Raw genomic sequence first — 57671 nt, 5'->3', positions numbered from 1 at the left:
GGGGGCGACCGGGGCGATGTCGATGCCGACGAACTCGCTGACATCCCAGGGCAGGGCAGCGGCGGAACCGGAGCCGGTTTCCTCGGTGATGGTGAACAGCGGGTGGCAGTCGATCAGTGGCTGGCGGCCGCTTTCCACCACTGCCTTGAGGGCGGCCAGCAGGGCTGCCACGCCGGCCTTGTCGTCCAGGTGGCGGGCGCTGATATGGCCGCTTTCGGTGAACTCCGGCAGTGGGTCGAAGGCGACGAAATCACCGATGGCAATGCCCAGCGTTTCACAATCGGCGCGGGTGGTGCAGTAGGCATCCAGGCGTACCTCGACGTGTTCCCAGCTGATCGGCATCTGGTCGATGGCGGTGTTGAAGGCATGCCCGCTGGCCATCAGCGGCAATACGCTGCCACGGAAGACGCCGGTGTCGGTGAACACGCTGACCCGGCTGCCCTCGGCGAAGCGGCTCGACCAGCAGCCTACCGGGGCCAGGGCCAGGCGGCCGTTGTCCTGCAACTGGCGCACGCTGGCGCCGATGGTGTCGAGGTGGGCCGAGACGGCGCGGTCGGGCGAGCTTTGCCGGCCCTTGAGGGTGGCACGGATGGTGCCACGGCGGGTCAGTTCGAAGGGGATGCCCAGTTCGTCCAGGCGTTCGGCCACGTAACGCACGATGGTATCGGTGAAGCCGGTCGGGCTGGGGATGGCGAGCATCTCCAGCAGCACGCGCTTCATGTAGTCGAGGTCGGGTTCGGGGAGTCGATCGGTCATGGGTACTCCTTGGTTCCTGTGTTGGGGCCTTCGCGGGCACGCCCGCTCCCACAGGTATTGCACCGCCCTTGTGGGAGCGGGCGTGCCCGCGAAGGCCTCAACACTGATTCATGCCAAAGGCCGGCTATGCGGGAACAGCAAATCGACAAACCGCTCGGCCGTCGGCTGCGGCTCATGATTGGCCAGCCCGGCCCGCTCGTTGGCTTCGATGATCACGTAATCCGGTTGCTCGGCATCGCGTACCATGAAGTCCAGGCCCACCACCGGGATTTCCAGCGCGCGCGCCGCTCGCACCGCCGCATCGGCCAGCACCGGGTGCAGGCGTTCGGTGACGTCTTCCAGGGTGCCACCGGTATGCAAGTTGGCCGTGCGACGCACCGCCAGGCGTTGGCCGGCGGGCAGCACGTCGTCATAGCCGTGCCCGGCACTGTGCAGGGTACGTTCGGTCTCGTCGTCCAGCGGGATGCGGCTTTCGCCACCGGTCGCCGCCTGGCGCCGGCGGCTCTGCGCCTCGATCAGCTGACGAATGCTGTGCTTGCCGTCACCGATCACCTGGGCCGGGTGGCGAATCGCCGCCGCCACCACTTCATAGCCGATCACCAGAATGCGCAGGTCGCTGCCGGCATGAAAGCTCTCCAACAGCACCCGGCTGTCGAAGCGGCGGGCGCTTTCCACGGCCTGTGTCACTTCCTCGATGCAGGTGAGATTGACCGCCACCCCCTGGCCCTGCTCGCCGTCCACAGGCTTGACCACCACCGCGCCATGCTCGTCGAGAAACGCCAGGTTGTCGTCGGCATTGCCGGCCAGCTGCTGCGCTGGCACCTGCAGCCCGGCGTTGCGCAGGACATGCTGGGTAAGGCGCTTGTCCTGGCACAAGGTCATGGTCACGGCACTGGTCAGGTCACTCAGCGACTCGCGGCAGCGGATCCGGCGCCCGCCCAGGCTGAGGGTGAACAGGCCGGCAGCGGCGTCGTCGACGTGCACCTCGATACCGCGGCGCAACGCTTCGTCGACGATGATGCGGGCGTATGGGTTGAGGCCGGCTTCCGGGCCGGGCCCGAGAAACAGTTGCTGGTTGATGCCATTCTTGCGCTTGACCGCAAAGGTCGGCAGGTTGCGGAACCCGAGTTTTTCGTACAGGCGCTTGGCCTGGTGGTTGTCGTGCAGCACTGATAGGTCGAGGTAGGCCAGGCCCCGGCTCATGAAGTGTTCGACCAGGTGGCGCACCAGCACCTCGCCAACCCCCGGACGGGTGCACTGCGGGTCCACGGCCAGGCACCACAGGCTGCTGCCGTGTTCGGGATCGTCGAACGCCTTGCTGTGGTTCAGGCCCATGACACTGCCGATCACCGCACCGCTGTCCTCATCTTCGGCCAGCCAGTACACCGGGCCACCAAGGTGGCGGGGGGTGACCAGCTCGGGGTCGACCGGCAGCATCCCGCGCGCCTGGTACAAGGTATTGATCGCCTGCCAGTCGCTGGGGTTTTGCGCCCGGCGCACACGGAAGCCACGGAACACCCGCTGCGCCGGGCGGTAGTCGGTGAACCACAGGCGCAAGGTGTCGGAGGGGTCGAGAAACAGCTGCTGGGGTGCCTGGGCCAGCAATTGCTGGGGGGCGGCCACGTACAGGGCGATGTCACGCTCGCCGGGGCGCTCCTCCTGCAAGGCGGCGGCCAGGCTGGCTGGGTCCGGGTAGGTGTGGCCGATCAGCAGACGCCCCCAACCGCAGTGCAACACACGCGGCTGGTCGTGCGGCTCGCTGCCGTCGCCGGCCAGGCGCGCCTGCAAGCGCTCGTAGGACGGCGCCTGGCCGCGCAGAAGGCGCTGACCGTAGGCGATTTCGTGGGTTTTCATCGGTCAGATTCCTTGTTCGCTGAGCCACAGGTTCAGGGCCGCCAGCTGCCACAGTTTGGAACCGCGCAGTGGGGTGAGCTGGCCGTGCGGATTGCTCAGCAGGCGGTCAACCATGGCCGGGTTGAACAGGCCACGGTCCTGGCTTGGGTCGGTCAGCAGGTCGCGCACCCAGCCGAGCGTTGCGCCTTCCAGATGCTTGAGGCCGGGCACCGGGAAGTAGCCCTTCTTGCGGTCGATCACCTCGTGGGGGATCACCCGCCGCGCGGCTTGCTTGAGCACCTGCTTGCCGCCGTCGGGCAGCTTGAAGCGTGCCGGAATGCGCGCCGACAGTTCGACCAGGCGGTAGTCGAGGAATGGGGTGCGCGCCTCCAGGCCCCAGGCCATGGTCATGTTGTCGACCCGTTTGACCGGGTCATCGACCAGCATCACCGTACTGTCCAGGCGTAATGCCTTGTCCACGGCTTCGGGGGCGCCGGGGCGGGCGAAGTGCTCGCGGACAAAGTCGCCGGCCGCGTCGGTCTCCAGCAGCCAAGGGGCCTGGACCGTGTCGCGGTACTCGTCATGGCTGCGGTCGAAGAAGGCGTCGCGGTAGGCGGCGAAGGCATCCTCGGCACCGTTCACCTTCGGGTACCAGTGGTAGCCGGCGAACAGCTCGTCGGCGCCCTGGCCACTCTGCACGCCCTTGCAATGCTTGGCCACTTCCCGCGACAGCAGGTAGAAGGCGATACAGTCGTGGCTGACCATCGGTTCGCTCATGGCACGGAAGGCGGCCGGCAGCTGCTCGATGATCTCGTGCTCGGCGATGCGCAGCTGGTGGTGGCGGGTGCCGTAGTGCTTGGCGATCAGGTCGGAATACTGGAACTCGTCACCGCGTTCGCCGCCGGCATCCTCGAAGCCGATGGAGAAGGTCGACAGGTCGTCCACGCCGACCTCGCGCAACAGGCCGACCAGCAGGCTGGAGTCGACACCGCCAGACAGCAGCACGCCGACGTCAACGGCGGCGCGCTGGCGGATGGCCACGGCGTCGCGGGTGGCGTCGAGCACGCGAGTGGTCCAGCCTTCCAGGTCGAGGTCGCGCTCGTCCGGGTTGGGGCCATAGTGCAACTGCCACCAGGTCTGGCGCTCGACTTCGCCGTGACGGTCGACGCGCATCCAGGTGCCTGGCTCGAGCTTCTGTACATTGGCCAGCAACGTGCGCGGTGCAGGCACCACGGCATGGAAGTTGAGGTAGTGGTTGAGCGCCACCGGGTCGATCATCGGATCGATATCGCCCCCCTTGAGCAGCGCCGGCAGTGTCGAAGCGAAACGCAGGCGCTCGCCGTTGCGCGAAAGGTACAGCGGCTTGACGCCCAGGCGGTCGCGGGCCAGGAACAGGCGCTGGTTGTCGCGTTCCCAGATGGCCAGGGCGAACATGCCGTTGAGCTTGGGCAGCAAGGCTGCGCCCCAGGCGTGGTAGCCCTTGAGCAGCACCTCGGTGTCGCCGTCGGACCAGAAGCTGTAGCCCAGCGCCTGCAATTCCTGGCGCAGCTCGGGGAAGTTGTAGATGGCGCCGTTGAAGGCGAGGGACAGGCCCAGGGTGTTGTCGACCATCGGCTGCGCCGAACCGTCGGACAGGTCCATGATCTTCAGGCGGCGGTGGCCGAGGGCGATCGGGCCCTGGCTATGGAAGCCCCAGGCGTCGGGGCCACGGGGCGCCAGGTGGTGGGTTATGCGCTCTACCGCAGCCAGGTCGGCTGGGCGAGGGGCCTGGTCGATGGGGGTGAAACGCAACTCTCCTGCTAATCCGCACATAGGTCCTTACCGGTTTTTCCGTTGGGGAATGAGCGCCCCGGATTAGGGCACCCTGTAAGGAACTGACCTGTGCGGTTTGTGGGAGTTTTAGATCGATCTGTTATAAGCAGGGGTGAGGCCTGAAGTGTGAGCCGATAAATTTGTGTCGCCTGTGAGATCCATCGCCATACGCCCCCAGCCCCCTCACTTCCCGCGAATCAGCCGGCGCAGCATGAACCGGTTGGGGTGGCAGGCCTCAGCCACCGCCCGTGGCAACGGCAGCGGTTCGCCACTGGCCCAGGCCGCAATCAGCTCGCCACTCAACGGCGCGGTGATCAACCCTCGCGAGCCATGCCCACTGTTCACATACAGCCCATCCAGCCACGGGCACGCCACCTCCGGTACCTGTCGCGCATCTTTGCCGAGCACGGCATACGCCTGGGCAAACACTTCAGGGTCGGCGACCGGGCCGACTATCGGCAGGTAATCCGGACTGGTGCAACGAAACGCTGCCCGGCCCTGCAGTTGCTCGACGTCGAGTGCCTCCGCGCCCAGCCGTGAGGCCAGGTCGGTGGAAATCTCATCCAGCAACGCCAGGTTGCCTTGGTGCTCGGCAACGGTCGGTGTCAGGTCATCATTGTGGAAATCGAAACTGGCACCCAGGGTGTGCTCATCACCCCGGGGCGGTGCGACGTAGCCATCGGCACAGACCACGGTGCGCAAGGCACGGCTGGCTTCAGTGGCGGGCAGGCGCGTGATCTGCCCGCGAATGCGCTTGAGCGGCAATTGCGCGCAAGGCGCGAAGCGGCGCACATCGGCGGCCCCGGCCAGCACCACCAGCGGCGCGCTGGCCAGCAAATGCTCCCCATCCCAGGCCTGCCACAGGCCGTCGGCCTTGCGCAGCTCGACCACATCTTGATGGAGTTGAACGCGAATGTTCGGGTGCTGCAGCTGCGCCTGGCACAAGGCGGGCGGGTGTACCCAGCCACCCTCGGGGTAGAACAGGCCGCCCGCAGGCAGCGCCACCCCGGCAATCGCTTCGGCATCAGCCTGCTCCAGCGCCCGCAGCAGGCTGCTGTCGAAGGCCTCGGCAAGCTTGGCCTGGCGCTCGCCTTCCTGGCGGTCGAAGGCCAGTTGCAGCACACCGCAGGCGTCCCAATCGCGGCCACGCTGCAACCGTTCGAGCTGGCGCCGGGTAAAGCCGAAACCGGCCAGGATCATCTGCGACAAGGCGGTGCCATGGGCGGACAACTTAAGGTACAGCACACCCTGCGGGTTGCCCGACGCCTCCTGCGCGGGCGCCGCGTGGCGTTCCAGCACCGTGACCTGCCAGCCGCGTGTGGCCAGGCTGGCGGCGCTGGCGCTGCCCGCCAGGCCGGCACCGATCACCAGTGCCTGGCGCGGGCCTGCCACAGGCGCGGGGCGGGCGTACCAGGGCGTGACCATGGCCGGCGATGGATGCCCGGTGTATTCGCCACTCATCACCTCCCACTTCTTGCCGATGCCTGGGATCTTCTTCATGGTGAAGCCTGCATCGATCAGCCCGCGGCGCACCCATCCGGTGGTGGTGAAGGTGCCCAGCGCGGTGCCGGGGTGGGCCAGCCGTGCCAATTGGCCGAACAGCTCTGGGGTCCACATGTCAGGGTTCTTCGCGGGGGCGAAGCCGTCGAGAAACCACACGTCGATGCTGGCGTCGAGCTGCGGCAGTTGCTCCAGTACGTCGCCGATCAACAGGGTCAGGGTGACCCGGCCGTCGTCGAAACTGAACTGCTGGAAGCCCGGGTGCACTGCCACGTACTGGGCCAGGAAGGGCTCGGTGAAGGCCGCCATCTCCGGCCACAAGCGCGCGGCGCGAGCCATGTCGTCGCGGCCGAGCGGGTACTTCTCGACGCTGATGAAATGCAGGCGTGCATCGGCATGGGCCTGTTCGGTGAACAGCTGCCAGGCGCAGAAGAAGTTCATACCGGTGCCGAAGCCGGTCTCGCCGATCACCAGGCAAGCGTGTGGGGCCAGGGCGGCGAAGCGCTGCGCCAGGCGCGTCTGTTCGAGGAATACGTAGCGGGTTTCGTCGGTGCCTTCATTCTTGGAGAAATAGACGTCGTCGTACTGCCGCGAGTGGGGGCGGCCCTGGTCGTCCCAGTCGATCTGGGCATGCTGGAGGAGGGTGGACATGGTTGGCTCGGTTGCAGCGGATGTGCGGATCTTATGTCATCTGCCGGGTTTGCGCAGGCGCTACGCAAATCCGCTAGTCTTGCTTATCCAATGAAGGAGCCAGTGCATGTTCGAATCCGCAGAAATCGGTCACAGCATCGACAAGGAAACCTACGACGCAGAAGTGCCTGCCTTGCGCGAAGCGCTACTTGAGGCGCAATACGAACTCAAACAGCAGGCGCGGTTCCCGGTAATCGTGCTGATCAATGGCATCGAAGGCGCCGGCAAGGGCGAAACGGTCAAGCTGCTCAACGAGTGGATGGACCCGCGCATGATCGACGTGCTCACCTTCGACCAGCAGACCGATGAAGAACTGGCCCGGCCACCGGCCTGGCGTTACTGGCGAGCGTTGCCACCCAAAGGGCGGATGGGCGTGTTCTTCGGCAACTGGTACAGCCAGATGCTGCAGGGGCGGGTCCATGGCCAGTTCAAGGACGCCGTGCTCGACCAGGCCATCACCGGTGCCGAACGGCTTGAGCAGATGCTCTGTGACGAAGGCGCACTGATCATCAAGTTCTGGTTCCACCTGTCCAAGAAGCAGATGAAGGCGCGCCTGAAATCGCTCAAGGACGACCCGTTGCACAGCTGGAAGATCAGCCCGCTGGACTGGCAGCAGTCGGAAACCTACGACCGTTTCGTGCGTTTCGGCGAACGCGTGCTGCGCCGCACCAGCCGCGATTACGCGCCGTGGCATATCGTCGAAGGCGTCGACCCGAACTACCGCAGCCTGGCGGTGGGGCGCATCCTGCTGGAAAGCCTGCAGGCGGCGCTGGCCAACAACCCCAAGGGCAAGCACCAGGGCAACGTCGCTCCGCTGGGCCGGAGCATCGATCAGCGCAGCCTGCTCGGTGCCCTGGACCTGAGCGTGCGCCTGGACAAGCAAGACTATCAGGAGCAGCTGGTCACCGAGCAAGCCCGCCTGGCCGGCCTGCTGCGCGACAAGCGCATGCGCCGGCATGCCCTGGTGGCGGTTTTCGAAGGCAACGATGCTGCCGGCAAGGGCGGCGCCATCCGCCGCGTGGCGGCCGCGCTGGACCCGCGCCAGTACCGCATCGTGCCGATTGCCGCGCCCACCGAAGAAGAGCGCGCGCAGCCTTACCTGTGGCGGTTCTGGCGGCACATCCCGGCGCGCGGCAAGTTCACCATCTTCGACCGCTCCTGGTACGGCCGGGTGCTGGTGGAGCGGGTGGAGGGCTTCTGCACTCCGGCCGACTGGATGCGTGCCTACAGCGAAATCAACGACTTCGAAGAGCAATTGGTCAACGCAGGCGTGGTGGTGGTCAAGTTCTGGCTGGCGATCGACCAGCAGACCCAGCTGGAGCGCTTCGAGGAGCGCGAGCAGATCCCGTTCAAGCGCTACAAGATCACCGAAGACGACTGGCGCAACCGCGACAAGTGGGATGATTACACCCAGGCCGTGGGCGACATGGTCGACCGCACCAGCAGCGAGATCGCACCGTGGACGCTGGTCGAAGCCAACGACAAGCGCTGGGCGCGGGTGAAGGTGCTGCGCACGATCAACCAAGCCCTGGAGGCAGCTTTCGCCAAGGACAAGAAATAGCCAGTCATGCCGCCGAGGAATGACCCGATGAATTTATTTCCCGGCATTTTCCTCCGGCTCGGAGCTCCAAGCCCTTAGAATTCGGTTACCCCCACCAAGGGCACATTCGAGGACTGTATGCACACAACTTCCGGCCGTTGGGGTTACGGCCTGTTTCTGGCACTGCTGACCGCGCTGCTCTGGGGCATCCTGCCGATCAAGCTCAAGCAGGTGCTGCAGGTGGTCGACCCGATGACCGTCACCTGGTATCGCCTGCTGGTTTCCGGCGGCGTGCTGTTCGCCTGGCTGGCCGCCCAGCGGCGCCTGCCGTCGCTGCGCAAGCTGGCGCCCAAGGGCAAGGCCCTGATCGTGGTCGCCGTGTTCGGGCTGATGGGCAACTATGTGCTGTACCTGATCGGCCTGAAGCTGCTGAGCCCGGGCACTGCCCAGCTGGTGGTGCAGATCGGCCCGGTGTTGTTGCTGGTGGCCAGCGTGTTCGTGTTCAAGGAGCGCTTCAGCCTGGGGCAGGGCATTGGCCTGCTGGTGCTGCTGGGCGGTTTCGGCCTGTTCTTCAACCAGCGCCTGGAAGAGCTGCTGAACTCGCTGGGCACCTACACCACGGGTGTCCTGACCATTCTCCTGGCCACCAGCATCTGGGTGTTCTATGCCCTGAGCCAGAAGCAGCTGCTGACGGTGTGGCATTCGCAGCAGGTGATGATGGTCATCTACCTGAGTTGTGCGGCCCTGTTGACGCCTTGGGTGCATCCGCTGGAGGCGCTGCAATTGAGCCCGGTGCAGGGGTGGCTGTTGCTGGCTTGTTGCCTGAATACCCTGGTGGCCTATGGCGCGTTTGCCGAGGCGTTGGCGCATTGGGAGGCGTCACGGGTGAGCGCCACGCTGGCGCTGACACCGCTGGTGACCTTTGTCGCGGTGGCGCTGGCTGCCGTGGTGTGGCCGGAGTATGTGCAGGCCGAGGATATCAATACGCTGGGCTATGTGGGGGCGGTGACGGTGGTCGCGGGGTCGACCCTGGTAGCCCTGGGGCCCTCGCTGGTAGCCGGCTGGAAGGCCAGAAGGGCACGCCTGGCATAGGATTGCGCGCTCTTTGTAGGAGCGGCCTTGCGTCGCGAAAGGGCCGCGAAGCGGCCCCAGGATTTCAGCAGCGCTGCCGAAATTGCTGGGGCCGCTCTGCGGCCCTTTCGCGACACAAGGCCGCTCCTACAGGTTTCGCGCTATTCCTGGAATCGGCTGTTCAGCCCTTGCCACCGGGCGCCAGCATGTTCTCCGGCCTCACCCACTGGTCGAACTGTTCATTGGTCAGGTACTTCAACTCCAGCGCCGCTTCGCGCAAGGTCTTGCCCTCGCTGTAGGCCTTCTTGGCAATCTCCGCCGCCTTGTCATAGCCAATGTGTGGGTTCAGCGCCGTTACCAGCATCAGGCCGCGCTCCAGGTGCGCCGCCATCTGCTCTGCATCCGGCTCGATGCCGGCCACGCAATGCTGCTGGAAGTTGCGACAGCCATCGGCCAGCAGCTCGATCGACTGCAGCAGGTTGTGGATGATCACCGGCTTGAACACGTTCAGCTGCAAGTGACCCTGGCTGGCGGCAAAGCCGATTGCCGCGTCGTTGCCCAATACCTGGCAGGCCAGCATCGACAGCGCCTCGCACTGGGTCGGGTTGACCTTGCCGGGCATGATCGAGCTGCCCGGCTCGTTGGCCGGCAGGCGCACTTCGGCCAGCCCGGCCCGCGGGCCGGAACCGAGCAGGCGCAGGTCGTTGGCGATCTTCATCAGCGCCACCGCCAGGGTCTTCAGCGCACCGGCCAGGCTGGTCAGCGGCTCATGGCCGGCGAGGGCGGCGAACTTGTTGGGGGCAGTGATGAAGGGCAGGCCAGAGAGGGCGGCCAGCTCGGCGGCCACGGCCTCGGCAAAACCATGCGGGGCGTTCAGCCCGGTGCCGACGGCGGTGCCACCCTGCGCCAGCTCGCACACCGCCGGCAAGGTGGCGCGGATGGCGCGCTGGGCGTAGTCGAGCTGGGCGACGAAGGCCGACACCTCTTGGCCGAAGGTGATCGGTGTGGCATCCATCATGTGCGTGCGGCCGGTCTTGACCAGCTTGCTGTGGCGCGCCGACAACTCGGCCAGGCCCGATGACAGCTCGGCGATCGCCGGCAGCAGCTTGTCGTGTACCGCCTGGACAGCGGCGATGTGCATGGCGGTGGGGAAGCAGTCGTTGGAACTCTGCGAGCGGTTGACGTGATCGTTGGGGTGGACTGGCGCCTTGCCGCCGCGGCCTTTGCCCGCCAGCTCGTTGGCGCGCCCGGCGATCACCTCGTTGACGTTCATGTTGCTCTGGGTGCCGCTGCCGGTCTGCCAGACGACCAGCGGGAACTGGTCGTCATGCTCGCCATCGAGCACTTCATCGGCGGCTTGTTCGATCAGCCGGGCGATGTCGGCAGGCAGGTCGCCGTTGCGGTCGTTGACCCGCGCGGCGGCTTTCTTGATCAGTGCCAGGGCGTGCAGCACCGCGAGCGGCATGCGTTCCTTGCCAATGGCAAAGTTGATCAGCGAGCGCTGGGTCTGTGCGCCCCAGTAGGCGTCCTCAGGAACTTCGACCGGGCCCAGGCTGTCTGTCTCGATACGGCTCATGCTGCGTTCACTCCTTGTCAGTCAGAATCAGCAGTTTAGGCCCTCATGCGTGCGAGCGGTTCATTCGCTCGTCGTGCCACTTGAGCGCTGCGCCCCTGCGGGAGCAGAATGCTCTACTCTGAGGTACCGCCTCCCCTCCTGAAGGAAATGCAATGACCCGTCTCCGTGTCCTCTGTGCTGCTGTCGCCCTGGCCTGTGCCAGCGGCCAGGTACTCGCTGCCACCGCCAGCCACAATGCTGCCGCCGAGAAATTCCTGACCCTGGCCAATGCCGACAAGCTGGGCACTCCGGTGTACATGCAGGTCCAGCAGATGTTCGCCCAGCGTTTCGCCCAGACCAAGGCCCCGGCCTCCAAGCAGCCGGTGCTCGAGAGCTACCAGGCCAAGGCCAACGCTGCCCTGGACAACGCCATCGGCTGGAACAAGCTGAAGCCGAAGATGGTCGACCTGTACACCCAGACCTTCACCGAGCAAGAGCTCAAGGACCTGGTCAAGTTCTACGAGTCGCCGCTGGGCAAGAAAGTCCTGCGTGAAATGCCCAAGGTCACCCAGCAGTCGGCCCAGCTGACCCAGACCAGCCTGGAACCGGCGGTGCCTGTGGTCAACAAGCTGCTCGACGACATGACCAAGGAGCTGGACCCGAACGCTGGCAAGGCCGCCGCCCCGGCCAAGAAGTGAGTAGCACCCGATGAGCATGCAGCAACGCATCGAGCAGCAACTGGCCGCGCTGGCCCCGCAACACCTTGAAGTGCACAACGAAAGCCACATGCACAGCCGTGGCCAGGAAACCCACTACAAGGCGGTGATCGTCAGCGAGCAGTTCGCCGGGCTCAACAGCGTCAAGCGCCACCAGAAGGTCTACGCCACCATGGGTGAGCTGATGGGCGAGATCCACGCCCTGGCGATCCACACCTACACGGCCGAAGAGTGGGCCAAGGTGGGCGTAGCACCGGCTTCGCCGGTGTGTGCTGGCGGCGGGCACTGAATCCTTTCCGTCGTTCTGGTACAATCCTGCAAAATCCGGGGGCCGCTTTGCGGCCCTTTCGCGACACAAGGCCACTCCTACAGGAATTCGCATTCCCCTGTAGGAGCGGCCTTGTGTCGCGAAAGGGGCGCAAGGCGCCCCCATGTTTTTTAGGTCAAACCCGGTCCGCCCCTTACGAGGGCAACCACTGGAGAGTCTGTTACATGTCCCAAGCTATCGTCGTGGCGGCGCTTTACAAGTTCGTCACCCTGGAAGATTACGTCGAGCTGCGTGAACCGCTGCTCAAGACCATGCTCGACAACGGCGTCAAAGGCACCTTGCTGCTGGCCCACGAAGGCATCAACGGCACCGTTTCGGCCACTCGCGAGGGCATCGACGGCTTGCTCGCCTGGCTGCGCAACGACCCGCGCCTGGCCGATGTCGACCACAAGGAATCCTACTGCGACGAGCAGCCGTTCTACCGCACCAAGGTCAAGCTCAAGAAAGAGATCGTCACCCTCGGCGTGCCGGGTGTCGACCCGAACCAGGCCGTCGGCACCTATGTCGAGCCCAAGGACTGGAACGCCCTGATCAGCGACCCGGAAGTGCTGCTGATCGACACCCGCAACGACTACGAAGTGGCCATCGGCACCTTCAAGGGCGCCATCGACCCGAAGACCGAGACCTTCCGTGAGTTCCCCGAGTACATCAAGGCCAACTTCGACCCAAGCAAGCACAAGAAGGTCGCGATGTTCTGCACCGGCGGCATCCGTTGCGAAAAAGCGTCCAGCTACATGCTCGGTGAAGGCTTCGAGGAGGTCTATCATCTTAAGGGTGGCATCCTGAAATACTTCGAGGAAGTGCCTCAGGAAGAGAGCCTCTGGGACGGCGACTGCTTCGTCTTCGACAACCGCGTCACGGTGCGCCATGACCTGAGCGAGGGCGAGTACGACCAGTGCCATGCCTGCCGCCACCCGGTCGATGCCAAGGACCGCGAGTCGGAGCACTATTCGCCAGGCGTGAGCTGCCCGCATTGCTGGGACACCCTGAGCGAAAAGACCCGCCGCAGCGCCATCGATCGGCAGAAGCAGATCGAGCTGGCCAAGGCTCGCAATCAGCCGCACCCGATTGGTTACAACTACAAAGCCGAGGCTTGAACCATGACCGCCCGCCTGATCTATGTGATGGACCCGATGTGCTCCTGGTGCTGGGGTTTCGCACCTGTGGCTGCGGCCCTGATCGCACAGGCCGCCGAGGCGGGCGTCAGCACGCGGCTGGTGCCGGGCGGGCTGCGCAGCGGCGGCAGCGCGTTGGACGGCTCGACCCGCAAATACATCCTCGAGCACTGGCAAGCGGTGGCCGAAGCCACCGGGCAGCCGTTCCGTTTCGACGGCGCCATGCCTGACGGCTTCGTCTACGACACCGAGCCGGCCTGCCGCGCCCTGGTCACTGCCCGCGAGCTGGACGCCGAACGTGTCTGGCCGCTGCTGGCGCTGATCCAGCGTTCGTTCTACGAGCAGGGCGTGGATGTCACCCGCGCGCCGCAACTGGTCGAGCTGGCCGAACAGGCCGGCTTCGACCGCGAGCGCTTCGCCCAGCAGTTCACCAGCCATGATATTCGCGCCGCCACCAGCGCCGACTTCAGCTGGGTACAGGACCTTGGCATCGCCGGCTTCCCGACCCTGCTAGCTGAGCGTAACGGCCAGCTGGCGTTGCTGACCAATGGCTACCAGCCGCTGGGCAGCCTGCAACCGCTGCTTGGCCGCTGGCTACAGCAGGCCGTCTGTGCTTGATCTGCCAGGGTCGCACGACCCTGTGCCAGGGAAGCCCGCCGCTGTGTCCGATCGCCTGAGCTGGGCGGAAATCCGGCGCCTGGCCCTGCATCACAAGAAAAACCTCTGGGCCGCCAACCTGGTCGCCGTACTGGCAGCCTGCTGCGCGGTGCCGATCCCGTTGCTGTTGCCGTTGCTGGTTGACGAAGTGCTGCTGGGCCACGGCGATGCCGCGCTGAAATGGATGAACCAGCTGCTACCGAGCGCCTGGCAAGTGGCGGCCGGCTACATCGGCCTGATGCTGGTGGCCACGTTGTGCCTGCGCCTGGCGGCGCTGGCCTTCAACGTGGTGCAGGCCAAGCTGTTCGCCGGTTTGGCCAAGGACATCGTCTACCGCCTGCGCATTCGCCTGATCGAGCGCCTCAAGCGCATCTCGCTGAAGGAATATGAAAGCCTGGGCAGCGGCACCGTGACCACGCACCTGGTCACCGACCTGGATACCCTCGACAAGTTTGTCGGCGAGACCTTGAGCCGCTTCCTGGTGGCCATGCTGACCCTCACCGGCACGGCGGCGATCCTGATCTGGATGCACTGGAAACTGGCGTTGCTGATCCTGTTGTTCAACCCGCTGGTGATCTACTTCACCGTGCAGCTGGGCAAACGCGTCAAGCACCTGAAGAAACTCGAGAACGACAGCACCTCGCGTTTTACCCAGGCATTGTCGGAGACCCTGGATGCCATCCAGGAAATCCGTGCCGGCAACCGCCAGGGCTATTTCCTCGGCCGCCTTGGCCTGCGGGCCCGTGAAGTGCGCGACTATGCCGTGGAATCGCAATGGAAGAGCGATGCCAGCGGCCGCGCCAGCGGTCTGCTGTTCCAGTTCGGTATCGACATCTTCCGTGCGGCGGCGATGCTGACCGTGCTGTTTTCCGACCTGTCGATCGGCCAGATGCTGGCGGTGTTCAGCTACCTGTGGTTCATGATCGGCCCGGTGGAACAGCTGCTCAACCTGCAGTATGCCTACTACGCTGCCGGCGGTGCGCTGAGCCGGCTCAATGAGCTGCTGTCGCGGGCCGACGAGCCGCAGTACCCGGCGTCCTGTGACCCGTTCAGCGGCCGCGAGACGGTGGGTATCGAGGTGCGCGACCTGCGGTTTGCCTATGCCGACGAGCCGGTGCTGGACCAGCTGAACCTGGCCATTGCCCCCGGTGAGAAAGTGGCAATCGTCGGTGCCAGTGGTGGCGGCAAGAGTACCTTGGTGCAGTTGCTGCTGGGCCTGTACAGCGCGCAGGCCGGGACTATCCGCTTTGGCGGTGCCAGCCTGCAGGAAATCGGCCTTGAGACCCTGCGCGAGAATGTCGCGGTGGTGCTGCAGCACCCCTCGCTGTTCAACGACAGCGTGCGCGCCAACCTGACCATGGGCCGCGAATGCACTGACGAAGCGTGCTGGCAGGCACTGCGCATTGCCCAGCTGGACGCCACCATTGCCGCCTTGCCGCAAGGGCTGGACAGCGTGGTCGGCCGGTCGGGGGTGCGCCTTTCCGGTGGCCAGCGCCAGCGCCTGGCGATTGCCCGCATGGTCCTGGCCGAGCCCAAGGTGGTGATTCTCGATGAAGCCACCTCGGCGCTGGATGCTGCCACCGAGTACAACCTGCACCAGGCACTGGCGCGCTTCCTCAGCGGCCGCACCACGCTGATCATTGCCCACCGCTTGTCGGCGGTGAAGCAGGCCGACCGCGTGCTGGTATTCGACGGCGGGCATGTGGCCGAGGATGGCGACCATCAGCAGCTGATCGCCGAGGGTGGGCTGTATGCCAAGTTGTATGGGCATCTGCAACAAACCTGACGGCTTCCTATCGCCTGTGCCCGCGAAGAATCCAGCACAATCCATGAAGGTGTGAAATTCCCCTCCACTCAGATGGCAAATGGCCTACGCTGTGCTTGTCTGGGTTGATTCAAAGTCTTATCTGCTCTGCGACAGGGACTAAATGAAGGGAAATCGCACACAAGAAGCGCCTAGGTTGGCAGGTATCATCTGGCCCTTCATCGCCGTTGTCGTGTTCCAGGTGTTGCTGGGTAGCCTCAGCCTTTATGCGTTGTCGGCGGTACGTGCCTACGTCGCCGGTGAAAGCCTTTGGTCCAAGGCGCAGAAAGACGCCATCTATTACCTCAACCTGTATGCCGATGACCGCGACGAGCGTACCTATCAGCGCTATCGCCAGGTCATGACCGTGCCCCAGGGCGACCACGAACTGCGTGAACTGCTCGACCAGGCCAGCCCGGACCTGCAAGGCGCCCGTCAGGCTGTGCTGCAGGGGGGCAACCACCCGGACGATGTCGACCGGATCATCTGGTTCTACCGTAATTTTCGCCAGGTCAGCTATATGCAGACGGCGATCGATTACTGGAACATCGGCGATGATTACCTGATCAAGCTCGATATGCTGGCCAGCGACATGCACGCGGGTTTTGCTGCGGGGCAGGTCAGCGCTGCCCAGCTCGATGACTGGAAAGCCCGCATCGTCGCGATCAACGAAGGCGTCACGCCGGCCGCCAAGGCCTTCAGCGATGCGTTGGGCGAAGGCTCGCGGATGCTGCTGCGGGTGCTGCTGGTCACCAACCTGCTGACTGCGCTGTTCCTCATCACCTTTGCCTGGCGCCGTTCGAGCAAGCTGCTGGCCCAGCGCCAGGCCTTCGCCAATGCCCTGCGGGAGGAGAAGGAGCGGGCGCAGATCACCCTCGAGGCGATTGGTGATGCGGTGATCACCGCCGATGTCGAGGGTAATATCGGCTACATGAACCCGGCTGCCGAGCAGTTGACCCACTGGCAGTCCGGGCAGGCCCTGGGGCTGCCGTTGGGGGCGTTGTTCAGCCTGCTCGACGAGCAGCAGGAGGGCGAAGGCAGCACGCTGGTCGAGCAGGTGCTCAGCGGCAGCCTCGAGGGCGGCGCTGAGCATGCCCGGCTGATCCAGCGCCTGGATGGCAGCACGGTTTCGGTCAACCTGGTCGGTTCGCCGATCATCAACAACGACCAGGTGGCGGGCATCGTGCTGGTGCTGCACGACATGACCCAAGAGCGCCAGTACATCGCCAACCTGTCCTGGCAAGCCACCCATGACGCCTTGACCGGCCTGGCCAACCGTCGCGAATTCGAATACCGCCTGGAACAGGCGCTCAACAGCCTGGTGCGCCAGGCCGGGCGGCATTCGCTGATGTTCCTCGACCTCGACCAGTTCAAGCTGGTCAACGACACCAGTGGCCATGCAGCGGGTGACGAGCTGCTCAGGCACATTTGCGCGGTGCTGCAGTCAGGGCTGCGCGAAGGTGACACCTTGGCGCGCCTGGGCGGCGATGAATTTGGTGTGCTGCTGGAGAATTGCCCGCCCGAACAGTCCGAGCGCATCGCCGAGAACTTGCGCCAGGCCGTGCAGAGCCTGCACTTCGTGTGGAAGGGCAGGCCGTTCGTGACCACCGTCAGTATCGGCCTGGTGCACATCGCGCAGGTGCCGGGCACGCTGGAGGCCTCGTTGCGAGCTGCCGACATGGCCTGCTACATGGCCAAGGAAAAGGGCCGTAACCGGGTACAGGTGTACCACGCCGACGACAGTGAACTGTCCATGCGCTTTGGCGAGATGGCCTGGATCCAGCGCCTGCACGTGGCCCTGGAGGAGAACCGCTTCTGCCTCTATTGCCAGGAAATCGCCGCGCTGAAAGACATCGAGGGGCCGGGCCATATCGAGATACTGCTGCGCCTGCATGACGAAAGCGGTCGCACCATCCTTCCCGACAGTTTCATCCCGGCCGCCGAGCGCTATGGCCTGATGACGGCGCTGGACCGCTGGGTGGTGCGCAACGTGTTCCAGGTCATCCGCCAATGCCTGGATGAAGGGCGGGAGGGGCCGTTGGCGATGTGCGCGATCAACCTCTCGGGGACGAGCATCGGCGACGACAAGTTCCTCGAGTATCTGCAGCGGTTGTTCGTCGAATATGCCATTCCGCCGCGCATGGTCTGCTTCGAGATCACCGAGACCAGCGCCATCGCCAACCTGGGCAGCGCAATCCGCTTCATCAATGAATTGAAGGGGCTGGGTTGCAAGTTCTCACTGGATGACTTCTGCGCCGGGATGTCGTCATTTGCCTATTTGAAACATTTACCGGTCGACTTCTTGAAGATCGACGGAAGTTTTGTCAAAGATATGCTCGACGACCCGGTCAATCGTGCCATGGTCGAGGTGATCAATCACATCGGCCACGTCATGGGCAAGCGGACCATCGCCGAGTTCGTCGAAACACCGTTGATCGAGCAGGCCTTGCAGGAGATCGGCGTGGATTACGCCCAGGGCTATCTGATTGAACGACCGCAGGTGTTCACCTGCGACAGTCTGCAGCGCCAACGGATTGCTGCGCGGCCCTTGCTGCATCGGGCGCCAGGTACTTTTCGCTGAACACGTCCGCCAAATCACAAGGATCAAGGAGCTGAAAAGTGATTGATGCATTCGTACGTATCGGGCCCTTGATGGACCCGGCCAGCTACCCCCAGTGGGCCCAGCAACTGATCGAAGATTGCCGCGAAAGCAAGCGACGGGTGGTCGAACATGAGTTCTACCAGCGTCTGCGCGATGGCCAGCTGCGCCAGTCGACCATTCGCCAGTACCTGATCGGTGGCTGGCCGGTGGTCGAGCAGTTTTCCTTGTACATGGCCCATAACCTGACCAAGACCCGCTATGCCCGCCACCCTGGCGAAGACATGGCGCGGCGTTGGCTGATGCGTAACATCCGCGTCGAGCTCAACCATGCCGACTACTGGGTCAACTGGTGCCAGGCCCATGGCGTGCACCTGCACGAGCTGCAGGCGCAGGATGTACCGCCAGAACTGAACGGGCTGAACGACTGGTGCTGGCGGGTGTGCACCACCGAGTCGCTGGCGATTGCCATGGCGGCGACCAATTATGCGATCGAAGGGGCGACGGGCGAGTGGTCGGCGGTGGTCTGCGCTGCAGACACCTACGCCATGGGGTTCCCGGAAGATCAGCGCAAGCGGGCGATGAAGTGGTTGAAGATGCATGCCCAGTACGACGACGCGCACCCTTGGGAGGCGCTGGAGATCATCTGCACGCTGGCGGGCGAGAACCCGACCCTGGGGCTGCGCACCGAACTGCGCAAGGCCATCTGCAAGAGCTATGACTGCATGTACCTGTTCCTGGAACGGTGCATGCAACTGGAAGGGCGCCAGCAAGGGCGCCTGCGCCCGGCCTTGGCTGCTGGCTGAAATTTCTGGGGCCGCTTTGCGGCCCTTTCGCGACACAAGGCCGCTCCTACACCGGATCGCATTCCCCTGTAGGAGCGGCCTTGTGTCGCGAAAGGGCTGCAAGGCAGCCCCGGCAATCTCGAGCCTTACTGCGCGTTGAGCGCCTGCCCGTTCACATCTTTGCTATCCGGCCCCATCAGGTACAGATAGACCGGCATGATCTCTTCCGGCAGCGGGTTGTTCTGCGGGTTCTCGCTCGGATACGCCTGGGCCCGCATCGCCGTGCGCGTAGCGCCGGGGTTGATGCTGTTGGAGCGCACTGGTGCCACGCCTTCCAGTTCGTCGGCCAGGGTCTGCATCAGCCCTTCGGTGGCGAACTTCGACACCCCGTAGGCACCCCAGTAGGCCCGGCCCTTGCGCCCGACGCTGCTCGAGGTGAACACCACCGAGGCATCTTCAGACAACTTGAGCAGTGGCAACAAGGTGCTGGTGAGCATGAAGGTGGCGTCGACGTTGATGTGCATCACGCGCATGAAATTGTCGCCCGACAGCTGCTCCAGCGGCGTGCGCGGGCCGATGATCGAGGCGTTGTTGAGCAGGCCGTCGAGGCGGCCGAACTGCTCTTCGATCATTACCGCCAGCTCGTCGTACTGATGGGGCAGGGCGGTTTCCAGGTTGAATGGGATCACCACGGGCTGCGGGTGGCCGGCGGCCTCGATCTGGTCATAGACCTCGTTGAGGTTGGCCTCGGTCTTGCCCAGCAGCAGCACGGTAGCGCCCACGGCGGCATAGGCCTTGGCAGCAGCGGCGCCGATGCCGCGGCCGGCGCCGGTGACCAGGATGACGCGGCCGGCGAGCAGGCCGGGGCGGGCAGTGTAGTCGAACATTGAATATTCCCTGTGATCGTGAGGGCGAATGCGATCCCTGTGGGAGCGGGCGTGTCGAGGCGTCGAACCGCCGCGAACACGGGCGTAGCCCGTGCCAGGCACCGGGGTGTCTGCTTCGCGGGCTTGCCCGCTCCCACAGGGTCAGCCGTCAGTCGTCATGGATCAACAGCCGCACAGGGCGCTGTCGATCACCTTGCGCAGTTCCAGCGGGTGGTCCACCACCACATCGGCGCCCCAGTTGTTCGGGTTGTCCTCTGGATGAATATAGCCGTAGCGCACCGCCGCCGTGCGGGTGCCGGCGTCGCGGCCGGACTCGATGTCGCGCAGGTCGTCGCCGACGAACAGCACGCTGGCCGGGTCCAGGTCCAGCGTCTTGCACGCGAGGATCAGCGGCTCCGGGTCGGGTTTGCTGTTCTTCACGTGGTCCGGGCAGATCAGCAGGGCCGAACGCTCGGCCAGGCCCAGTTGCTGCATGATCGGCTCGGCGAAGCGCACCGGTTTGTTGGTCACCACGCCCCACAGCAGGTTGCCCTTTTCGATGTCGGCCAGCAGCTCGCCCATGCCGTCGAACAGCTTGCTGTGCACGGCGCAGTCACGCTGGTAGCGCTCGAGGAACTCCAGGCGCAGGGCCTCGAAGCCTTCGGCCTCGGGGTCCATGGCGAAGGTGGCCGCAACCATGGCGCGGGCGCCGCCGGAAATCACGTCGCGGATCCGTTGGTCATCGATGGCCGGCAGGCCGCGCTCGGCGAGCATGGCCTGGCAAATGGCGATGAAGTCCGGCGCCGTGTCGAGCAGGGTGCCGTCCATGTCGAAGAGTACTGCTCGCAAACGCATGGTCATTCCTCGCGCAGGGTCTGGATCATGTAGTTGACGTCAACGTCGCTGCTGAGCTTGTAGTGCTTGGTCAGCGGGTTGTAGGTCAGGCCGATGATGTCCTTGACCTCGAGGCCGGCGACACGGCTCCACGCGCCGAGCTCGGACGGGCGGATGAACTTCTTGAAGTCGTGGGTGCCGCGCGGCAGCATCTTGAGGATGTACTCGGCGCCGACGATGGCCAGCAGGTAGGCCTTCGGGTTGCGGTTGATGGTCGAGAAGAACACCTGGCCACCGGGCTTGACCATGCGGTGGCAGGCGCGGATTACCGACGACGGGTCGGGTACGTGCTCGAGCATTTCCAGGCAGGTGACCACGTCGAACTGCTCGGGCATTTCTTCGGCCAGGGCTTCGGCGGTGATCTGCCGGTATTCGACCTCGACGCCCGATTCCAGCTGGTGCAGCTGGGCGACCGCCAGGGGGGCCTCACCCATGTCGATGCCGGTGACGGTGGCGCCGCGCAAGGCCATGGCCTCGCTGAGGATGCCACCGCCGCAGCCAACGTCCAGCACCTTCTTGCCCGCCAGGCCGACGCGCTCGTCGATCCAGTTGACGCGCAGCGGGTTGATGTCGTGCAGCGGCTTGAACTCGCTTTCGCGGTCCCACCAGCGGTGGGCCAAGGCTTCGAACTTGGCGATTTCGGCGTGGTCGACGTTGCTCATTGAACAATCCTCTGGAACTTGCACTTCAAATGGGGCGCAGTATACCCGAGCGTCTGCGGCCGAGGGTCGCTATAATCGCCGGCTTTTGATATCCGAACGACGGGGAGAGGCAATGCGCGAGCGACTTTTGGCGGCGGAGAAGGTGACCGGGATGCGCTGGCAAGGCGGCGCCCTGCACCTGCTCGACCAGCGCCTGCTGCCGTCGGAAGAACGCTGGCTGACCTGCGACAATGTCGCGCAGGTGGCGGCGGCGATCCGCGACATGGCTGTGCGTGGCGCCGCTGCCATCGGCATTGCCGCTGCCTATGGCCTGGTCCTGGCCCTGGAAGAGCGCCTGGCCCAGGGGGGCGACTGGGAAATGGACCTGGAAGAGGACTTCCTCAGCCTGGCCGAAGCCCGGCCCACCGCGGCCAACCTGTTCTGGGCGCTGAACCGCATGCGTGAGCGACTGCTGCGGGTGCGTGGCGCCGAAGACGTGCTGGCCGCGCTGGAAGCCGAAGCGATCGCCATCCATGAAAGTGACCGCGAAGCCAACCTGACCATGGCCCAGCACGGTATCGAGCTGATCCGTCGCCATCAGGGCAACGAGCAGACCTTGCTGACCTACGGCAACGCCGGCGCCCTGGCCAGTGGTGGTATCGGTACGGCCCTGGGGGTGATTCGCGCCGGTTATCTGGAGGGGATGGTCGAGCGGGTGTACGCCGGGGAGACACGCCCTTGGCTGCAGGGCTCGCGCCTGACCGCCTGGGAGCTGGCCAAGGAGGGCATCCCGGTGACGCTGTGTGCCGACTCGGCGCTGGCCCACCTGATGAAGACCAAGGGCATCACCTGGGTGGTGGTCGGCGCCGACTGCATTGCCGCCAATGGCGATGTGGCGAGCAAGATCGGCACTTACCAGCTGGCCGTCAGTGCCATGCACCACGGCGTGCGCTTCATGGTGGTGGCGCCGAGCACCAGCATCGACCTCAACCTGGCCACCGGTGAGGATATTCCGCTTGAGGAGCGTGAGGCCGATGAGTTGCTGGACTACGCCGGCACCCGTGTGGCACCGCCGGTTGAGGCCTTCAACCCGGTATTCGACGTGACCCCGGCCGATCTGATCGACGTGATCGTCACCGAGCGCGGCATCGTCGAGCGGCCGGATACCGCCAAGCTGGCCCAACTGATGTGTCGCAAGCGGTTGCATTGATCATTGCCTGTACCGGCCTCTTCGCGGGCTCGCCCGCTCCCACAGGGAGGTGCGGTCCTCTGTGGCAGCGGGCGAGCCCGCGAAGAGGCCGGCACGGGCAACGAAAATCCTCGGCCTGAGGCCACCTGCCATATCTCCCCACCGCCCCGCCTTTGTGATAACATCCGGCAGTTTCCAGGACCGCCCAAGAAGGCGGCCTTCATTGCGCAGATCCATGCAACAACTCATTGATTTGTCGTAAGTCGTCGCACCCCTATGCGTTGCGGCGGCGAGCTTCGTTCGGCCCTTGATGGAGCTGCGAAGTTTCACCAGAAAAAGGAATCAGGCTTCTCATGGGCGAACTGGCCAAAGAAATCCTCCCGGTCAATATCGAAGACGAACTGAGACAGTCTTACCTCGACTACGCGATGAGCGTGATTGTCGGGCGAGCGCTGCCCGATGCGCGTGATGGCTTGAAGCCCGTGCATCGTCGCGTTCTCTATGCGATGAGCGAACTGGGCAACGACTGGAACAAGCCGTACAAGAAATCCGCCCGTGTGGTCGGTGACGTGATCGGTAAGTACCACCCGCACGGCGACACTGCGGTCTACGACACCATCGTGCGTATGGCCCAGCCGTTCTCGCTGCGCTACCTGCTGGTCGACGGCCAGGGCAACTTCGGTTCGGTCGACGGCGACAACGCCGCCGCCATGCGATACACCGAAGTGCGCATGACCAAGCTGGCCCACGAGCTGCTGGCCGACCTGCACAAAGAGACCGTCGACTGGGTGCCCAACTACGACGGCACCGAGCAGATCCCGGCAGTCATGCCGACCCGTATCCCCAACCTGCTGGTCAACGGTTCCAGCGGTATCGCCGTGGGTATGGCGACCAACATCCCGCCGCACAACCTCGGTGAAGTCATCGATGGTTGCCTGGCGCTGATCGACAACCCGGACGTCACCGTGGATGAGCTGATGCAGTTCATCCCCGGCCCGGACTTCCCGACTGCCGGCATCATCAACGGCCGCCAGGGCATCATCGAGGCCTACCGCACTGGCCGTGGCCGCATCTACATGCGCGCCCGCTCCGAGATCGAAGACATCGACAAGGTCGGTGGCCGCCAGCAGATCGTCATCACCGAGCTGCCGTACCAGCTGAACAAGGCCCGCCTGATCGAGAAGATCGCCGAGCTGGTCAAAGAGAAGAAGATCGAAGGCATCACCGAGCTGCGCGATGAGTCCGACAAGGACGGCATGCGCATCGTCATCGAGCTGCGCCGCGGCGAGGTGCCGGAGGTGGTGCTCAACAACCTCTACCAGCAGACCCAGCTGCAGAGCGTGTTCGGCATCAACGTGGTCGCCCTGGTTGATGGTCGCCCGCGTCTGCTCAACCTCAAGGACCTGCTCGAAGCGTTCGTCCGTCACCGCCGCGAAGTGGTGACCCGCCGCACCGTGTTCGAGCTGCGCAAGGCCCGTGAACGCGGCCACATCCTTGAAGGCCAGGCGGTCGCGCTGTCCAACATCGACCCGGTGATTGCCCTGATCAAGGCCTCGCCGACGCCTTCCGAAGCCAAGGAAGCGCTGGTTTCCACCCCCTGGGAATCCAGTGCCGTGCAGGTCATGGTCGAGCGCGCCGGCGCCGATTCCTGCCGCCCTGAAGACCTGCCGGAGCAGTACGGCCTGCGTGAAGGCAAGTATTACCTGTCGCCGGAGCAGGCCCAGGCCATCCTCGACCTGCGCCTGCACCGCCTGACCGGCCTGGAGCACGAGAAGCTGCTGGCCGAGTACCAGGAGATTCTCGAGCAGATCGGCGAGCTGATCCGCATCCTCAGCAGCGCCCAGCGCCTGATGGAAGTGATCCGCGAAGAACTCGAAGCGATCCGTGCCGAGTACGGCGATGCCCGTCGCACCGAAATCCTCGATGCCCGTCACGACCTCAACTACGGCGACATGATCCCGGAAGAAGAGCGCGTGGTGACCATCTCCCACGGCGGCTATGCCAAGACCCAGCCGCTGTCCGCCTACCAGGCCCAGCGCCGCGGCGGCAAGGGCAAGTCGGCCACCGGCGTGAAGGACGAGGACTACATCGAGCACCTGCTGGTCGCCAACAGCCACGCCACCCTGTTGCTGTTCTCCAGCAAGGGCAAGGTGTACTGGCTGAAGACCTACGACATCCCTGAAGCGTCGCGCGCCGCCCGCGGTCGCCCGCTGGTCAACCTGCTGCCGCTGGAAGAAGGTGAGCGCATCACCGCCATGCTGCAGATCGACCTCGAGGCCCTGCAGCAGAACGCCGACCCTGAAGAAGAGCTGGAAGACGGTGACGACGGTGTCATCGAGGGCGAAATCGTCGAGGCGGAAGAAATTGACGAAGAAGACGGCGACACCCCTGAATGGGTGGCCGAGCCGACTGGCGCCTACATCTTCATGGCCACTGCCTCCGGTACCGTCAAGAAGACCCCGCTGGCACAGTTCGCCCGCCCACGCTCCAGCGGCCTGATCGCCCTGAAGCTGAAGGAAGGCGACACCCTGATCGCTGCGGCAATCACCGACGGCGCCAAGGAAGTCATGATGTTCTCCGACGCCGGCAAGGTGATCCGCTTCGCCGAGAGCGTGGTTCGCGAAATGGGCCGTACCGCCCGTGGCGTACGGGGCATGAAGCTGGGCAAGGGCCAGCGGATCATTTCGATGCTGATCCCGGAATCCGGGGCGCAGATCCTCACCGCTTCGGAACGTGGCTTCGGCAAGCGCACCCCGCTGTCCAAGTTCCCGCGTCGCGGGCGTGGCGGCCAGGGCGTGATCGCCATGGGCACCAAGGGGCGCAACGGCTTGCTGATCGGCGCCATCCAGGTGCAGGAAGGCGAGGAAATCATGCTGATTTCCGACCAGGGCACCTTGGTGCGCACGCGGGTCGGTGAAGTGTCGAGCCTGGGTCGTAACACCCAGGGTGTGACCCTGATCAAGCTGGCCACCGATGAAACCCTGGTGGGCCTGGAGCGTATCCAGGAGCCATCCGAGGACGAACTCGATGATGTGATCGAGACGGACGAAGAAGGCGTCGGGGCCGATGCTCCGGATGATGAAGCTGCAGGCGCCGAAGAGGCTCCGCAGGAATAAGCAAGCGTAAAACCCGAGCGGGGCGACCAAGGTCGCCCCGTTTGACTGTGTAGGAGCGAGCACAGCTCGCGATGCAGGCACCACGGTTCCTGCAGGATATGTAGCAACCGAATCAAGATTTTGTTCTATTTGGCAGAGCGAGAGTGGATGTGAGCAAACGAGCCTTTAACTTCTGCGCAGGCCCTGCCGCGCTTCCTGACGCTGTGTTGCAGCGCGCCCAGGCCGAGATGCTGGACTGGAACGGCAAGGGCTTGTCGGTGATGGAGATGAGCCATCGTAGCGACGATTACGTGGCCATCGCCGAAAAGGCCGAGCAGGACCTGCGTGACCTGCTGTCCGTCCCCTCGAACTACAAGGTGCTGTTCCTGCAGGGCGGTGCCAGCCAGCAGTTCGCGGAAATTCCGCTGAACCTGCTGCCGGAAAACGGCACTGCCGACTACGTCGAAACCGGTATCTGGTCGAAAAAGGCGATCGAGGAAGCGCGCCGCTTTGGCACCGTCAATGTTGCCGCCAGCGCCAAGCCGTACGATTACCTGGCCATTCCGGGCCAGAATGAGTGGAAGCTGACCAAGAACGCCGCTTACGTCCACTATGCGTCCAACGAGACCATCGGTGGCCTGCAGTTCGACTGGGTTCCGGAAACCGGCGACGTTCCGCTGGTGGTCGACATGTCTTCCGACATCCTCTCGCGCCCGATCGACGTTTCGCAGTACGGCATGATCTACGCCGGCGCGCAGAAGAACATCGGCCCGAGCGGGCTGGTGGTGGTGATCGTTCGTGAAGACCTGATCGGCCGCGCCCGCAGCAGCTGCCCGACCATGCTCGACTACAAGGTCGCAGCCGACAACGGCTCGATGTACAACACCCCGGCTACTTATTCCTGGTACCTCTCGGGCCTGGTGTTCGAATGGCTCAAGGAGCAGGGTGGCGTCGAGGCCATGGAGCAGCGCAACCGCGCCAAGAAGGACCGCCTGTACGGTTTCATCGACGCCAGCGAGTTCTACACCAACCCGATCAGCCACAACGCCCGTTCGTGGATGAACGTGCCGTTCCGCCTGGCTGACGAGCGCCTGGACAAGGCTTTCCTCGCCGGCGCCGACGCCCGTGGCCTGCTCAACCTCAAGGGCCACCGCTCGGTTGGCGGTATGCGTGCCTCGATCTACAACGCCCTGGGCCTGGAGGCGGTAGAAGGCCTGGTGGCCTACATGGCCGAATTCGAGAAGGAGCACGGCTGATGTCCGAACAGGAACTCAAAGCCCTGCGCGTACGTATCGACAGCCTTGACGAGAAGATCCTCGAGCTGATCAGCGATCGCGCCCGCTGCGCCGAAGAAGTGGCGCGGGTCAAGACTGCCTCCCTGGCGGAAGGCGAAAAGCCGGTGTTCTACCGCCCCGAGCGTGAGGCTGCGGTGCTCAAGCGCGTGATGGAGCGCAACAAGGGGCCGCTGGGCAACGAAGAGATGGCGCGTCTGTTCCGCGAAATCATGTCGTCCTGCCTGGCCCTGGAAGAGCCGCTCAAGGTCGCCTACCTCGGCCCTGAAGGCACCTTCACCCAGGCTGCGGCCATGAAGCATTTCGGCCATGCCGTGGTCAGCCGCCCGATGGCGGCCATCGACGAAGTGTTCCGTGAAGTGGCGGCCGGTGCCGTCAACTTCGGCGTGGTACCGGTGGAAAACTCCACCGAGGGTGCGGTCAGCCACACCCTCGACAGCTTCCTCGAGCACGACATGGTGATCTGCGGCGAAGTCGAGCTGCGCATCCATCATCACCTGCTGGTGGGCGAGAACACCAAGACCAACAGCATCACTCGCATCTACTCCCACGCCCAGTCCCTGGCCCAGTGCCGCAAGTGGCTGGACGCGCACTACCCGAATGTCGAGCGCGTGGCCGTTTCGAGCAACGCCGAGGCGGCCAAGCGGGTCAAGGGCGAGTGGAATTCGGCGGCGATCGCCGGCGATATGGCGGCCAACCTGTATGGCCTGACTCGCCTGGCCGAGAAGATCGAGGACCGCCCGGACAACTCCACGCGCTTCCTGATGATCGGTCAGCAAGAAGTGCCGCCGACCGGCGACGACAAGACCTCGATCATCGTCTCGATGAGCAACAAGCCAGGGGCGCTGCATGAACTGCTGGTGCCTTTCCACGAGAACGGCATCGACCTGACCCGTATCGAAACCCGTCCGTCGCGCAGCGGCAAGTGGACCTACGTGTTCTTCATCGATTTCGTCGGTCACCACCGCGACCCGCTGATCAAGGCGGTACTGGAGAAGATCAGCCAGGAGGCCGTGGCGCTCAAGGTGCTGGGTTCCTATCCGAAGGCAGTGCTTTGATTCAGGGCCTTGGGGCCGCTGCGCGCCCCTTCGCGGGCTTGCCCGCTCCCACAGGTGTAATAAGCATCCCCCTGTGGGAGCGGGCGCGCCCGCGAAGGGGCGCGCAGCGGCCCCAATGGGCCTCACATACTGCCTAGATTTCTGAACAGGGTTCGCACCAGTGGTAAATGCAGCAAAAACCAAACCCGCGCCAATCATCAACCGCCTGGTCGTAGTCGGCCTCGGCCTGATCGGTGGCTCCTTCGCCAAGGGCCTGCGTGAAAGCGGCCTGTGCCGCGAAGTGGTCGGCGTCGATCTGGACGCCCCGTCGCGCAAGCTGGCTGTCGAGCTGGGCGTGGTCGACCGTTGCGAAGAAGACCTCGCGGCCGCCTGCATCGGCGCCGACGTCATTCAGCTCGCCGTGCCGATCCTGGCCATGGAAAAGGTCCTCGCCCGCCTGGCCCGGCTTGACCTCGGCAATGCCGTGATCACCGACGTCGGCAGCGCCAAGGGCAATGTCGTGCGTGAAGCGCGTGCCGTCTTCGGTGAGCGCCTGCCGCGCTTCGTGCCCGGCCACCCCATCGCCGGTTCCGAGCAGAGCGGGGTAGAGGCCTCCAACGCTGCCCTGTTCCGTCGGCACAAGGTCATCCTTACGCCGCTGGAAGAGACCGACCCCGCCGCCCTGGCACTGGTCGACCGCCTGTGGCGTGCGCTGGATGCCGATGTCGAGCACATGCCGGTGGCGCGCCATGACGAAGTGCTGGCTGCCACCAGTCACCTGCCGCACCTGCTGGCCTTTGGCTTGGTCGATTCGCTGGCCAAGCGCAATGAAAACCTCGACATCTTCCGGTACGCTGCGGGAGGTTTCCGCGATTTCACGCGGATCGCCGGTAGCGACCCGACCATGTGGCACGACATCTTCCTCGCCAACCGCGAGGCAGTCCTGCGCACCCTGGACACATTTCGCAGCGACCTCGACGCCTTGCGCGACGCAGTCGATGCTGGGGACGGGCACCAGCTGCTGGGTGTTTTCACTCGTGCACGCGTTGCCCGCGAGCATTTCAGTAAAATCCTGGCCCGCCGGGCCTATGTGGACGCTATGAACGCCAACGATCTGATTTTCCTGGCCCAACCGGGTGGCCGCCTGACCGGGCGAATCCGCGTACCGGGCGACAAGTCGATTTCCCACCGTTCGATCATGCTCGGCTCGCTGGCCGAAGGCACGACCGAAGTCGAAGGTTTCCTCGAAGGCGAGGACGCCCTGGCGACCCTGCAGGCATTCCGTGACATGGGTGTGGTCATCGAAGGCCCGAACCATGGCCGCGTGACCATCCACGGCGTCGGCCTGCACGGCCTCAAGCCGCCACCTGGACCGCTTTACGTCGGCAACTCCGGCACCTCGATGCGCCTGCTCTCCGGCCTGCTGGCCGGCCAGCCGTTCGATGTCACCATGACCGGCGACGCCTCGCTGTCCAAGCGCCCGATGAACCGCGTGGCCAACCCGCTGCGCGAAATGGGCGCGGTGGTCGAGACTGGCCCGGACGGCCGTCCGCCACTGACCATTCGTGGCGGTAGCAAGCTGAAGGCGCTGACCTACACGCTGCCGATGGCCAGTGCCCAGGTCAAATCCTGCCTGCTGCTGGCGGGCCTGTATGCCGAAGGCAAGACCACCGTCACCGAGCCGGCCCCGACCCGTGACCACACCGAGCGCATGCTGCGCGGCTTCGGTTACGCGGTCGAGAGCAACGGCCCGGTCGCTTCGCTGCAATCCGGTGGCAAGCTCACCGCTACCCGTATCGAAGTGCCGGCAGACATCTCGTCGGCGGCGTTCTTCCTGGTGGCTGCGTCGATTGCCGAAGGCTCCGAGCTGGTGCTCGAGCACGTTGGCATCAACCCGACCCGTACCGGCGTGATCGACATCCTGCGCCTTATGGGCGGCGACATCACCCTGGAAAACCAGCGTGAAGTCGGTGGCGAGCCTGTGGCCGACCTGCGCGTACGGGGTGCCAAGCTCAAGGGTATCGACATCCCTGAAGCGCTGGTGCCGCTGGCGATCGATGAATTCCCGGTGTTGTTCGTTGCCGCTGCCTGCGCCGAAGGGCGTACCGTGCTGCGTGGCGCCGAAGAGCTGCGGGTGAAGGAGTCCGACCGCATCCAGGTCATGGCCGACGGCCTGATTACCCTGGGCATCAAGTGCGAGCCGACCCCGGACGGCATAATCATCGACGGCGGCCAGCTCGGCGGTGGCGAAGTGCACGGTCACGGTGACCACCGAATCGCCATGGCCTTCAGCGTTGCCTCGCTGCGTGCCAGTGCGCCGATCCGCATCCATGATTGCGCCAACGTCGCCACCTCGTTCCCCAACTTCCTCAAGCTGTGCGCCGACGTCGGCATCCGCGTCGCCGAAGAGGGCAAAGCGTGAATAGCCTGGCACCGGTCATCACCATCGACGGCCCGAGCGGCTCCGGTAAAGGTACGGTCGCCGGGCTGCTGGCCCGCGAGCTCGGTTGGCACCTGCTGGATTCCGGCGCGCTCTACCGCTTGCTGGCCTTCAACGCCAGCAATCACGGCGTCGACCTGACCAACGAAGAGCTGCTGACGAAGCTTGCCGCCCATCTGGATGTGCAGTTCATCGCCGCCCAGCCCGGTAAGCTTCAACAGACAATTCTCGAGGGCGAGGACGTCAGCCAGGTCATCCGTACCGAAACCGTCGGTGCCGGTGCTTCGATGGTCGCCTCGCTGCCAGCAGTGCGTGATGCGCTGCTGGAGCGCCAGCGGGCGTTCCGTGAAATGCCAGGCCTGATTGCAGACGGTCGCGACATGGGTACCGTGGTGTTCCCGGACGCGCCGCTGAAGGTGTTCCTCACCGCCAGTGCCGAGGAGCGCGCCCGTCGCCGCTACCTGCAGTTGAAGGGCAAGGGCGAAGATGTTAGTCTGTCGAGTCTGCTAGATGAGATTCGTGCGCGTGATGAACGTGACACCCAGCGTGCAGTGGCCCCGCTGAAACCAGCGGCCGATGCCATTCAGCTGGACTCTACCGAGTTGTCCATCGAGCAGGTGTTGCAACGTATCAGGAGCGAGCTCGCCCAGCGCGACTTGGTCTGATAGCCAGGAGAGCAGGCGGGGGCACCAGTCAACGTCCTGCCGGCTTTCCTTTACTTAAAACAAACCCACATTGTCTGGAATGTGGCGATGGGCGTCTGTTTCGCCCGAATCTACAGGAATTAAAATGAGCGAAAGCTTTGCAGAACTCTTTGAAGAAAGCCTGAAAACCCTCAATCTTCAGCCGGGTGCCATCATCTCCGGTATCGTTGTCGACATCGACGGCGACTGGGTTACCGTACACGCTGGCCTGAAGTCCGAGGGCGTCATCCCGCTCGAGCAGTTCTACAACGAAGCTGGCGAGCTGACCATCAAGGTCGGTGACGAAGTTCACGTTGCGCTGGACGCGGTCGAAGACGGCTTTGGCGAAACCAAACTGTCCCGTGAAAAAGCCAAGCGCGCCGAGTGCTGGATTGTTCTGGAAGCAGCTTTCGCCGCCGAAGAAGTGGTCAAGGGCGTTATCAACGGTAAGGTTAAGGGCGGCTTCACTGTCGACGTTAACGGCATCCGTGCGTTCCTGCCGGGCTCCCTGGTTGATGTCCGCCCAGTGCGCGACACCACCCACCTGGAAGGCAAAGAGCTGGAATTCAAGGTCATCAAGCTGGACCAGAAGCGCAACAACGTTGTCGTTTCCCGTCGCAGCGTGCTGGAAGCCGAGAACTCCGCCGAGCGCGAAGCCCTGCTGGAAACCCTGCAGGAAGGCCAGCAAGTCAAAGGTATCGTCAAGAACCTCACCGACTACGGCGCATTCGTGGACCTGGGCGGTATCGACGGCCTGCTGCACATCACCGACATGGCCTGGAAGCGCATCAAGCACCCATCGGAAATCGTTAACGTTGGCGACGAAGTCGACGTACGCGTTCTGAAGTTCGACCGTGAGCGCAACCGCGTTTCCCTGGGTCTGAAGCAGATGGGCGAAGATCCGTGGGTCGCTATCACTGCACGTTACCCAGAAGGTACCCGTGTACAGGCTCGCGTTACCAACCTGACCGACTACGGCTGCTTCGCTGAGCTGGAAGAAGGCGTTGAAGGTCTGGTGCACGTTTCCGAAATGGACTGGACCAACAAGAACATCCACCCGTCGAAAGTCGTTCAGGTTGGCGACGAAGTGGAAGTCATGGTTCTGGACATCGACGAAGAGCGTCGTCGTATCTCCCTGGGCATCAAGCAGTGCAAGTCCAACCCATGGGAAGACTTCTCCGGCCAGTTCAACAAGGGTGACAAGATCACCGGTACCATCAAGTCGATCACCGACTTCGGTATCTTCATCGGTCTGGACGGCGGCATCGACGGCCTGGTTCACCTGTCCGACATCTCCTGGAACGAAACCGGCGAAGAAGCCGTACGTCGTTTCAAGAAGGGCGACGAGCTGGAAACCGTCATCCTGTCGGTTGACCCAGAGCGCGAGCGCATCTCCCTGGGCATCAAGCAGCTGGAAGACGATCCGTTCTCCAACTTCGTTGCTGTCAACGACAAGGGCGCTATCGTCAAGGGCATCGTGAAAGAAGTTGACGCCAAAGGCGCCATCGTCACCCTGGCCGACGACATCGAAGCCACTCTGAAAGCTTCCGAAATCAGCCGTGACCGCGTTGAAGACGCGCGTAACGTCCTGAAGGAAGGCGAAGAGATCGAAGCCAAGATCATCAGCGTTGACCGCAAATCGCGCGTCATCAGCCTGTCGATCAAGTCGAAAGACGACGCTGAAGAGCGTGAAGCCATCCAGAGCCTGAAAAACGCTCCGGAAGCGGCTGCCGACACCACCATGGCTGCGCTGCTGCGCGAAGCAATGGCCAAGCAGAACTGAGTTCTGTTTGATCGGTAAAAAGGGGTGGCCTTCGGGCCACCCTTTTTTTGCCTGCGATTTCGTGGATGTAGTGTGTTTCGTGCAGGGCGGTTTAATACGGCGTCAAGCCACCGAGAGCACGGGGGAAGCCCTTGGGCTCTCCAGCTCAGCGAGCAGCAGTTTGTTCGCTTGGGGTGCCGACTGCCGAGTTAGCGCCCAAGGTTTTGAGGTCTGCTGCCGAAGGTGTGAACGTGACGGTATAGCGACTCAGGTCGCTTTCGTTTCGCTGGAAATGCACTGCGACTCGCTTGCCTTGCCACGAGATGGTCTTCATCTCATAGGAAGCACCCGAGCTTAGCTGGATCCGGCGGCTCAAGCTCGAGCTAGGTTGCCCCAGGGTATCCGTCAGAAAATCATTGACCAATTCGAGGCTGCTGGAATTGCCGGTCAACATCAGCTGACTGACAGCGTCGTCTTTCACGGCCGCGAAAAGCTGGTATCCAGAACTGATCGGAAGGTAGGGCAATCCGTGAATCTCATACTTGTCAGGATCCGTGGTGCTTGTCCGGCACAGCGTCGCTTGGCGTGGGCTGCTGTCAGGGCATTCGGGAACCTGGGCTTTGAAGTCGCCCTGAAACGGGACGCCTAGAAACTCTGATGGCTCATTGTCCCAAGGCTGCGGCTGGCCGCCGGATTGAGCAAAGCTGACCGAGGTGCTTAAGAGGGTCGCAAGTGCGAGCGAAAGGGGAGAGATCCGCATAAACGATCCTTGTGAGTACGACTCAACGAGCAAGGTAGGATAGGTATTTTGGAATCCGCTTTAAGTCAGATCAAAGCAGATACGTCTTACTCGCGATTATGACAAATCCTACAAGGCTTAGGTGTGTCGCGCTGACGATTTTCACGTATACGCTGGCTACATTTCCGATTTATGACATCAACGCTGCCTCTAGCAACAACGGCATGCCCCCCAAAAGAGGGGGTCAGCTCTTATTTCTTAACAATCCAATCTTGAATTTTTTTATTAAGTCAAGAACCACCCTGTTCAAATCCTTCCGGGCGTGCTACAAACTGATTAAGCAATGATCTAGCTGCTTGATAACGAAGGGAAAAATATGACGAAGTCGGAGCTGATCGAACGTATTGTCACCCATCAGGGGCTGCTCTCGTCCAAGGACGTGGAGTTGGCCATCAAGACCATGCTTGAACAGATGTCCCAATGCCTGGCCACCGGAGATCGTATCGAAATCCGCGGTTTCGGCAGTTTCTCCTTGCACTATCGCGCTCCGCGGGTAGGTCGCAACCCCAAGACCGGCCAGTCGGTCGAGCTCGAAGGCAAGTTCGTGCCGCATTTCAAACCGGGCAAAGAGCTGCGTGACCGGGTCAACGAAGAAGAGCACGAGCACACTTGAGTCAGAAGGAGCAGTCTGATGCGTAACCTGAAGCGCGCCCTGGCGGCGATGTTTGTGCTGCTGCTGGCGGCTGTCGTGTTGTTCTTCGTGCTGGAGAATCAGCAGGCCGTGTCACTGGTGCTCTTCGGTTGGTCGGCTCCGGCCTTGCCTGTGGCGGTACCTGTGCTTGCGGCTCTGGTCGTGGGCCTGGCTGTTGGTCCGCTGCTTGGTGCTTATGGGGTGCAGCGTAGCAAACGCAAGATTCGCGCATCTGCACGCCAAGCGCTGCTCGACGGCAATTGATGAAGGCGCCTACAGCTTCGTAGGAAAGCTTCACCTATGCGCGCAGTTGGGGGAGTGGAGTAATAGGCATCCATTCAGAAGCCCAGGCGAGCGCTTATTCATATGCAATTCCCTAGCATTTCCCATCACGGTGGTACCCACGGCGTAACCGGTTCCTGCCACCGGCTCCATCTGGATTCGACTACCAGCCTGTTGGTGGATTGCGGCCTGGAGCAGGGCGCCGAGGCGCCCTCAGGGGCGGGTTCGCTGCCTCCCGATTTTGCAGTGCAGGGTATCCAGGCGCTGGTGATCACTCACGTGCATCTCGACCATGTCGGGCGAATCCCGGCACTGCTCGCCGCGGGTTATCGTGGCCCGATCCTTTGCAGTGAGCCATCTGCAAAGTTGTTGCCACTTGTTCTGGAAGATGCCTACAAGCTGACCATCAGCAGCGAGCCTGCCCACGTAGCACGATACCTTGAGATCATCGATAGTCTGGTAGTGCCGGTTCCCTTTGGGAATTGGCACACAGTGGTCGAAAAATCCGAATTCAAGTGCATGATTCGTTTGCAGCGTGCCGGGCATTTACTGGGCTCCGCCTATGTGGAATGTGATGTGCAAACGGCGGACGTCAATCAGCGTATCGTCTTCTCCGGTGACCTTGGTCACGAAGGTAATCCATTGATGCGCCAGTTACAGCCACCGGAGCGGGCTGATGTTCTGGTATTGGAAAGCACCTACGGTGACCGCCTTCATCCGGATCGCAGTGATCGCCAGCAGCAGCTCGAGCGGGTCATCGATCGCGCGCTGCAGGACCGTGGCACCATCCTCATTCCCGCATTCAGCCTGGGCCGCACCCAGGAGTTGTTGTTCGAGCTCGAAGATATCCTTCACCGCAAGGGGCTTGGCGACCCTGCTGTAGTGCAGGGCGATGACACCTATGCATGGTCGCAGCTACCCATAATTCTCGACTCGCCATTGGCACAGCGTATTACGGGTGTCTATCGACAGCTGCATGACTACTGGAATGACGAGGCCAGAGCGCGGTTGGATCAGGGGCGCGACCCCTTGGGGTTTGGTCAGCTGGTTTGCGTCGATACACACGCACGTCACCGGCAGGTGGTGAATTACCTGAAGAGCACCGGACGCCCGGCGATTGTCGTTGCTGGGAATGGGATGTGCTCAGGCGGGAGGATTGTCGGCTATCTCAAGGCGATGCTGGCGGACCCGCGGCATGAGGTGGTGTTTGTTGGCTACCAGGCCAAGGGCACTCCTGGGGCTGAGATCCAGGCTAGTGAAGGTGCGGAAGGATTTGTGCGGATTGATCTGGATGGTGAGCTGTATGAGATCCGGGCCAAGGTGGTTTCGCTTGGAGGCTATTCGGCGCATGCGGATCAGGCGGGGCTGGTGAGATTTGCGCGGGGTTGTAATGCGCGGCAGGTAGTGTTGGTGCATGGTGAGGGACGGGCGAAGCAGGTGCTGGCACGGGTATTGAGGGAAACGTTTGCGGCGGCGGGAAATGAGCTGAGCGTCACGATTGCGGAATGACCGTTGGGCGGGAAGTGCGTAATCTGGAAAAAAGTGAGGAACTTCCTTAGGTCGGCTCTCTCTACTACTGATTAATGCGAAGTGACTGAAAGATCGCGAGCAGGTTGGCAAATTGCCTCTACGCTTGACCCGAGAGGGGTGGGAGGGCCTTGCGGCTTGGAGGTGGCCCCCCCTCTGTTGACGCAATCAGACGGACCCAAGGAAAAAAAGACTAAATGCGCAATGAACGCGAGCGCCTGAGTGGTAGTGACGAGATTGACCTGGTTGAGCTTGTGCAGGGGATTTGGCGGCAAAAGCTTTGGGTTGTGATGGTGGCAATTCCAGTTATTGCTTTGGGTTTGGCTTACGTGATGCTGGTTTCACCGGTGTATGAGGCGAAACTTTACATTCGGCCTCCTACCCAGAATGAGATTGCACAGCTCAATTTCGGTCGAGGGGAAGGTACGGGGCTCGCGCCGCTGAGCGCGAAGGATGTATACAGCATCTATTTGAAGTCTCTTCAATCTGAGGCGGTGCGGGATAAATTCTTCCGAAATGCCTTCCTGCCAACGCTGACTCAAGATGAACGAGCGGGGTCGCGTGATGCCTTGTACACCCAGTTCAACAGCATGCTTACCGTAGCCTTGGTCGCCAGGGATATTCCTGACAGGTATGTGATTACAGCGAGCCTTGAAGATCCGAGGCTTGCGGCGATCTGGGTATCCAACTATGCCGAAATGGCTGCGGATCGGGCGAAGGAGGAGTTGCTTGGTGGGACGCGCAGCGACATATCGATCTTGGCGGATAACCTTGAGCAGCAGATCCGGGCTTCTCGTGCCAGTGCGGCGAATCAGCGCGCAGATCAGATCGCTCAGCTCAATGAGGCATTGCGGATTGCGAAATCCATAGGTTTGGAAAAGCCGCCGATCATCTCTAATACCTTATCCAGTGAGGTGTCTGCAGGGATGGGCGGTGCACTCACCTACATGCGTGGTACAAAAGCGCTGGAGGCGGAAATAGCCAATCTTGAAGCTCGCCCATCAAATGACCCGTACATTCCGAATCTTCGTGAGCGGCAAGAGAAGCTCAACTTTTTGCGCAATCTGAAAATCGATCCATCGCTGGTAGCTATGTATCAGCAGGACGGGGCAGTTTCTCCCCCCGATAAGCCGGTAAAGCCGCGAAAAGCGATCATCATGGCGTTCGCGGTACTCGCCGGGATCGTGATCGGGGCCTGCGTGGCCTTGGGGCGTGATCGTTGGTTGAGGCGAAAAAACAGCTTTTGAGGGAACTTGGCGTGCCAGTCATGGTCGCAAGTCGTTGTTGTCTGGTTCGGAAGGTGCAACAATGCACCTTCTCCGCCGATGACATGGATAGCTGGAAGAAGGTGCACGAAGCGCTTGCCAACTCTGCCTGTCTTGGGTAAACCACCGCTAGCAAGCAGGCTAACCATCGTGAACATTGATCCTCGCGGCTCCTACATGGCCGCTTCAGGTGAAGCAGACCTCTTTGACCTTTTTCGCACTATCTGGCGCAGGCGCGCATTCATCGCTGCCCTCGGTTTTTTGTTTGCAATCATCGGTGTTGCGGTTGCCTACGTCATCCCCCCTGAGTATGAAGCGTCCACCACGCTGCGCCCCGTTGAGCTTAATCAGCTGGATGCGTTGAATCGCTCAAAAATCTACTCGCTCCCCCCTGCAGAAGCCCTGAGGAGAGTCGGTGCGAGATTGGACTCCTACAGTGCGCGGCTGGATTACTTCCGTTCCAGGCCCGAGCTTGTCAACGCCTTCCAGGAAGAAGGACAGAGTCTTGAGCAAGCTTTTCAAGAATTCAATAATACTGCGCTTAGCCTAGAACAGGCTGATTCGAAGAAGGCTAATTTGCTAAGTGACTTCATCGGGTTGAAATTGCGTTACGGCAGAGATATCAATGGCGCAGCGGTGCTTAATGATTTCGTTGATTATGCTATGGAGCAGGAGCGTGCTCAGTTATCAAGGGATATGCAGATTATTCTGGCTAACCGCTTGGTTGAAGTAGATGCCAAGTTAAGTAATGCCCTAGCTGAATATCGGACCGGTAACGAGGGTCGTATCGCTCGCCTTGAAGAAAATGACTCCATCAAGCGAGCGCAATTAAATGATGAACTCAAGGCATTGCGTGTACAGCTAAAGTTGCAGCGTGAGGCGCGTTTGGCAGAGCTTGATGAAGCCATAGGTATTGCCCGTAGTCTGGGCCTGAAAAAGCCTTCCACACCCTCTTTGATGGCTGATGAGGTTTCTGGAAGTGGCAACATCATTCGTACCGAAGTAAATGGCAGGCCGGTTCCGCTTTATTTTATGGGGACAGAAGTGCTTGAGGCTGAGCGTTCTGCTTTGCGCAAGCGTGCCTCGGATGATTTTGTAGAGCCCAGAATCGGCGAAATTCGTAAAGAGCTCCTGTTGCTTTCCAACAACCGTAGCGTCGAGGCTATCAAGGCTCGGGACAATGATCAGAACTTTCTGGAAGGTGTCGAAGCGCTGCGGGCTGAGCGCGTGCGACTGCAAAACATTGATACGCAGCTGCAAGGCTTGCAACTGGTCAGTATTGATCAGCGAGCCGTCGCATCCGCTAAGCCTATAAAGCCGCGCAAAGCACTGATTGTCATGTTCACTTTCCTTGTTGGTGTAATGCTTGGGATCGTCATGGCGCTTGTACGGGCTGCTTACAAGACAAATCTGCGGCGTATGCGAACCGTTGAGGTTGCTGGTACTGTGTCGAATGTTTTGCCGGAAGGGCTCTCGCGTCAAGTCAATGTTCTTTTGCCCGAGACGCAGCTCAGTGCTGCAAAAAGCTGATTTATAGAATTTTTGGCTTTTAGCGAAGATACCTGTTTGTAGGCGCTGTTGAGGGGCTGTCTGTAATTGGGGCGGCTCCGTTTTTATCTGGCAAAAAGCAGGGTGCCTGGGGTCAAGGCCCTGGGAGGTGTTGGCGGCCTGTTTGGGCCGTTGGTCCGATGGCTTAATTAAATGAAAATTGTTTCGATGCGCAGAGGGTTGATTTTGTCGTGACCTACGCATTGGAAGGCGTTCAAGCCTTGTCAAATACGCAGCGGCGGACAACTTATGGTCTCTAAAGGCGCATAACCCCATGATTATGTTAGGAAGTTTTTCCTCGGCCCGTTTGGAGGAGGGCTGGCGCTGTGTGTGCGGGCGTGGTTGGAAGTGATCAACGCGCTGCGAGGGCCCAAGGCAAAATGCTGTGGTCTCAACAGTGGTTCACTGGCAAAATGAGTGGCTGCATCGTTGTGATCATGGCGTGGCGTACGCAGCAGTCCTTTGGGCTGGCAGGTGTCGCAAAATGTGTGATGGGTGACGCACCAGCTGTGAATTGCGCTTATGAAGCTTTGGCTTAAAGAACGACGTGCTGTAAGTGTAGTTGGGAAATGTTGTGTGACAGGGATGAATCTGTCGATATTTATATGAGGTTGGCTGAGTGAAGCTTACAAAGACAGACATTGCCGAAATTGTCATTATCGAACCAACAATCTTCGAGGATGAGCGGGGCTGGTTTTACGAGTTTTACAGTGAGCCTAAATTTCACGCGCTGTTGAGGGCGTGTGATTTGCCGGTGCCGCGCCCGTTCATCCAAGAAAACTGCTCGATGTCGAAGAAAGGAGTTGTCCGAGGATTGCATTACCAGCTGTCGCCTTGTTCGCAGGGCAAGCTCGTCAATGTGAGTCAAGGCGCTGCTTATGATGTTGCAGTCGATATTCGTAAAGGTTCACCGACGTTCGGGCAGTGGGTTGGCGTAACGTTGTCCGCAGCGAACCGAAAGATGCTTTGGATTCCCGAAGGCTTCGCTCATGGTTTCATGGCGCTTGAGGATGACACTGTATTCCAGTACCGCACGACGGATACCTACTCCAAGGTTCATGAGCGGAGCCTGGCCTGGGATGATCCTGATCTGGCAATTGACTGGCCGACGACGGTTGCTCCGGTGGTGAGTGAGAAGGATCGGATGGCGCCGACTTTCACCAAGGCTGAACACACGGATTATCTGATACCCGGTAAAGTAGATATCGTTGAGCTGGAATCGCACAGCGATGACCGTGGTAGTTTGATTGGTATTGAGAAGAACCTCAATATTCCGTTCTCGATCAGGCGTATCTATTATATTTTCGGTACCCAGCAAGGTGTCAGCAGGGGCTTCCACGCGCACCGTGATTTGCAACAATTGATCATCTGTGTCTCGGGAAGTTGCCGGATGGTGCTGGATGACGGCCGCGAACGGGTCGAGCATATTATTGATCGGCCAAACAAAGCAATTTTTGTTCGTAATATGGTCTGGCGCGAGATGCACGATTTCAGTGAGGATTGCGTGCTGGTGGTCGTGGCAAGTGAAGTGTATGACGAGCGCGACTATATTCGTGATTATCGGGATTTCAAGAGGCTGATTGGCAATGGCCAGTATTCACAAGTTGTCTGATGTTCAAACAGATGATGTAGGTGAGGGCACGCGAATCTGGCAGTATGCCGTGGTATTGCGGGGTGCTCGAATCGGCAGGGATTGTAATGTTTGTGCACATACCTTCATCGAAGGCGGCGTTGCCATAGGTGACAACGTAACCATCAAATGTGGTGTGTACCTGTGGGAAGGGGTCAGCGTCGAGGATAATGTCTTCATTGGTCCCAACGCTACGTTCACCAATGACAAGATACCCCGCTCCAGGCAGTATCCCGAGGCGTACGCAAAAACGCTACTCAAAGAAGGTTGCAGCATAGGCGCAAATGCAACTCTGCTACCGGGTATCACGATCGGCAAGCATGCGATGGTTGGCGCTGGTGCTGTTGTTACAAGAGATGTGCCTGACTACGCTGTCGTAGTCGGTAATCCTGCCAAAATAATCAGGGAGTTGGGTCGTGATTGATTTTTTGAGCCTGAAAGCGGTCAATCATCAATATCGGGACGAGTTGTTGAAGGCCTGTGCTGATGTTATCGATTCAGGCTGGTACATCAATGGTGGTGCGCTGAAGCGCTTCGAGAGTAATTTTGCCGACTACTGCGGCGTCAAATTTTGTATTGGGGTCGCGAATGGCCTTGATGCGTTGACCCTGACGCTCAAAGCTTGGAAGTTGCTCGGGCGATTGAAGGATGGCGATGAAGTCATCGTTCCAGGAAATACCTACATTGCCAGTGTGCTCGCCATCACTGAAAGTGGCCTGACGCCGGTGCTTGTAGAGCCCGATCCTGCGACCTTCAATATCGAGCCCGAAGCAGTTCGCGCAGCCGTTAACTCACGTACCAGGGTGATTCTACCTGTACACCTGTACGGGCGTATTGCGCCCATGCCGGCGATCCGTGCAATTGCTGAAGAATTTGGCCTGTTAGTACTTGAGGATTCTGCCCAGGCGCACGGTGCCGCAGTGCAGGGCAAGAGAGTCGGCGGTTGGGGCGACGCGTCCGGCTTCAGCTTCTATCCAGGCAAGAACTTGGGTGCTCTGGGGGATGGTGGTGCCATCACCACCAACGATTCCGAGTTGGCGGAAGTGCTTTGTGCCCTGCGCAATTATGGGTCACACGAGAAGTACAAAAACATTTACGTTGGCGTCAATAGCCGTCTTGATGAAATTCAGGCTGCCATGCTGGATGTGAAACTCAAGCATCTGGATGACGAGGTCGCGCGTCGTCGCCATATTGCCAAATGCTACGCCAAGGGTATCGAGAACTCGAGAATCGCATTGCCATCGCATGGCGATGAAGGCGAGCATGTCTGGCACTTGTATGTTGTCCGCACTGCCGCTCGCGACGCTCTACAGGCGCACCTGGCATCGAAGGGGGTACAGACCCTGGTTCACTACCCGATCCCGCCTCACAAGCAGCAAGCTTACCAGCACCTGAACGGGCTGAGCCTTCCCGTCACGGAGAGGATCCATGAGGAGGTGCTCAGCCTGCCGATGGATCCGACGATGACACAGGAAGCGATTGAGCACGTCATCGACGCGTGTAACGGCTTCTAGTCCGTCGAAGAAGGGTCATGACCCTGTATGGCACTTTGCATGCCGGCAGGGCTCATGGCTTTTTGGCATTCCCAATGAACTGACGGCGCTGCTCGAGGTGTGCGTAGTGATTGGAAAGTTTGGTGCTTTTGCGGATCGATACAGATGAATCTCATCAAAACTAGCGTGCTCAACGGTATTGCGGTCGTCACTAAGATGTTGGCGCTGCTTGGTATCAATAAAATACTCGCTTTGTACGTTGGTCCGGCAGGGTACGCGGCCTTCGGTCAGTTTCAGAATGTGGTTGCCTTGATCACTACGCTGATTGGTGGTGCTTTTAACACGGGAGTTACCAAGTATACGGCCGAGTATGCGGATGATGCCAAGCGCCGGGTAGCCGTCTGGCGTACGGCCGGCACCTTGAGCGTTGTGGTAAGTCTGGTCATTGCGTGTGCATTGTTCTTTTTTCGTGAAGCGTTGGCGGAAAGATTGCTGAATGATGGCGGGCTTTCCGATGTGTTTGCCTGGTTTGCTGTGGGTTTGGTGTTTCTTATTTTGAATACCTTTCTTCTGGCGGTGCTGAATGGCCTCAAGGAGATCGCCCGGTATGTGGTCTGCAATATTGCAGGTAGCGTACTTTCCGTACTGATTACGGCTGTTCTGGTCCATTTTTATGGGCTCAAAGGTGCGCTCATCGCGTTGGCTACGTATCAGTCCGTGGCCTTTTTTTCCACGCTGGTCGTGTGTCGCCGCTTGAAGTTTTTCAATTTTTCCATGCTCTTTGGTCAGCTGGATAAAGGTGTCGTCAGGAACCTGTTGAAATATGCGGTGATGGCAATCGTTTCGGCGGCCTGCCTTCCTGTCACCCAGATGTTGATCCGGAGCGAGATTGGACAGACGCTGGGGTGGCATGCGGCTGGATACTGGGAAGCCATGTGGCGTTTGAGTTCTGCCTATTTGATGATGGCGACCACGACCTTGTCGATCTACTTCCTGCCACGACTATCAGAGCTCAAGACGTATCCAGAGTTGATGGCTGAAATCGGTTTTGGGTACCGGGTTATCTTGCCATTGACTGTCTTGGCAGCGGTGGTGATCTATTTGCTGAGAGAGCCCATCGTACTGTTTTTGTTCAGTGCTGATTTTGTACCTGTCACTGACTTGTTTGCCTGGCAGTTGGTCGGTGATGCACTCAAGATTGGCAGCTGGATCATTGCTTATGTCATGTTGGGCAAGGCAATGTTCAAGGCTTTTATTTTTACTGAAATAATTGGGTCGTTATTGTTTTATGTGTTGGCGGTATTTCTGATCAGGGCGGTGGGGCTTGAGGGTGTCGTCATGGCCTATGCCCTGAACTATGCCATCTATTGGATCCTTGTGTGGGTAGTGATTCGCAGGAATTTACGGACTATGAGGCCTGCAGTCGAAGCGGTATAGCTGGCTTTTTTCCTTGAATTGATGCGTGCAGGAGCTTACAAGATGCTGACAGTGGTTATACCGTCTTACAATCATGTTGATTATATTTCCGAGTCTTTGCAGGCTGCGTTGTCCATTGATGTGCCTGGCTTGAAAGTTTTGGTAATTGATGATGGCTCGACGGATGGCTCCGTCGCCAAAGTTTCAGCGTTAATTGAGCAACTGGGGGTTCAAGACAAAGTTTCGGTGGTGGCCAAGGCGAATGGTGGGTTGGTGTCGTCGCTCAATCTTGCGCTGACGTTGATTGATACCGAGTTTTGCTGGATTGTTGCGTCTGACGATATACTTGTGCCCCAGGGCGTGAAAGAACTCTGCCAGCGCATGGCGACTAACCCAGCACTCGGTTTTATCTTGGGGGGTGGGCGCTACTTCTACGAAAATGGAGTTGCAGGCCCGATCTACAAAGAGTCGCACCGCAGATTTTTTGACCTTGAAGAAAGCCGCAGGGCGCGCGAGATTTTTACCGACTTTCCATCGCCCATTCTGCTGCAGTCCAGTGCTTTTCGCGTTCGAGCGCTCAAGGAAGTGGGTGGATGGGATCCAGCGCTCAAGTGGGATGATTACCCGATGTTTGTAAAGTTGCTTAATCGCTACCCTGGCAAGGGGCGAGAGTTTGACTTTGCGCCGGAAGTGGATTGCGTGAGGTATCGCCAGCATCCGAACAACACATACAAAAATATCGCAGGTCAATACTTCATGGTAAGGCAGACAATGCAAGCGTTGGCACCTGCTGATGTCAGGAGTAAGGCTATTTCACGAGCGCTGGCTTTTTATATGTTGCTGTCGCTGAAGAGCAGGAATGCCGACTCGCTGTCTCGTATGTTGCGTGCCTCTGGTTTTTTTGAAATAGCGTCTGGTCTGAAGAATATGCCGATCGTTGCTCTTAAATATCTTTTGGGCAGAATATGAGTGATGTAAGCTTTTTTGAGTTTGCTTTCAGTCATGTGCTCTTGATGCTGGGGTGCATGTTGCTGACCAGCTTGCTTGCCTATTTGGCCGTGCGCCGACGTACGGTGCTGGGCTATATGGATCCGTTGCATTTTTACTGGACGTTTACGTTCGGTACGGCGTACGGGGTCGTCCTCGCGCTCTATGTCGGGGGATATGTCGACTCCTTTTATTTTGCAGTCGTGATGGCCTACGCTGGGGTTTTTCTGCTGAGTTTCCGGATGGGGTTTTACCTGAGGAGCGGGCTGCATTCCGTGGTCGGAGTATTTTTGGTGCCTAGAGGAAAGGGCCGCTTCGAATTTTACTTCGTACTTTTAGCTTATAGCTTGCTGGCGTTATTTTTGATGTGGAAGACCGGCTTTGGTGTGAATGCCGAGTCAAATCGGTTCGAACAGAACCGGGGCGTGGGGGCGTTCGTCAGGGTTGCGGATGGTTTTCGGCTGTTTATTTTGAGCTACCTCGCGTTGATGTGTTTTGAGCGCTGGAGAGCGCATAAGCGAGGTTTGATTACCTGGGGATTGGTTTCTTTCTATCTTGGGTTGTTGGTGCTCAGTTCTCTTCTCAATGGTGCAAAGTTTGCAATTCTAGAAGGTATATACGCCTCGCTGTTCGCGCTCGCGGTTCAGGGCTACAGGCTACGCTTGGGCATCGGCAAGGTGTTTGCAATTTTTTTTGTTGTTCTGTTTTTTGCCATCTGGGTTCTTAGCAGAAATCTTGAGCAGGCGGGTGTCGATGATGCTTCTACGGGTGTCTACATGCAGGAAACGCCCATTCTTTACGAGCGTCTCGCGCTGAGGGTGTTGGCGAATGCGGACAAGTACTATTTGTCTCTGCCCAATGGTGTTATTGAGGATCTGAAAACCGATAGCGCGCTTATCCAGTTACTGGCACCTCTGGTCAGTATTACGAAAATGAGTGAGTTGGTCGGGCATCCAGTAAATGATTACACCGTAGGTCGTCAAGCGTTGCTGTATTGGTACCCTGACTATGATGTGGCGGGGGGGCCAACCAGCCATTTTGACCTGTTCTCCTACAAGTATTTTGGCCTGGCCCCAGGACTGTTGTTTGCTGCCTTTATCGGATTCTTCCTGTCGGCAATTGCGTCCTTGAGTCGATTTGATGGCGGTCCGTTCTATGCAGCCATCTGCGCAACGCTGTGGCTTCGCTCCATTCCCGTGCTGCTGGAGCCCGCGACGGGTTTGGCGTACGTGCTGGATATTTTTACATTGTTTTTCATTGTCAAGCTTTTTGGTGCGCTTCTTCGCGGGTCGAGCTTGCAGAGTGCTAAGGTGGGTGCCTAGTGGCTGATAACCTGGATGGTTTAAAAGTTTCGATTGTCTTGACGACCTACAACCCCGATGCGTGTGGGCTTCTTGAAAATCTGCGGTCTTACGCCGAGCAAGTGGGGGGCGTAGTCATTACGGATAACTCCGACTTGGCAGAAAAACAGCGTGAAGTTGCGCAAGTTGCCAGCCACTTTGGCAATGTGCAGGTCAATGCATTACTCACCAATGCCGGTATTGCCGTCGCTCAGAACCGCGGGATGCAAGCCGCCAAGGCACTCGGCAGCGAATTCGTCATCGAAATGGACCAGGACTCCAAGTTGCCCGCGGGTTACGTTAGCAATCTGTTGCGCCGCTTCAAGGAGTTGACGGATAAAGGGATCAAGGTAGGCGGCATCGGCCCCCTCGCTGTACGCAAGGACAGTGATGAGGTCTATGACGGACTCAGCCGCTCCGGCGATGTGATCGAGGTTGAATACACCTTGAGTTCCGGCTTTCTCATGCGTTTTGATGCCATTGACGCAGTCGGCCTGAAGAACGAGGACCTGTTCATCGATTTCGTCGACTGGGAATGGTGCTGGCGCAGTCGCGAGCGCGGCTATCGGATCTTTATCGACACCACCCTGGAAATATCCCACATGCTGGGCGATGGCCATAAAAAAATCCTTGGCCAGAGCATTGGCATGCCATCCCCCATCCGCCATTATTACCAGTTCCGCAATTTTATCTACCTGTTGGGCAAGCCCTTTGTCCCAGGCAAGTGGAAGTTGAAATACAGTGCCATCATGCTGGCGAAGTTGTGCCTGATTCCGTTGTGCTTCGATAGAAAAGTGAAACGGTTGAGCTTCGCGATTACAGGGATAAAAGACGCCATTCGTGGCGCTTGGGGAAAGATTGGAGAATGAATATGCTTTCTCGTTACGCGTCGATTGAGGGCAATTGAGATGTGCGGTTTCGCAGGGCTTCTCTCTCATTCGGCGCTAGGTAGTGATGCCGACAAGATTCTGGAAAACATGGGCCTTGCGATCGAACATCGCGGCCCTGATTCCAGCGGTATCTGGTCTGATGCCGCTTCAGGTATCGGCCTTTCCCATCGGCGGCTCTCGATCATGGATGTATCCAGCCATGGTGCTCAGCCCATGCGCTCCGCCAGTGGCCGTTACCTGATCGCCTTCAATGGCGAGATCTATAACCATGTTGACCTGAGAGACAAGCTTGCCCGTGAGCAACATGTCATTCAGTGGGTTGGGCATTCAGATACCGAAACGTTGCTCGCATGCTTCGAGGTCTATGGCATTGAAGCGACGCTTTCGCAGTTGCATGGCATGTTTGCCATTGCGCTATGGGATCGTGAACAGGCGCAATTGACGCTGATGCGTGATCGGTTGGGCGAGAAGCCGCTTTACTACGGTTGGCTGGGCGAGGTGTTTCTGTTCGGTTCGGAGCTCAGGGCGTTGAAAGCTGCGCCTGGATTCGAATCTCCGGTGGACCCGCAAGCACTTTCGCTGTTCCTGCAGTACGGCTACGTCCCCGCGCCGTTATCGATCTATGCCCGCGTCAGTAAACTGATGCCCGGCGAGTACCTGCAGGTGTCTCGGCGTGATCCCCAGCCTGTGACACGGGCGTACTGGAGCGTTGATGAGGTCATTCGCAGCGGCTTGAACGCACCGTTTCAGGGAACTGCGGATGAAGCCGTCACCGCGTTGGAAGGCAAACTGAAGGCGACCATCGGCAGGCAGATGCTTTCCGATGTGCCCTTGGGGGCATTCTTGTCCGGTGGTGTGGATTCGTCCCTGATCGTGGCGCTGATGCAGGCCCAGTCTTCGGAGAAGATCAAGACCTTCTCGATTGGCTTCGACGACCCACGCTTCAATGAAGCGCCATACGCCAAGGAGGTCGCCCAGCACATCGGCACGGAGCATGAGGAGCTTTATGTCAGTGCCAGGCAGGCGCTGGATGTGGTCCCGATGCTTCCTGACATATGGGACGAACCATTCGCCGATCCTTCGCAGATTCCCACATTCCTGGTTTCCAAGCTGGCTAAGGGGCAGGTGACCGTTTCGCTTTCCGGCGATGGTGGTGATGAACTGTTCTGCGGGTACAACCGTTATCTAGTGGCGGGTAAGTTGTGGCGTTACATGAAGCCGATTCCTGCTGGTCTCAGGGCGGGCGTAGGGCGGTTGCTGACCACCGTGGAACCGGGGGGCTGGGACTCGCTTGGCCGATGGTTGCCCGGTAGCAAGGGGCTGGGCAGTATCGGCGACAAGGTCCATAAGCTGGCCGGAGTGTTTGCCGCCCGCGGGCCGCATGACGTCTACAACAACATCGTCTCGAATCACGCACAAGCGAAAGACTTGCTGCTGAAGCCGGTAGTCGATTCCCGTCCGTCGCGGCAGGCAAATTACGGTTTGTGTAACGTACAGCAGATGATGGCCTGGGATCTGAAAGAATATTTGCCGGGCGATATTCTGACCAAGCTTGACCGGGCAGCAATGGCCGTGTCGCTGGAAGGGCGAGCGCCGTTCCTGGATCACTCGGTAGTGGAGTTCGCCTGGTCGTTGCCCCTTGAATACAAGTTCCGGGAGGGGGAGACCAAGTGGGCGCTCAAGCAGGTGCTCTACAAGCATGTCGATCGCGCGTTGATCGACCGCCCCAAGATGGGGTTTGGCGTGCCGTTGAGGGACTGGCTGATCGGCCCGCTGCGAGACTGGGCGCAAGCCTTGCTGGATGCCCGGAAGCTGCGTAGCGAAGGTCATTTCAATGTGGATGCCGTGCAGGCGCTCTGGCAAGAGCACCTCGGTGGCAAACGGAATCATGCGGCAATTCTCTGGAACGTACTGATGTTCCAGGCTTGGCTGGCGCGTCAGTAGTGTGAATATTGCAAAGGGATCAGAGCTGTGACTGCTGACTTTTCCGTACTTATCTCGGTTTACGCATCGGAGAAACCCGAGTTTCTGGCAGCATGCCTGGACAGCTTGACGGCACAGACCTGTACCGCGCAGGAATTGGTGGTCGTCGAGGATGGGGCGATAGCGGATTCGTTGAAGGCGGTAATCGAACAATTTCGGTCGAAGCTACCGATCGTTTCGGTGGTGCTACCGGTAAACGTGGGGCTGGCCAATGCGCTCAATGAAGGGCTGAAGTATTGCACCCATGAACTTGTCGCGCGGATGGATACCGATGACATCTGCCTGCCAGAGCGATTCGAACGACAGCTGAAGCATTTGCAAGACCACCCCGAGGTGGCTGTGCTGGGTGCGATGGTTGAAGAATACGACGTAACCATGACGCAGTCGTTGGGGCCGCGCAGATTGCCGCTGGACCATGACGCCCTGTGCGCATTTGCCAAACGCCGCAGCCCGCTCAGCCACCCGACCGTCATGTTCCGCAAGCCAGCAGTGCAGGCGGTGGGCGGCTACCCGAGCTTCAGGAAGGCTCAAGACTACGCGTTGTGGTCGCTGATGTTGCAAAAGGGGTACAGGATTGAGAACCTGCCGGACATTCTTTTGAAGATGCGTGCAGGCAGTGAGTTGATGCAGCGGCGTGGCAAGGACTATCTCAAGCATGAGCTCGCTATCATCCGGTTCCAGAAGGATATCGGTTTTATCAGTGGCGGGGCGTTTGTCGTCAACACGATGTTGCGTTCGATCGTCCGTCGGTCTCCCGCATTTCTTAAACAATTGCTATACAAATTCGCACGGTAGGCGTAAATGAAAATTTTGATTACCGGCGCAGCCGGATTTATCGGGCATGCGCTGATCAAGGCCTTGTCTGCTACCGCCGAGCAGTTGGTAGGTATGGATAACCTCAATGATTATTATGACGTCAGCCTCAAGGAAGCGCGGCTCAAGGATCTTGAGAGTATTGAAAACTTCACGTTCATCCGTGCGGATCTTGTCGACGGCGTAGCGATCGACAGTGTCTTTTCCACTTATAAATTCGACTGTGTGGTGAACTTGGCTGCCCAGGCAGGCGTCCGCTACTCGCTCGATAATCCGATGGCCTATGTGCAGAGCAATGTCGTGGGTTTTCTGAATATCCTGGAAGGTTGCCGTAATCACAACGTCAAGCGCTTGTTCTACGCATCTTCAAGTTCTGTTTATGGGCTGAGCAAGGATGTTCCATTCTCGACTCAGCAATCGGTGGACCACCCGATCAGCCTGTATGCGGCGACCAAGAAGTCGAATGAGCTGATGGCACATACGTACTCTCATCTGTACGGGATTCAGACCATCGGCTTGAGATTTTTTACTGTCTACGGCCCGTGGGGCCGTCCCGATATGGCGATGTTCAAGTTCACCAAGGCGATTCTCGAAGGGAAGCCCATCGATGTGTATAACCATGGGCAACTGTCGCGCGACTTTACCTACATCGACGACATCATTTCCGGCATTCTCCGGTTGCTGCAGAAGCCTGACCTTGACGCCTGCGCGGTGTTCAACATCGGTCACGGCAGCCCGGTCAACCTGATGGACTTCATCCACGCCGTGGAAGCCGCAACAGGCATCGAAGCAAGCTGCAATTACCTGCCCATGCAGCCCGGTGACGTCGAGCAGACGTGGGCTGATACTCAAGGGTTGTTCGATGCCGTCGGGTACACACCGAATGTGCCTGTTCAGGAAGGGGCTGCAAAGTTTGTTGATTGGTACCGCTCGTACTACAAAATTTGAAGGTGTGAATAGATGAAGATTACTGTTTTCGGCTCGGGCTATGTAGGGTTGGTTACCGGCACGTGCCTGGCGGATGTCGGCCATCACGTAGTGTGCGTCGATGTCGATCAGCGCAAGATCGATAATTTGAAGAAGGGCATCATCCCAATCTACGAGCCTGGCCTCGATGAAATGGTTCTTCGCAACCAGCACGAGGGGCGCCTTGATTTCACCACGGATGCCAGCATGGGCGTTGCGTTCGGAGAGATTCAGTTCATCGCGGTAGGTACTCCGCCGGATGAGGATGGTTCTGCTGACCTCAAGTACGTGCTGGCAGTCGCCAAGACGATTGGTCAGCACATGACCGAGCCCAAGATTGTTGTCGACAAGTCGACAGTGCCTGTGGGCACGGCTGACAAGGTCAAGGACACAATCCTGCGTACCTTGACATCTCGTGGTATCGATCTGCAGTTCGACGTCTGTTCCAACCCTGAATTCCTCAAGGAAGGTGCAGCCCTCGAGGACTTCACAAAAGGTGCGCGAATCGTGGTGGGTACCGATTCCGAGCACGTCCGCCGCAAGATGCGCGAGTGCTATGCGCCTTACAGCCGAAACCACGACAAGCTGATCTTCATGGATGTTCGCTCTGCCGAGCTGACCAAGTACGCGGCCAACGGCATGCTGGCCACCAAGATCAGCTTCATGAACGAGCTGTCCAACCTTGCCGAGCGCCTGGGTGCTGACATCGAGCAGGTGCGTATCGGTATCGGCTCGGACCCTCGGATCGGTTACAGCTTCATCTACCCAGGCTGTGGTTACGGCGGCTCCTGTTTCCCCAAGGATGTTCAGGCGTTGTACCGTACCGCGCAGGAAGTGGGTTATTCCGCCGACCTGCTGGCTGCCGTTGAGGGCGTCAACAAGCGCCAGAAAGAAAAGATGTTCGCCTCGTTCGAGGACATCTTCAAAGGCCAGCTGGAAGGTAAGACCATCGCGATATGGGGCCTGGCCTTCAAGCCCAACACGGACGATATGCGCGATGCGCCAAGCCGTCGGCTTATCGAACAACTCTGGCAGGCGGGGGCTAAGGTACGCGTCTTCGATCCAAAGGCCATGGAGGAATTCGAGCGCATCTACGGCGATCGGGCTGATACCCACTACGCAGCTACACAGGAAGAGGCCCTGGCTGGAGCCGACGCCCTGGCGATCTGCACCGAGTGGAAGTCTTTCCGAGCTGTAGACCCGCACATGCTGCGCGATGCGCTCTCCAGTGCCGTCGTGGTCGATGGCCGCAACCTCTTCGACCCGTGGACGATGGCGCAGGCTGGCGTGGCGTACCATGCGATTGGCAGGCCGCACATTGCTCCGGGAGTCTGAAATGGTGGGCCCATGCCGGGTAATGGTTACGGGTGCTTCAGGCTTTGTCGGCAGGCACCTGTGCGAGTCTCTGGTCAAGGGCGGCTTTTCTGTAAAGGCTGCGGTCCGGCGTGAGTCGGACCAAGCGCTGGCCGGGGATGTCGTGCTACTGGACTTGCTGGATCAGGCCACCGTGCAGCACAGCCTGGTGGACGTCGATTGCGTCGTTCATCTGGCCGGGCGTGCGCATGTCCTTAACGACCAGGTAGCGGACCCATTGGCCGCCTTCCGGCAGGCGAATGTAGAAACGACCCTGGCGCTGGCCAGGGCTGCATTGGCAGCCGGGGTCGGGCGATTCATCTTTGTCAGCTCCATTGGTGTAAATGGCAACGAGACTGTCGGCCAGGCGTTTACCGAGCAGAGCGAGGTAGCGCCAACTGCGGATTACGCCGTTTCCAAGCTGGAGGCCGAGCAGGCGTTGGGTGAGCTACTGGCAGGCACTGGTATGCAGTTGGTCATTGTGCGTCCTCCGCTCATTTATGATGCGGGCGCACCTGGCAATTTTGCGCGCTTGCTGAGCTTGGTGGCAAAAGGCTTGCCCTTGCCTTTTGCCGCATTGGATAACCGTCGCAGCCTGGTTTCTTTGAACAACCTGATCAGCTTCCTGACGCTGGTGATTACCCACGACAAGGCTGCCGGGCAGCTGTTCCTGATTGCTGATGGTGCCAGCGTTTCGACGCGTCAGATCGTTGCATCGCTCGCCATTGGCATGGGCCGCAAGGCCAGGTGCTTCTACATGCCCAAGCTGCTGGCCAGGCTGCTTTTGACTGCCTTGGGTCGGCCGGGTATGTATGTACAATTGTTCAGCTCATTGGAAGTCAGTACAAGCAAGGCACGTGACCTGCTGGGCTGGATGCCGGTTGAAGAGCCTGAAGCTGCGCTTGCAGAAGCCGGCAGAAAGCATGTCCAGCGATTGGCCGTTGATGCTCAGTAACTAGGAATTGGATTTCACGACTTATGGTTCAGCTACTAATAATAGCGTTAGCTCTAGTGGGTGCGGCTGCACTGACTGGAACGGTAAGACGCTTCGCAATACGCAAAAGTGTGCTTGATATTCCCAATGAGCGCAGTTCGCATTCCGTGCCGACGCCACGCGGGGGCGGCATCGCAATCGTTGTGACTTTTATTGCGACGGTGTTGCTGGGCTTTGCGCTCGGCGATGTCAGCCTCGCGACCACGTCGGCGCTGGTGCTTGGTGGCGCCGGTGTGGCGGTGCTTGGCTTTTACGATGACCTGGGCCATATCCCCGCGCGCTGGCGGTTGCTCGGCCATTTTCTCGCAGGAATATGGATAGTTTTCAGCCTTGGTGGTTTGGCCCCGGTCACGCTTTGGGGCGAGCCAACAAATCTCGGGTTCATCGGCAGCCTGCTGGCGGTGGTGTTCCTAGTATGGATGCTGAATCTCTATAACTTCATGGATGGTATTGATGGTCTTGCCAGTTCTGAAGCCGTTTTTGTCGGGTTGGCCGGTGGCCTAATCTATGTCCTGTCGGGGCATGGCGGCCTCGCAGGGCTGAGCTTTGCACTGGCCGCTTCGGCTGCAGGTTTCCTGCTGTGGAATTTTCCCCCGGCCAAAATCTTCATGGGTGACGCTGGCAGTGGATTCCTCGGTGTCGTCATGGGTGCGCTGGCACTGATTGCCGGGTGGGTGTCTTCTGATTTCTTCTGGAGCTGGATCATTTTGCTGGGCCTGTTTGTGGTCGATGCCACGGTCACCTTGGTGCGTCGCCTGATACGGGGTGAAAAAGTGTATGAGGCGCACAGGAGCCACGCTTATCAGTTCGCCTCCCGACAGTTCGCAAGCCACAAGAAGGTGACGCTGGCAGCCTGGTGCCTGAACCTGCTCTGGTTGTTCCCGGTCGCCCTGCTGGTTGCGTTCGGCGGCCTGAATGGCGTGCTTGGCGTATGCTTGGCATATGCACCGTTGGTAGTGCTCGCATTGAAATTCCATGCGGGCGAGCGTGAGCGCTGATTTTTTCAAGGATAAGGGGCAGGTGGGTAATTGGGTATGAAAGCTAGGGAACTGATCGAGCTTCGAAAATATCTGCTTCAATTGCCACGCAGGGAGAAGCGCACGCTTCAGGTGCTTATGGATGTGTGCCTGGTTTGGCTGGCCCTGCTACTGGCCTTTGCCGTGCGGCTTGGCCTGGATGACCTGGGTAATCCGATCAAGGAGCATACCTGGCTATTTGTGATGGCACCCGTTCTGGCCATACCGCTTTTTGTGAAGTTCGGCATGTACCGGGCGGTGATGCGGTACTTCGGTAACGATGCGCTCATCGTAATCGCCAAGGCGGTTTCCCTTTCTGCGCTCTTGCTGGGTTTTTTCGTCTACTGGTACAGCAATCATCAGACTTTGGTGCCGCGCTCTGTCATCTTCAATTACTGGTGGTTGAGCCTAGTCATGATTGGCGGTTTGCGCCTGGCCATGCGGCAGTACTTCCTGGGTGACTGGTTCTCTGCGACGCAGCACATGCCATTCGCCTCGCGTGACGATGGCTTGCCGCGAGTGGCGATCTACGGCGCCGGCGCTGCCGGCAACCAGCTTATCGCTGCACTGCGGATGGCCAAGTCGATGAGGCCAGTGGCATTCATCGATGACGATGTGGAAATTGCCGACCGAATCATTTCCGGGCTACAGGTATACCGCTCGGATGAGATTGGCCGGATGATCGATGTCACAGGGGCCCAGGAAATCCTGTTGGCGATTCCCAGTGCCAGCCGCAGCCGGCGCAGGGAAATCCTGACCTTCCTCGAGGGCTTCCCCTTGCACGTTCGCAGTGTTCCCAGCATTCTCGACCTCGCCAATGGCCGAGTGCAGGTGGATGATATTCAGGAGGTCGACATCGCTGACCTGTTGGGTCGCGACGCGGTTCCTGCGCAGAGCGATCTGCTGGCGCAATGTATTTCCAACAAGGTGGTGCTGGTTACCGGTGCGGGAGGTTCGATTGGTTCGGAGCTCTGTCGTCAGATTCTTGGGGCCGGGCCGAAAACCCTGCTGCTGTTTGAGCACAGTGAGTTCAACCTTTACAGCATCCTGAGTGAATTGGAACTGCGCGTTCGCCGGGAGGCGCTACCCGTCACGATTCTGCCTGTACTTGGGTCTGTGCGTAATCAGGCGCACCTATTGGAAGTCATGCAATCCTGGCGTGTGGATACCGTGTATCACGCGGCGGCTTACAAGCATGTGCCCATGGTTGAGCACAATATTTCCGAAGGCGTGCAGAACAACGTCATCGGTACGCTCTATTCTGCACAGGCCGCTGTGCAGGCTGGAGTTACCAACTTTGTTCTTATCTCTACGGACAAGGCTGTTCGGCCTACCAATGTCATGGGTAGTACGAAGCGGCTTGCCGAAATGGTATTGCAGGCACTGAGTCGCGAAAGTGCCCCGGTCCTGTTCGGCCAGAAGGACAACGTGGCGCAGGTTAACAAGACTCGTTTTACCATGGTGCGCTTCGGCAATGTGTTGGGCTCGTCGGGGTCGGTCATACCGTTGTTCCGCAAGCAGATCATCGCGGGCGGGCCACTGACGGTTACCCACCCCAAGATCACCCGTTATTTCATGACGATTCCTGAGGCTGCCCAACTGGTCATTCAGGCGGGTTCGATGGGCTTGGGGGGGGATGTGTTCGTACTCGATATGGGCGAGCCCGTGCGGATTGCTGAGTTGGCGGAGAAGATGATCCACCTGTCCGGCCTGAGCGTCCGTTCGGAAAAGAATCCGTTTGGAGATATTGCTATCGAGTTCACCGGGCTTCGGCCAGGTGAAAAACTCTACGAAGAGTTGCTGATTGGTGACAATGTCGTATCCACCAGACACCCGATGATCATGAGTGCCAATGAAGATTTTCTCGCTTGGGATGTCTTGAAAGTAAAGCTCGATGAGTTGCTTTTGGCTGTTGACGTGCATGAGCTGGTTACCGTCCGCAAGCTCCTGCGGGAGCTGGTCAGCGGCTATGTTCCACAAGGGGAAATTGTGGATCTGCTGTACATGCAGAGAAAAAAGGAAGTATGACGATCGCAGTGCCAGCGAGAGAATGTTTTTCAACGCTGAAAAGGCGGGTGAGGGTGTCGTGGACTGGGTCGTGTGGCCAGTGCATCCAGATTCCGCGCTTTTTGCTTTCAACGAATTGTTTAGTAGGTAACTGATAATGACTGTTTTAGTAACCGGTGGTGCCGGCTTCATCGGTGCAAATTTCGTTCTCGACTGGTTGGCAAATTCCAATGAGCCTGTCGTGAACCTGGACAAGCTCACCTATGCAGGCAATCTGCAGACGCTGAACAGCTTGCAAGGTGACGAGCGTCATATCTTCGTTCATGGCGACATTGGCGACTCTGAATTGGTCGCGCGGTTACTGAGAGAGCATCAGCCACGCGCCATTGTGAACTTCGCGGCAGAGTCCCATGTCGATCGTTCGATTCACGGACCTGAGGACTTCATCGAGACCAATATTGTCGGAACCTTCCGCCTGCTCGAGGCCGTGCGCGCCTATTGGGGCGGCTTGGCCAAGGATGCGCAACAGGCTTTCCGATTCCTGCATGTGTCCACCGACGAGGTCTATGGCTCCCTGGCGGCTGATGAGCCGGCGTTCACCGAGACCCACCAATATCAGCCAAACAGCCCGTACTCGGCCAGCAAGGCGGCAAGCGATCATTTGGTGCGCTCCTACCACCATACTTATGGCCTGCCGGTGCTGACAACCAACTGTTCGAACAACTACGGACCGTTCCACTTCCCGGAAAAACTCATCCCTCTGATGATCGTCAACGCACTGGGTGGTAAGCCACTGCCTGTCTATGGCGATGGCCAGCAGATTCGCGACTGGCTATATGTCAAAGATCACTGCAGCGCAATCCGTCGTGTGCTTGAGGCCGGGCAGACGGGCGAGGTGTATAACGTTGGTGGCTGGAATGAGAAGCCCAACCTGGAAATCGTCAATCGCGTTTGTGCACTTCTGGATGAACTGCGCCCGCGTGCTGACGGCAAGGCTTATGCAGAACAGATCACCTACGTCACCGATCGCCCGGGGCATGATCGCCGCTACGCCATCGATGCGCGCAAACTGGAGCGCGAGTTGGGTTGGAAGCCTGCGGAAACCTTCGAAACCGGTATTCGCAAGACAGTCGAATGGTACTTGGGCAATTGGGATTGGGTAGAGAACGTGCAGTCCGGCGGCTACCGTGACTGGGTTGAGAAAAACTACGCCGGGCGTACGGCATGAAAATTCTCCTGCTGGGCAAGGACGGCCAGGTAGGTTGGGAATTGCAGCGCAGTCTGGCGGTGTTGGGGCAAGTACTGGCGCTCAACTCCAGAAGCCAGGATTACTGTGGCGACCTGACCAATCTGCTGGGGTTGGAGGCAACCGTTCGCACCTTTGCACCCGATGTGATTGTCAATGCAGCGGCCTATACGGCGGTCGACAAAGCGGAGAGCGAGCGCGAACAAGCATTTCGAGTGAATGCCGAAGCGGTCGAGGTGTTGGCGCATGTGGCTGCAGAACTGGGGGCGTTGCTGGTGCATTATTCGACCGACTACGTCTTCCCGGGGCACGGCAGTGCGCCTTGGCGTGAGCAGGATGCGGTAGGGCCGTTGAATGTCTATGGCGAAAGCAAGCTTGCAGGCGAGCGGGCAATCCTGGCCTCAGGCTGCACATGCTTGATCTTCCGTACCTGCTGGGTATATGCAGCTCGCGGTAACAACTTTGCCCGAACCATGTTGCGCCTGGCGTCCGAGCGGGACACCCTGGGCGTCATCGATGACCAGTTCGGGGCGCCTACCGGCGCTGAACTGATTGCCGACGTTACTGCTCATGCCATCGCAGGCACTCGGCGTAACCCTGCGCTGGCCGGCGTGTATCACTTGGCGGCATCGGGTGAGACCACCTGGTTCGGTTTCGCACGTTTTGTTCTGGAGCATGCCGCGGCCCGTGGTGAGCCCTTGAAAGTGCGCGCCGCGCAGGTCAACCGACTGACTACCGATGCCTACCCGACCCCAGCCAAGCGGCCGGCGAACTCCCGGCTGAATACCCATAAACTGCAAGAAGCTTTTGCGCTGACGCTGCCTG

The 57671-nt window shown here is 60.1% G+C and carries 46 protein-coding genes and 1 pseudogene (2 of these 47 only partly in view); 38 read left to right on the top strand and 9 right to left on the bottom strand.

Features of this window, described 5'->3' with window-relative positions; genetic code table 11:
• From ACTORR_RS07075 to mnmC, 4 genes are all read right to left on the bottom strand, one after another.
• A protein-coding gene (locus ACTORR_RS07075; RefSeq protein ID WP_054886404.1) for an osmoprotectant NAGGN system M42 family peptidase crosses the window boundary here: on the bottom strand, window positions 1-756 show its 5' portion. It extends 429 nt beyond the left edge of the window; only the first 756 of its 1185 coding nucleotides appear in the window; its start codon is at window positions 754-756; its stop codon lies off the left edge, out of view.
• 108 nt (window positions 757-864) lie between these two features.
• On the bottom strand, window positions 865-2610 hold the full coding sequence (ngg, locus tag ACTORR_RS07070; protein WP_054886403.1) for an N-acetylglutaminylglutamine synthetase: 1746 nt from the start codon (window positions 2608-2610) through the stop codon (window positions 865-867).
• Between the two features lie 3 nt (window positions 2611-2613).
• Window positions 2614-4401: an N-acetylglutaminylglutamine amidotransferase gene (locus ACTORR_RS07065; protein WP_099814767.1), complete on the bottom strand. Its 1788-nt coding sequence runs from the start codon at window positions 4399-4401 to the stop codon at window positions 2614-2616.
• 183 nt (window positions 4402-4584) lie between these two features.
• Window positions 4585-6552 carry a bifunctional tRNA (5-methylaminomethyl-2-thiouridine)(34)-methyltransferase MnmD/FAD-dependent 5-carboxymethylaminomethyl-2-thiouridine(34) oxidoreductase MnmC gene (gene mnmC / locus ACTORR_RS07060; protein WP_313365553.1) on the bottom strand — a complete coding sequence of 656 codons (1968 nt, stop codon included), beginning with the start codon at window positions 6550-6552 and terminating at the stop codon, window positions 4585-4587.
• Window positions 6553-6658: 106 nt separating this feature from the next.
• Here mnmC and pap point away from each other — a divergent pair, with 106 nt between their 5' ends.
• Entirely contained in the window at window positions 6659-8152 is a 1494-nt protein-coding gene (gene pap / locus ACTORR_RS07055; protein ID WP_099814765.1) for a polyphosphate:AMP phosphotransferase, read from the top strand.
• A 117-nt stretch (window positions 8153-8269) separates the two neighbouring features.
• Window positions 8270-9223, top strand: a complete 954-nt coding sequence (locus ACTORR_RS07050; protein WP_313365552.1) for a DMT family transporter — start codon at window positions 8270-8272, stop codon at window positions 9221-9223.
• Window positions 9224-9383: 160 nt separating this feature from the next.
• Here the strand turns inward: ACTORR_RS07050 and ACTORR_RS07045 are convergent, their stop codons facing one another.
• Window positions 9384-10778 carry a class II fumarate hydratase gene (locus ACTORR_RS07045; protein ID WP_313365444.1) on the bottom strand — a complete coding sequence of 465 codons (1395 nt, stop codon included), beginning with the start codon at window positions 10776-10778 and terminating at the stop codon, window positions 9384-9386.
• Window positions 10779-10930: 152 nt separating this feature from the next.
• Here ACTORR_RS07045 and ACTORR_RS07040 point away from each other — a divergent pair, with 152 nt between their 5' ends.
• The 7 genes from ACTORR_RS07040 to ACTORR_RS07010 all read left to right on the top strand — a co-directional run bounded on the left by ACTORR_RS07040 (window position 10931) and on the right by ACTORR_RS07010 (window position 18782).
• On the top strand, window positions 10931-11455 hold the full coding sequence (locus ACTORR_RS07040) for a DUF2059 domain-containing protein (protein WP_027918170.1): 525 nt from the start codon (window positions 10931-10933) through the stop codon (window positions 11453-11455).
• A 10-nt stretch (window positions 11456-11465) separates the two neighbouring features.
• A complete protein-coding gene (locus tag ACTORR_RS07035; protein WP_167067885.1) occupies window positions 11466-11762 on the top strand; it encodes a BolA family protein in 297 nt (98 codons plus the stop codon).
• 203 nt (window positions 11763-11965) lie between these two features.
• Window positions 11966-12898 (top strand): oxygen-dependent tRNA uridine(34) hydroxylase TrhO, encoded by a 933-nt coding sequence (gene trhO, locus ACTORR_RS07030; RefSeq protein WP_054886396.1) that lies wholly within the window; start codon window positions 11966-11968, stop codon window positions 12896-12898.
• Window positions 12899-12901: 3 nt separating this feature from the next.
• Complete coding sequence (locus tag ACTORR_RS07025) at window positions 12902-13534, top strand: DsbA family protein (protein WP_313365443.1); 633 nt, start codon at window positions 12902-12904, stop codon at window positions 13532-13534.
• The gene (locus tag ACTORR_RS07020; protein ID WP_054886394.1) at window positions 13527-15359 is read left to right on the top strand and encodes an ABC transporter ATP-binding protein; all 1833 of its coding nucleotides are present in this window, start codon (window positions 13527-13529) and stop codon (window positions 15357-15359) included. The genes ACTORR_RS07025 and ACTORR_RS07020 overlap by 8 nt, the downstream gene beginning before the upstream one ends.
• A gap of 142 nt (window positions 15360-15501) precedes the next feature.
• Window positions 15502-17958 carry an EAL domain-containing protein gene (locus ACTORR_RS07015; RefSeq protein WP_212632674.1) on the top strand — a complete coding sequence of 819 codons (2457 nt, stop codon included), beginning with the start codon at window positions 15502-15504 and terminating at the stop codon, window positions 17956-17958.
• 38 nt (window positions 17959-17996) lie between these two features.
• Window positions 17997-18782 carry a TenA family transcriptional regulator gene (locus ACTORR_RS07010; RefSeq protein ID WP_054887176.1) on the top strand — a complete coding sequence of 262 codons (786 nt, stop codon included), beginning with the start codon at window positions 17997-17999 and terminating at the stop codon, window positions 18780-18782.
• Between the two features lie 125 nt (window positions 18783-18907).
• On the opposite strand, the gene ACTORR_RS07005 is transcribed toward ACTORR_RS07010, so the two are convergent.
• The 3 genes from ACTORR_RS07005 to ubiG form a co-directional block, all read right to left on the bottom strand.
• The gene (locus tag ACTORR_RS07005; RefSeq protein ID WP_054887175.1) at window positions 18908-19648 is read right to left on the bottom strand and encodes a YciK family oxidoreductase; all 741 of its coding nucleotides are present in this window, start codon (window positions 19646-19648) and stop codon (window positions 18908-18910) included.
• 162 nt (window positions 19649-19810) lie between these two features.
• On the bottom strand, window positions 19811-20482 hold the full coding sequence (gene mupP / locus ACTORR_RS07000; RefSeq protein WP_054887174.1) for an N-acetylmuramic acid 6-phosphate phosphatase MupP: 672 nt from the start codon (window positions 20480-20482) through the stop codon (window positions 19811-19813).
• A gap of 2 nt (window positions 20483-20484) precedes the next feature.
• On the bottom strand, window positions 20485-21183 hold the full coding sequence (gene ubiG, locus ACTORR_RS06995; RefSeq protein WP_054887173.1) for a bifunctional 2-polyprenyl-6-hydroxyphenol methylase/3-demethylubiquinol 3-O-methyltransferase UbiG: 699 nt from the start codon (window positions 21181-21183) through the stop codon (window positions 20485-20487).
• Between the two features lie 112 nt (window positions 21184-21295).
• Here ubiG and mtnA point away from each other — a divergent pair, with 112 nt between their 5' ends.
• The 7 genes from mtnA (at window position 21296) to rpsA (ending at window position 32681) form a co-directional block, all read left to right on the top strand.
• The gene (gene mtnA, locus ACTORR_RS06990) at window positions 21296-22372 is read left to right on the top strand and encodes an S-methyl-5-thioribose-1-phosphate isomerase (protein ID WP_054887172.1); all 1077 of its coding nucleotides are present in this window, start codon (window positions 21296-21298) and stop codon (window positions 22370-22372) included.
• Between the two features lie 332 nt (window positions 22373-22704).
• Window positions 22705-25467 (top strand): DNA gyrase subunit A, encoded by a 2763-nt coding sequence (gyrA, locus tag ACTORR_RS06985; RefSeq protein WP_054887170.1) that lies wholly within the window; start codon window positions 22705-22707, stop codon window positions 25465-25467.
• Between the two features lie 149 nt (window positions 25468-25616).
• Window positions 25617-26702, top strand: a complete 1086-nt coding sequence (gene serC, locus ACTORR_RS06980; protein ID WP_054887178.1) for a 3-phosphoserine/phosphohydroxythreonine transaminase — start codon at window positions 25617-25619, stop codon at window positions 26700-26702.
• Entirely contained in the window at window positions 26702-27796 is a 1095-nt protein-coding gene (gene pheA, locus ACTORR_RS06975) for a prephenate dehydratase (RefSeq protein WP_085675434.1), read from the top strand. Before serC ends, pheA begins: the two co-directional genes overlap by 1 nt.
• 193 nt (window positions 27797-27989) lie before the next feature.
• Window positions 27990-30197 (top strand): bifunctional prephenate dehydrogenase/3-phosphoshikimate 1-carboxyvinyltransferase, encoded by a 2208-nt coding sequence (locus ACTORR_RS06970; RefSeq protein ID WP_313364214.1) that lies wholly within the window; start codon window positions 27990-27992, stop codon window positions 30195-30197.
• Window positions 30194-30880 carry a (d)CMP kinase gene (gene cmk / locus ACTORR_RS06965; RefSeq protein WP_054886603.1) on the top strand — a complete coding sequence of 229 codons (687 nt, stop codon included), beginning with the start codon at window positions 30194-30196 and terminating at the stop codon, window positions 30878-30880. Before ACTORR_RS06970 ends, cmk begins: the two co-directional genes overlap by 4 nt.
• Window positions 30881-31004: 124 nt before the next feature.
• Window positions 31005-32681 carry a 30S ribosomal protein S1 gene (gene rpsA, locus ACTORR_RS06960; protein ID WP_012313291.1) on the top strand — a complete coding sequence of 559 codons (1677 nt, stop codon included), beginning with the start codon at window positions 31005-31007 and terminating at the stop codon, window positions 32679-32681.
• A 145-nt stretch (window positions 32682-32826) separates the two neighbouring features.
• On the opposite strand, the gene ACTORR_RS06955 is transcribed toward rpsA, so the two are convergent.
• The gene (locus tag ACTORR_RS06955) at window positions 32827-33420 is read right to left on the bottom strand and encodes a hypothetical protein (protein ID WP_054886604.1); all 594 of its coding nucleotides are present in this window, start codon (window positions 33418-33420) and stop codon (window positions 32827-32829) included.
• A gap of 355 nt (window positions 33421-33775) precedes the next feature.
• Here ACTORR_RS06955 and ihfB point away from each other — a divergent pair, with 355 nt between their 5' ends.
• The 22 genes and pseudogenes from ihfB to rfbD all read left to right on the top strand — a co-directional run.
• A complete protein-coding gene (ihfB, locus tag ACTORR_RS06950; RefSeq protein ID WP_054886605.1) occupies window positions 33776-34072 on the top strand; it encodes an integration host factor subunit beta in 297 nt (98 codons plus the stop codon).
• A gap of 18 nt (window positions 34073-34090) precedes the next feature.
• Complete coding sequence (locus ACTORR_RS06945) at window positions 34091-34354, top strand: lipopolysaccharide assembly protein LapA domain-containing protein (RefSeq protein WP_054886606.1); 264 nt, start codon at window positions 34091-34093, stop codon at window positions 34352-34354.
• Window positions 34355-34456: 102 nt separating this feature from the next.
• Entirely contained in the window at window positions 34457-35881 is a 1425-nt protein-coding gene (locus ACTORR_RS06940; RefSeq protein WP_313364199.1) for an MBL fold metallo-hydrolase, read from the top strand.
• Window positions 35882-36096: 215 nt separating this feature from the next.
• On the top strand, window positions 36097-37146 hold the full coding sequence (locus tag ACTORR_RS06935) for an LPS O-antigen chain length determinant protein WzzB (RefSeq protein ID WP_054886608.1): 1050 nt from the start codon (window positions 36097-36099) through the stop codon (window positions 37144-37146).
• 168 nt (window positions 37147-37314) lie between these two features.
• Window positions 37315-38694, top strand: a complete 1380-nt coding sequence (locus tag ACTORR_RS06930; protein ID WP_256218674.1) for a Wzz/FepE/Etk N-terminal domain-containing protein — start codon at window positions 37315-37317, stop codon at window positions 38692-38694.
• Window positions 38695-39331: 637 nt separating this feature from the next.
• Window positions 39332-39883 (top strand): annotated as a pseudogene (gene rfbC, locus ACTORR_RS06925) (dTDP-4-dehydrorhamnose 3,5-epimerase); the annotation flags it as partial.
• On the top strand, window positions 39857-40324 hold the full coding sequence (locus ACTORR_RS06920; protein ID WP_256218675.1) for a sugar 3,4-ketoisomerase: 468 nt from the start codon (window positions 39857-39859) through the stop codon (window positions 40322-40324). The pseudogene rfbC and the gene ACTORR_RS06920, both read left to right, overlap by 27 nt.
• Entirely contained in the window at window positions 40299-40766 is a 468-nt protein-coding gene (locus tag ACTORR_RS06915; RefSeq protein ID WP_082433652.1) for an acyltransferase, read from the top strand. Before ACTORR_RS06920 ends, ACTORR_RS06915 begins: the two co-directional genes overlap by 26 nt.
• On the top strand, window positions 40759-41856 hold the full coding sequence (locus tag ACTORR_RS06910) for a DegT/DnrJ/EryC1/StrS family aminotransferase (protein WP_313364200.1): 1098 nt from the start codon (window positions 40759-40761) through the stop codon (window positions 41854-41856). The genes ACTORR_RS06915 and ACTORR_RS06910 overlap by 8 nt, the downstream gene beginning before the upstream one ends.
• 144 nt (window positions 41857-42000) lie before the next feature.
• A complete protein-coding gene (locus tag ACTORR_RS06905) occupies window positions 42001-43272 on the top strand; it encodes an O-antigen translocase (protein ID WP_054886611.1) in 1272 nt (423 codons plus the stop codon).
• A gap of 42 nt (window positions 43273-43314) precedes the next feature.
• Window positions 43315-44220 carry a glycosyltransferase family A protein gene (locus ACTORR_RS06900; RefSeq protein WP_313364201.1) on the top strand — a complete coding sequence of 302 codons (906 nt, stop codon included), beginning with the start codon at window positions 43315-43317 and terminating at the stop codon, window positions 44218-44220.
• Window positions 44217-45560, top strand: a complete 1344-nt coding sequence (locus tag ACTORR_RS06895) for a hypothetical protein (RefSeq protein WP_313364202.1) — start codon at window positions 44217-44219, stop codon at window positions 45558-45560. The genes ACTORR_RS06900 and ACTORR_RS06895 overlap by 4 nt, the downstream gene beginning before the upstream one ends.
• A complete protein-coding gene (locus ACTORR_RS06890; RefSeq protein WP_313364203.1) occupies window positions 45560-46447 on the top strand; it encodes a glycosyltransferase family 2 protein in 888 nt (295 codons plus the stop codon). Before ACTORR_RS06895 ends, ACTORR_RS06890 begins: the two co-directional genes overlap by 1 nt.
• A 39-nt stretch (window positions 46448-46486) precedes the next feature.
• On the top strand, window positions 46487-48412 hold the full coding sequence (gene asnB / locus ACTORR_RS06885; protein WP_054886615.1) for an asparagine synthase (glutamine-hydrolyzing): 1926 nt from the start codon (window positions 46487-46489) through the stop codon (window positions 48410-48412).
• Between the two features lie 27 nt (window positions 48413-48439).
• Window positions 48440-49246, top strand: coding sequence for a glycosyltransferase (locus ACTORR_RS06880; protein WP_313364204.1), 807 nt, complete (start codon window positions 48440-48442; stop codon window positions 49244-49246).
• A gap of 6 nt (window positions 49247-49252) precedes the next feature.
• Window positions 49253-50212 (top strand): NAD-dependent epimerase/dehydratase family protein, encoded by a 960-nt coding sequence (locus ACTORR_RS06875; RefSeq protein WP_054886617.1) that lies wholly within the window; start codon window positions 49253-49255, stop codon window positions 50210-50212.
• Window positions 50213-50224: 12 nt separating this feature from the next.
• Window positions 50225-51565 (top strand): UDP-glucose dehydrogenase family protein, encoded by a 1341-nt coding sequence (locus ACTORR_RS06870; RefSeq protein ID WP_054886618.1) that lies wholly within the window; start codon window positions 50225-50227, stop codon window positions 51563-51565.
• Window positions 51528-52538 (top strand): NAD-dependent epimerase/dehydratase family protein, encoded by a 1011-nt coding sequence (locus tag ACTORR_RS06865; protein ID WP_441343597.1) that lies wholly within the window; start codon window positions 51528-51530, stop codon window positions 52536-52538. The genes ACTORR_RS06870 and ACTORR_RS06865 overlap by 38 nt, the downstream gene beginning before the upstream one ends.
• A gap of 23 nt (window positions 52539-52561) precedes the next feature.
• Window positions 52562-53575, top strand: a complete 1014-nt coding sequence (locus ACTORR_RS06860; protein ID WP_054886619.1) for an MraY family glycosyltransferase — start codon at window positions 52562-52564, stop codon at window positions 53573-53575.
• Between the two features lie 36 nt (window positions 53576-53611).
• Window positions 53612-55621, top strand: coding sequence for a polysaccharide biosynthesis protein (locus tag ACTORR_RS06855; RefSeq protein WP_371263260.1), 2010 nt, complete (start codon window positions 53612-53614; stop codon window positions 55619-55621).
• 136 nt (window positions 55622-55757) lie between these two features.
• Entirely contained in the window at window positions 55758-56828 is a 1071-nt protein-coding gene (gene rfbB, locus ACTORR_RS06850) for a dTDP-glucose 4,6-dehydratase (RefSeq protein WP_054886620.1), read from the top strand.
• Window positions 56825-57671: the 5' portion of a dTDP-4-dehydrorhamnose reductase gene (gene rfbD / locus ACTORR_RS06845; protein WP_054886621.1), read on the top strand. Its footprint extends 50 nt past the window's final position; the window shows 847 of its 897 coding nt (coding positions 1-847); the start codon lies at window positions 56825-56827; the stop codon falls past the right edge of the window. The genes rfbB and rfbD overlap by 4 nt, the downstream gene beginning before the upstream one ends.

The sequence above is a fragment of the Pseudomonas sp. SAR267 genome, from assembly GCF_052077595.1.
Taxonomy (GTDB): domain Bacteria; phylum Pseudomonadota; class Gammaproteobacteria; order Pseudomonadales; family Pseudomonadaceae; genus Aquipseudomonas; species Aquipseudomonas vlassakiae.
This window is presented reverse-complemented; position numbering and strand designations above follow the sequence as displayed.

What these genes read in the sequence shown, in the direction of transcription:
- trhO (WP_054886396.1), top strand. Translation starts at nt 11,966, where the DNA reads ATGTCCCAAGCTATCGTCGTGGCGGCGCTTTACAAGTTCGTCACCCTG.
- ACTORR_RS07045 (WP_313365444.1), bottom strand. Translation starts at nt 10,778, where the DNA reads ATGAGCCGTATCGAGACAGACAGCCTGGGCCCGGTCGAAGTTCCTGAG.
- ACTORR_RS07050 (WP_313365552.1), top strand. Translation starts at nt 8,270, where the DNA reads ATGCACACAACTTCCGGCCGTTGGGGTTACGGCCTGTTTCTGGCACTG.
- ACTORR_RS06935 (WP_054886608.1), top strand. Translation starts at nt 36,097, where the DNA reads ATGCGCAATGAACGCGAGCGCCTGAGTGGTAGTGACGAGATTGACCTG.
- ACTORR_RS06915 (WP_082433652.1), top strand. Translation starts at nt 40,299, where the DNA reads ATGGCCAGTATTCACAAGTTGTCTGATGTTCAAACAGATGATGTAGGT.
- mnmC (WP_313365553.1), bottom strand. Translation starts at nt 6,552, where the DNA reads ATGTCCACCCTCCTCCAGCATGCCCAGATCGACTGGGACGACCAGGGC.
- ubiG (WP_054887173.1), bottom strand. Translation starts at nt 21,183, where the DNA reads ATGAGCAACGTCGACCACGCCGAAATCGCCAAGTTCGAAGCCTTGGCC.
- ACTORR_RS06870 (WP_054886618.1), top strand. Translation starts at nt 50,225, where the DNA reads ATGAAGATTACTGTTTTCGGCTCGGGCTATGTAGGGTTGGTTACCGGC.
- ACTORR_RS06900 (WP_313364201.1), top strand. Translation starts at nt 43,315, where the DNA reads ATGCTGACAGTGGTTATACCGTCTTACAATCATGTTGATTATATTTCC.
- rpsA (WP_012313291.1), top strand. Translation starts at nt 31,005, where the DNA reads ATGAGCGAAAGCTTTGCAGAACTCTTTGAAGAAAGCCTGAAAACCCTC.
- ihfB (WP_054886605.1), top strand. Translation starts at nt 33,776, where the DNA reads ATGACGAAGTCGGAGCTGATCGAACGTATTGTCACCCATCAGGGGCTG.
- ACTORR_RS07025 (WP_313365443.1), top strand. Translation starts at nt 12,902, where the DNA reads ATGACCGCCCGCCTGATCTATGTGATGGACCCGATGTGCTCCTGGTGC.
- pheA (WP_085675434.1), top strand. Translation starts at nt 26,702, where the DNA reads ATGTCCGAACAGGAACTCAAAGCCCTGCGCGTACGTATCGACAGCCTT.
- ACTORR_RS06875 (WP_054886617.1), top strand. Translation starts at nt 49,253, where the DNA reads ATGAAAATTTTGATTACCGGCGCAGCCGGATTTATCGGGCATGCGCTG.
- ACTORR_RS06920 (WP_256218675.1), top strand. Translation starts at nt 39,857, where the DNA reads ATGGCGCCGACTTTCACCAAGGCTGAACACACGGATTATCTGATACCC.
- ACTORR_RS06955 (WP_054886604.1), bottom strand. Translation starts at nt 33,420, where the DNA reads ATGCGGATCTCTCCCCTTTCGCTCGCACTTGCGACCCTCTTAAGCACC.
- gyrA (WP_054887170.1), top strand. Translation starts at nt 22,705, where the DNA reads ATGGGCGAACTGGCCAAAGAAATCCTCCCGGTCAATATCGAAGACGAA.
- ACTORR_RS06860 (WP_054886619.1), top strand. Translation starts at nt 52,562, where the DNA reads ATGGTTCAGCTACTAATAATAGCGTTAGCTCTAGTGGGTGCGGCTGCA.
- pap (WP_099814765.1), top strand. Translation starts at nt 6,659, where the DNA reads ATGTTCGAATCCGCAGAAATCGGTCACAGCATCGACAAGGAAACCTAC.
- ACTORR_RS07035 (WP_167067885.1), top strand. Translation starts at nt 11,466, where the DNA reads ATGAGCATGCAGCAACGCATCGAGCAGCAACTGGCCGCGCTGGCCCCG.
- ACTORR_RS06905 (WP_054886611.1), top strand. Translation starts at nt 42,001, where the DNA reads ATGAATCTCATCAAAACTAGCGTGCTCAACGGTATTGCGGTCGTCACT.
- ACTORR_RS06895 (WP_313364202.1), top strand. Translation starts at nt 44,217, where the DNA reads ATGAGTGATGTAAGCTTTTTTGAGTTTGCTTTCAGTCATGTGCTCTTG.
- ACTORR_RS06940 (WP_313364199.1), top strand. Translation starts at nt 34,457, where the DNA reads ATGCAATTCCCTAGCATTTCCCATCACGGTGGTACCCACGGCGTAACC.
- ngg (WP_054886403.1), bottom strand. Translation starts at nt 2,610, where the DNA reads ATGAAAACCCACGAAATCGCCTACGGTCAGCGCCTTCTGCGCGGCCAG.
- ACTORR_RS06945 (WP_054886606.1), top strand. Translation starts at nt 34,091, where the DNA reads ATGCGTAACCTGAAGCGCGCCCTGGCGGCGATGTTTGTGCTGCTGCTG.
- ACTORR_RS06865 (WP_441343597.1), top strand. Translation starts at nt 51,528, where the DNA reads ATGCGATTGGCAGGCCGCACATTGCTCCGGGAGTCTGAAATGGTGGGC.
- ACTORR_RS07005 (WP_054887175.1), bottom strand. Translation starts at nt 19,648, where the DNA reads ATGTTCGACTACACTGCCCGCCCCGGCCTGCTCGCCGGCCGCGTCATC.
- ACTORR_RS06855 (WP_371263260.1), top strand. Translation starts at nt 53,612, where the DNA reads ATGAAAGCTAGGGAACTGATCGAGCTTCGAAAATATCTGCTTCAATTG.
- mtnA (WP_054887172.1), top strand. Translation starts at nt 21,296, where the DNA reads ATGCGCGAGCGACTTTTGGCGGCGGAGAAGGTGACCGGGATGCGCTGG.
- mupP (WP_054887174.1), bottom strand. Translation starts at nt 20,482, where the DNA reads ATGCGTTTGCGAGCAGTACTCTTCGACATGGACGGCACCCTGCTCGAC.
- asnB (WP_054886615.1), top strand. Translation starts at nt 46,487, where the DNA reads ATGTGCGGTTTCGCAGGGCTTCTCTCTCATTCGGCGCTAGGTAGTGAT.
- ACTORR_RS07065 (WP_099814767.1), bottom strand. Translation starts at nt 4,401, where the DNA reads ATGTGCGGATTAGCAGGAGAGTTGCGTTTCACCCCCATCGACCAGGCC.
- rfbB (WP_054886620.1), top strand. Translation starts at nt 55,758, where the DNA reads ATGACTGTTTTAGTAACCGGTGGTGCCGGCTTCATCGGTGCAAATTTC.
- ACTORR_RS07040 (WP_027918170.1), top strand. Translation starts at nt 10,931, where the DNA reads ATGACCCGTCTCCGTGTCCTCTGTGCTGCTGTCGCCCTGGCCTGTGCC.
- ACTORR_RS07015 (WP_212632674.1), top strand. Translation starts at nt 15,502, where the DNA reads ATGAAGGGAAATCGCACACAAGAAGCGCCTAGGTTGGCAGGTATCATC.